At 31.5% G+C, this 57,671-nt stretch carries 49 protein-coding genes (1 of these 49 running past the window's edge); 39 read left to right on the top strand and 10 right to left on the bottom strand.

Features of this window, described 5'->3' with window-relative positions; translation table 11 throughout:
- Both QZU90_RS07250 and QZU90_RS07245 read left to right on the top strand, forming a co-directional pair.
- A protein-coding gene (locus QZU90_RS07250; RefSeq protein WP_295606868.1) for a DUF354 domain-containing protein crosses the window boundary here: on the top strand, positions 1-45 show its 3' portion. 987 nt of this gene lie to the left of the window's left edge; only the last 45 of its 1,032 coding nucleotides appear in the window; the start codon falls outside the window, past its left edge; its stop codon occupies positions 43-45.
- Positions 46-169: 124 nt separating this feature from the next.
- Complete coding sequence (locus tag QZU90_RS07245; protein ID WP_295606871.1) at positions 170-1,393, top strand: nucleotide sugar dehydrogenase; 1,224 nt, start codon at positions 170-172, stop codon at positions 1,391-1,393.
- Positions 1,394-1,449: 56 nt separating this feature from the next.
- Here the strand turns inward: QZU90_RS07245 and QZU90_RS07240 are convergent, their stop codons facing one another.
- From QZU90_RS07240 to QZU90_RS07230, 3 genes are read right to left on the bottom strand one after another with little or no spacing between them, the layout of a single operon-like run.
- Positions 1,450-2,040 (bottom strand): MarR family winged helix-turn-helix transcriptional regulator, encoded by a 591-nt coding sequence (locus QZU90_RS07240; protein ID WP_295606874.1) that lies wholly within the window; start codon positions 2,038-2,040, stop codon positions 1,450-1,452.
- Positions 2,037-3,824, bottom strand: coding sequence for an ABC transporter ATP-binding protein (locus QZU90_RS07235; RefSeq protein WP_296856410.1), 1,788 nt, complete (start codon positions 3,822-3,824; stop codon positions 2,037-2,039). Before QZU90_RS07235 ends, QZU90_RS07240 begins: the two co-directional genes overlap by 4 nt.
- A gap of 1 nt (position 3,825) precedes the next feature.
- Positions 3,826-5,631, bottom strand: coding sequence for an ABC transporter ATP-binding protein (locus QZU90_RS07230; RefSeq protein WP_295606877.1), 1,806 nt, complete (start codon positions 5,629-5,631; stop codon positions 3,826-3,828).
- 246 nt (positions 5,632-5,877) lie between these two features.
- On the opposite strand from QZU90_RS07230, the gene QZU90_RS07225 reads away from it, so the two are divergent.
- From QZU90_RS07225 to QZU90_RS07200, 6 genes are all read left to right on the top strand, one after another.
- A complete protein-coding gene (locus QZU90_RS07225; protein WP_296856408.1) occupies positions 5,878-6,369 on the top strand; it encodes a type II toxin-antitoxin system antitoxin SocA domain-containing protein in 492 nt (163 codons plus the stop codon).
- Positions 6,370-6,511: 142 nt separating this feature from the next.
- Positions 6,512-6,646, top strand: coding sequence for a hypothetical protein (locus QZU90_RS07220; RefSeq protein WP_296856406.1), 135 nt, complete (start codon positions 6,512-6,514; stop codon positions 6,644-6,646).
- 25 nt (positions 6,647-6,671) lie between these two features.
- Positions 6,672-6,809: a hypothetical protein gene (locus QZU90_RS07215; protein ID WP_292776569.1), complete on the top strand. Its 138-nt coding sequence runs from the start codon at positions 6,672-6,674 to the stop codon at positions 6,807-6,809.
- A 201-nt stretch (positions 6,810-7,010) separates the two neighbouring features.
- Positions 7,011-7,469, top strand: a complete 459-nt coding sequence (locus QZU90_RS07210; protein WP_296856404.1) for a DUF1890 domain-containing protein — start codon at positions 7,011-7,013, stop codon at positions 7,467-7,469.
- 63 nt (positions 7,470-7,532) lie between these two features.
- Positions 7,533-7,841, top strand: a complete 309-nt coding sequence (locus QZU90_RS07205; RefSeq protein ID WP_292776563.1) for a DUF1894 domain-containing protein — start codon at positions 7,533-7,535, stop codon at positions 7,839-7,841.
- 50 nt (positions 7,842-7,891) lie between these two features.
- Positions 7,892-8,848, top strand: a complete 957-nt coding sequence (locus QZU90_RS07200; RefSeq protein WP_296856401.1) for a methionine synthase — start codon at positions 7,892-7,894, stop codon at positions 8,846-8,848.
- 83 nt (positions 8,849-8,931) lie between these two features.
- On the opposite strand, the gene QZU90_RS07195 is transcribed toward QZU90_RS07200, so the two are convergent.
- Positions 8,932-9,564, bottom strand: coding sequence for a flavodoxin family protein (locus QZU90_RS07195; RefSeq protein ID WP_296856399.1), 633 nt, complete (start codon positions 9,562-9,564; stop codon positions 8,932-8,934).
- Positions 9,565-9,883: 319 nt separating this feature from the next.
- Between QZU90_RS07195 and mch the strand changes: the two genes are divergently transcribed.
- The 17 genes from mch (at position 9,884) to QZU90_RS07110 (ending at position 31,034) form a co-directional block, all read left to right on the top strand.
- The gene (mch, locus tag QZU90_RS07190; RefSeq protein ID WP_295606416.1) at positions 9,884-10,849 is read left to right on the top strand and encodes a methenyltetrahydromethanopterin cyclohydrolase; all 966 of its coding nucleotides are present in this window, start codon (positions 9,884-9,886) and stop codon (positions 10,847-10,849) included.
- Between the two features lie 454 nt (positions 10,850-11,303).
- Positions 11,304-11,822: a GNAT family N-acetyltransferase gene (locus tag QZU90_RS07185; RefSeq protein WP_295606419.1), complete on the top strand. Its 519-nt coding sequence runs from the start codon at positions 11,304-11,306 to the stop codon at positions 11,820-11,822.
- Positions 11,823-11,970: 148 nt separating this feature from the next.
- Positions 11,971-12,792 carry a nicotianamine synthase family protein gene (locus tag QZU90_RS07180; RefSeq protein ID WP_296856397.1) on the top strand — a complete coding sequence of 274 codons (822 nt, stop codon included), beginning with the start codon at positions 11,971-11,973 and terminating at the stop codon, positions 12,790-12,792.
- 378 nt (positions 12,793-13,170) lie between these two features.
- On the top strand, positions 13,171-15,219 hold the full coding sequence (locus QZU90_RS07175) for a cation-translocating P-type ATPase (RefSeq protein WP_296856395.1): 2,049 nt from the start codon (positions 13,171-13,173) through the stop codon (positions 15,217-15,219).
- A gap of 268 nt (positions 15,220-15,487) precedes the next feature.
- The gene (locus tag QZU90_RS07170) at positions 15,488-15,880 is read left to right on the top strand and encodes a C-GCAxxG-C-C family protein (protein WP_296856393.1); all 393 of its coding nucleotides are present in this window, start codon (positions 15,488-15,490) and stop codon (positions 15,878-15,880) included.
- 363 nt (positions 15,881-16,243) lie between these two features.
- On the top strand, positions 16,244-17,866 hold the full coding sequence (locus tag QZU90_RS07165; protein WP_295606434.1) for an ABC transporter substrate-binding protein: 1,623 nt from the start codon (positions 16,244-16,246) through the stop codon (positions 17,864-17,866).
- Between the two features lie 418 nt (positions 17,867-18,284).
- Positions 18,285-19,172: an ABC transporter permease gene (locus QZU90_RS07160; protein WP_363142479.1), complete on the top strand. Its 888-nt coding sequence runs from the start codon at positions 18,285-18,287 to the stop codon at positions 19,170-19,172.
- A complete protein-coding gene (locus QZU90_RS07155; protein ID WP_394349915.1) occupies positions 19,162-20,016 on the top strand; it encodes an ABC transporter permease in 855 nt (284 codons plus the stop codon). Before QZU90_RS07160 ends, QZU90_RS07155 begins: the two co-directional genes overlap by 11 nt.
- 13 nt (positions 20,017-20,029) lie before the next feature.
- A complete protein-coding gene (locus QZU90_RS07150; RefSeq protein ID WP_295606436.1) occupies positions 20,030-21,037 on the top strand; it encodes an ABC transporter ATP-binding protein in 1,008 nt (335 codons plus the stop codon).
- Positions 21,027-21,638, top strand: a complete 612-nt coding sequence (locus QZU90_RS07145; RefSeq protein WP_296856609.1) for an ABC transporter ATP-binding protein — start codon at positions 21,027-21,029, stop codon at positions 21,636-21,638. Before QZU90_RS07150 ends, QZU90_RS07145 begins: the two co-directional genes overlap by 11 nt.
- A gap of 211 nt (positions 21,639-21,849) precedes the next feature.
- Positions 21,850-22,464, top strand: a complete 615-nt coding sequence (locus QZU90_RS07140; RefSeq protein WP_295606439.1) for a flavodoxin family protein — start codon at positions 21,850-21,852, stop codon at positions 22,462-22,464.
- Between the two features lie 121 nt (positions 22,465-22,585).
- Positions 22,586-23,056 carry a hypothetical protein gene (locus QZU90_RS07135; RefSeq protein ID WP_296856391.1) on the top strand — a complete coding sequence of 157 codons (471 nt, stop codon included), beginning with the start codon at positions 22,586-22,588 and terminating at the stop codon, positions 23,054-23,056.
- Positions 23,057-23,940: 884 nt separating this feature from the next.
- The gene (locus QZU90_RS07130; RefSeq protein ID WP_296856389.1) at positions 23,941-26,841 is read left to right on the top strand and encodes a transglutaminase domain-containing protein; all 2,901 of its coding nucleotides are present in this window, start codon (positions 23,941-23,943) and stop codon (positions 26,839-26,841) included.
- Between the two features lie 372 nt (positions 26,842-27,213).
- Complete coding sequence (locus QZU90_RS07125) at positions 27,214-28,083, top strand: Mrp/NBP35 family ATP-binding protein (RefSeq protein ID WP_295606449.1); 870 nt, start codon at positions 27,214-27,216, stop codon at positions 28,081-28,083.
- Positions 28,084-28,115: 32 nt separating this feature from the next.
- The gene (locus QZU90_RS07120) at positions 28,116-28,577 is read left to right on the top strand and encodes a hypothetical protein (protein WP_295606453.1); all 462 of its coding nucleotides are present in this window, start codon (positions 28,116-28,118) and stop codon (positions 28,575-28,577) included.
- 317 nt (positions 28,578-28,894) lie between these two features.
- Positions 28,895-29,422, top strand: a complete 528-nt coding sequence (locus QZU90_RS07115) for a carbonic anhydrase (protein WP_295606456.1) — start codon at positions 28,895-28,897, stop codon at positions 29,420-29,422.
- 592 nt (positions 29,423-30,014) lie between these two features.
- Positions 30,015-31,034: a transcription initiation factor IIB family protein gene (locus tag QZU90_RS07110; protein ID WP_295606461.1), complete on the top strand. Its 1,020-nt coding sequence runs from the start codon at positions 30,015-30,017 to the stop codon at positions 31,032-31,034.
- Between the two features lie 205 nt (positions 31,035-31,239).
- On the opposite strand, the gene QZU90_RS07105 is transcribed toward QZU90_RS07110, so the two are convergent.
- Complete coding sequence (locus tag QZU90_RS07105; RefSeq protein WP_295606466.1) at positions 31,240-32,127, bottom strand: DMT family transporter; 888 nt, start codon at positions 32,125-32,127, stop codon at positions 31,240-31,242.
- 236 nt (positions 32,128-32,363) lie between these two features.
- Here QZU90_RS07105 and QZU90_RS07100 point away from each other — a divergent pair, with 236 nt between their 5' ends.
- Both QZU90_RS07100 and QZU90_RS07095 read left to right on the top strand, forming a co-directional pair.
- Positions 32,364-32,873: a hypothetical protein gene (locus QZU90_RS07100; RefSeq protein ID WP_295606471.1), complete on the top strand. Its 510-nt coding sequence runs from the start codon at positions 32,364-32,366 to the stop codon at positions 32,871-32,873.
- A 178-nt stretch (positions 32,874-33,051) separates the two neighbouring features.
- A complete protein-coding gene (locus tag QZU90_RS07095) occupies positions 33,052-33,291 on the top strand; it encodes a hypothetical protein (RefSeq protein ID WP_295606476.1) in 240 nt (79 codons plus the stop codon).
- 102 nt (positions 33,292-33,393) lie between these two features.
- On the opposite strand, the gene ade is transcribed toward QZU90_RS07095, so the two are convergent.
- The gene (gene ade / locus QZU90_RS07090; RefSeq protein ID WP_295606478.1) at positions 33,394-35,115 is read right to left on the bottom strand and encodes an adenine deaminase; all 1,722 of its coding nucleotides are present in this window, start codon (positions 35,113-35,115) and stop codon (positions 33,394-33,396) included.
- 284 nt (positions 35,116-35,399) lie between these two features.
- Between ade and QZU90_RS07085 the strand changes: the two genes are divergently transcribed.
- Both QZU90_RS07085 and QZU90_RS07080 read left to right on the top strand, forming a co-directional pair.
- The gene (locus QZU90_RS07085; protein WP_295606482.1) at positions 35,400-38,048 is read left to right on the top strand and encodes a CDP-glycerol glycerophosphotransferase family protein; all 2,649 of its coding nucleotides are present in this window, start codon (positions 35,400-35,402) and stop codon (positions 38,046-38,048) included.
- Positions 38,049-38,115: 67 nt separating this feature from the next.
- On the top strand, positions 38,116-38,352 hold the full coding sequence (locus tag QZU90_RS07080) for a DUF3781 domain-containing protein (protein WP_295606485.1): 237 nt from the start codon (positions 38,116-38,118) through the stop codon (positions 38,350-38,352).
- A gap of 155 nt (positions 38,353-38,507) precedes the next feature.
- Here QZU90_RS07080 and pheT read toward each other — a convergent pair whose 3' ends face one another.
- Both pheT and QZU90_RS07070 read right to left on the bottom strand, forming a co-directional pair.
- Positions 38,508-40,160 (bottom strand): phenylalanine--tRNA ligase subunit beta, encoded by a 1,653-nt coding sequence (gene pheT / locus QZU90_RS07075; RefSeq protein WP_296856384.1) that lies wholly within the window; start codon positions 40,158-40,160, stop codon positions 38,508-38,510.
- A 149-nt stretch (positions 40,161-40,309) separates the two neighbouring features.
- Complete coding sequence (locus tag QZU90_RS07070; RefSeq protein ID WP_295606488.1) at positions 40,310-40,666, bottom strand: hypothetical protein; 357 nt, start codon at positions 40,664-40,666, stop codon at positions 40,310-40,312.
- 282 nt (positions 40,667-40,948) lie between these two features.
- Between QZU90_RS07070 and QZU90_RS07065 the strand changes: the two genes are divergently transcribed.
- Positions 40,949-43,699, top strand: a complete 2,751-nt coding sequence (locus QZU90_RS07065; RefSeq protein WP_296856382.1) for a valine--tRNA ligase — start codon at positions 40,949-40,951, stop codon at positions 43,697-43,699.
- Between the two features lie 130 nt (positions 43,700-43,829).
- On the opposite strand, the gene QZU90_RS07060 is transcribed toward QZU90_RS07065, so the two are convergent.
- Positions 43,830-44,435: a flavodoxin family protein gene (locus QZU90_RS07060; protein ID WP_296856380.1), complete on the bottom strand. Its 606-nt coding sequence runs from the start codon at positions 44,433-44,435 to the stop codon at positions 43,830-43,832.
- 243 nt (positions 44,436-44,678) lie between these two features.
- Here QZU90_RS07060 and QZU90_RS07055 point away from each other — a divergent pair, with 243 nt between their 5' ends.
- From QZU90_RS07055 to nth, 4 genes are all read left to right on the top strand, one after another.
- Positions 44,679-45,464 (top strand): ADP-ribosylglycohydrolase family protein, encoded by a 786-nt coding sequence (locus tag QZU90_RS07055; RefSeq protein WP_295606496.1) that lies wholly within the window; start codon positions 44,679-44,681, stop codon positions 45,462-45,464.
- Positions 45,465-45,651: 187 nt separating this feature from the next.
- Positions 45,652-47,271: an AarF/ABC1/UbiB kinase family protein gene (locus QZU90_RS07050; RefSeq protein ID WP_296856378.1), complete on the top strand. Its 1,620-nt coding sequence runs from the start codon at positions 45,652-45,654 to the stop codon at positions 47,269-47,271.
- Positions 47,272-47,471: 200 nt separating this feature from the next.
- Complete coding sequence (aroA, locus tag QZU90_RS07045) at positions 47,472-48,839, top strand: 3-phosphoshikimate 1-carboxyvinyltransferase (protein WP_296856376.1); 1,368 nt, start codon at positions 47,472-47,474, stop codon at positions 48,837-48,839.
- 39 nt (positions 48,840-48,878) lie between these two features.
- Positions 48,879-49,514: an endonuclease III gene (nth, locus tag QZU90_RS07040; RefSeq protein ID WP_295608655.1), complete on the top strand. Its 636-nt coding sequence runs from the start codon at positions 48,879-48,881 to the stop codon at positions 49,512-49,514.
- Here nth and QZU90_RS07035 read toward each other — a convergent pair.
- Positions 49,511-50,116: a methylated-DNA--[protein]-cysteine S-methyltransferase gene (locus QZU90_RS07035; RefSeq protein ID WP_295608653.1), complete on the bottom strand. Its 606-nt coding sequence runs from the start codon at positions 50,114-50,116 to the stop codon at positions 49,511-49,513. The two genes, nth and QZU90_RS07035, sit on opposite strands and share 4 nt — an antisense overlap.
- Positions 50,117-50,498: 382 nt before the next feature.
- On the opposite strand from QZU90_RS07035, the gene cysK reads away from it, so the two are divergent.
- From cysK to acs, 5 genes are all read left to right on the top strand, one after another.
- The gene (gene cysK / locus QZU90_RS07030; RefSeq protein WP_295608651.1) at positions 50,499-51,455 is read left to right on the top strand and encodes a cysteine synthase A; all 957 of its coding nucleotides are present in this window, start codon (positions 50,499-50,501) and stop codon (positions 51,453-51,455) included.
- A 233-nt stretch (positions 51,456-51,688) separates the two neighbouring features.
- Positions 51,689-52,429, top strand: a complete 741-nt coding sequence (gene epsC, locus QZU90_RS07025) for a serine O-acetyltransferase EpsC (protein ID WP_296856373.1) — start codon at positions 51,689-51,691, stop codon at positions 52,427-52,429.
- Between the two features lie 72 nt (positions 52,430-52,501).
- Complete coding sequence (locus QZU90_RS07020; RefSeq protein WP_295608647.1) at positions 52,502-52,882, top strand: transcriptional regulator; 381 nt, start codon at positions 52,502-52,504, stop codon at positions 52,880-52,882.
- 135 nt (positions 52,883-53,017) lie between these two features.
- Positions 53,018-54,478: a cysteine--tRNA ligase gene (gene cysS, locus QZU90_RS07015; RefSeq protein ID WP_296856371.1), complete on the top strand. Its 1,461-nt coding sequence runs from the start codon at positions 53,018-53,020 to the stop codon at positions 54,476-54,478.
- 417 nt (positions 54,479-54,895) lie between these two features.
- Complete coding sequence (acs, locus tag QZU90_RS07010; RefSeq protein ID WP_295608645.1) at positions 54,896-56,995, top strand: acetate--CoA ligase alpha subunit; 2,100 nt, start codon at positions 54,896-54,898, stop codon at positions 56,993-56,995.
- Positions 56,996-57,671 lie beyond the last annotated feature (676 nt).

The raw sequence follows: 57,671 nt of genomic DNA, 5'->3' as shown, positions 1-57,671 counted from the left end.
TTGATTGTCAACAAGACCTATGAGTTAGGTAACTCTAAAAAATAAACTTATTTTAATAAATTATTTTAAATTATTATAATAGATTATTTTAATAGATTATTTTAAAAAATATTTTTTTTATTCTTCTTTTATTTATGAATTTAAATTGATGAAATTTGGAGCATTTAAAATGAAAATTACAGTCGCAGGTGTAGGATATGTAGGGCTTTCCCTTGCTGTTCTACTAGCTCAAAAACATGATGTTACTGCTATTACAACAACAGAATCAAAAGCGGAAAAACTAAATCATCTTATTAGTCCTATTCAAGATGATGAGATAGAAAGATTTTTTAAAGAGGCTCGTGAAGGTAAACGAGAACTTCATCTTAATACAACTACTGATAAGGAAACTGCATATAAGAATGCAGATCTTGTTATTATAGCTACCCCCACAAATTATGATGATGTCACTCATTTCTTTGATACCTCTGCTGTTGAGGATGCTATAGAATGGACTCTTAAAGTTAATCCTGATGTGCTTATGGTTATAAAGTCAACAATTCCTGTCGGATATACAGAATCTGTTCGTGAGAACTATGGTGTTAAGAATATCATATTCAGCCCAGAATTCCTTCGTGAGTCAAAAGCGCTTTATGACAATCTTCATCCAAGCCGTATAGTTGTCGGTTGTGATGATGACCAAATGGAAGAGGGGCAGATGTTTGCAGACCTTCTTTTGGAAGGTGCAAGAGAAGAAGAGAAGAAATTTAATTCTCCTGAACAGGATATTCCAGTATTGTTGACACATTTGACAGAGGCTGAAGCCATTAAGCTTTTTGCAAACACTTTTCTTGCTGTAAGGGTAAGTTACTTTAATGAACTTGATACATATGCTCAGACCAAAGGCCTTGATACACAGATGATTATAGATGGAGTATGTATGGACCCTCGTATTGGTGGGCATTATAATAATCCATCATTTGGATATGGCGGATACTGTTTGCCTAAGGATACAAAACAGTTGTTGGCAAACTATAAGGATGTTCCACAAACTATGATAGAGGCTGTTGTTCATTCCAATTCAGTGCGTAAGGATTTCATTGCGGATCAGATTATTTCAAAAAATCCAAAAACAGTTGGAGTTTATCGTCTTACCATGAAAAGCAATAGTGACAATTTCCGAGCATCTGCTATACAAGGCGTTATGAAGCGTATAAAAGCAGAGGGAATTCCAATAATTATCTATGAGCCAGCACTTGATGATGGAACTGAATTCTTTAGGTCTGAAGTGGTGAATGATTTGGATCGCTTCAAGAGTGAAAGTGATGTCATTCTTGCAAATAGATTTGATTCACAGGTTCTTGGTGATGTTGTGGATAAGGTATATACAAGAGATCTATTTAGGAGAGACTGATAGTTTTATAATGGATGAAATTAAGAGTTTTCACTCTTAATTATTTTTCCAATATTTTATTTTTTTCTTTTTTTATTGCAATTCATCAATTGCAACCATTCTTCATTTGGATTATCTTCCTTAAAGTATTTTTCAAAGATTTCCTTTCTGTTTTTAATTATCTTTTCATATTTTTCAGGGTTTTCTTCCTTGAATTTCTTATGAAGGGCTACAGTTAAGCGATTCAAATATTCATTCAGATTTTCCTTTTCATCTTCACTTAAAGTGTCAAAGATATCAATATCTTCATGATTCTTAAATTCTAATGCTCTTCCTTCTTCTGTCAATTCAACAAGCAGAACCCTTTTATCTTTAGGAGATGGAACCTTTCTGATGAGATTTTGCTGTTCTAGTTTATTCAAGGTTTCATTAAGGGAAGTTACACTGATATTCAATATTTCAGATAATTCCTTAGTAGAAAATCCGTCTTTTCTCTTTAAAAGAATGATTAATCTGCCCTGTCCCTTTGTAATGCTTTTCATTTCTGGATTTTGCTTTTTGATTCTTCTATCCAGAATCTCATTTATCATAATGAATTTATGGAACAATATTTGATTATTTGCCTCATCAAACTCAAGATAATGGTTTGAATTATTTTCCCTATTCATATGATACTCTCCTTACTTTGCGCATTCAAGGTATTGTAGTAATATCCTTTTTGCTCCAATAGCTCTTCATGTGAACCTTGCTCGATTATATGGCCGTCTTCAATTACAAGTATCTTGTCTGCATTTCTGACTGTTGACAATCTGTGAGCAATGATGAAGCTTGTTCTGTCTTTCATCAGCTTGTCCATAGCTTCCTGAATTATCTTTTCGGTTCTTGTATCAACTGAAGATGTCGCTTCATCCAAAATCAATATCTGCTTGTTTGAGAGAATGGTTCTTGCAATTGTCAAGAGCTGCTTTTGACCATGGGATATATTGTCAGCATCTTCGTTAAGCTCACTTTCATATCCTTCAGGGATTTGCCTTATGAAATGGTCTGCATGAGCCTCTTTTGAAGCGTTTATGACCTCCTCTTCAGTGGCATCCAATTTACCATAACGTATATTGTTGTATATTGTGTCATTGAATAGCCAAGTGTCTTGAAGCACCATTCCTACAAGAGATCTTACGCTATGCTTGTCATAATTGTTGATGTTGACCCCATCAATTTTTATCTCTCCGCCATTCAAGTCATAGAATCTCATGAGCAGTTTCACTATTGTTGTTTTTCCTGCTCCGGTTTCACCTACAATAGCTATTTTCTCACCCTTCTTGACCTTGAATGAAAGGTCTTTAATCACTAAATCATCATCGCCGTAACCGAAGTTGACATTTTCAAAACTGATTTCATCAGCAATTTCGGTGATTTTCTCTTTTGAAGGGTTTTCTTCAACCTTTATTTCAAGGAATTCGAATATTCTTTCACTTGCAGCCATTGCAGTTTGTATCATATTCATTATTCTTGTTATCTGTTCAATAGGGGTTGTGAAGTTCTTGGAGTATTGGATAAATGCCAAGATGTCTCCAACGCTTATTGCCTTTTGAAGTACGAGCACTGCTCCAAGAACTGATATGATCACATATTGCAAATTGGAAATGAAGTGTACGAAAGGACCGGATAGGCTTGAGAAGAACTTGGATTTCCATTCCTGTTCATACCAGTTTTCATTTTCCTCTTCAAAGATTCTCATGGATTCTTTTTCCTGATTGAATGACCGAATGATTTCGTGGCCTGTAAATGATTCTTCGATTTGTCCATTCAGGTTTCCTCTGTATCTTAACTGCTTTAGATAATAATCCTGTGAGAATTTGGTTATGTAAGTTATAATCAGGAAAGCTATTGGAACCAATACGATTGTGGTGAGTGTTAGCCATAGGTTAATGGAAAGCATCATCACTGTAACTCCCACAATTGTAATGACTCCAGTCAACAATTGATTGAATGTTTGGACAATTCCTGTTTGGAGAGAGTCTACATCGTTTGTGATTCTTGATAGAATGTCTCCTCTGGTATTTATGTCCAAATCACCCATTGACAAGTGAGTGATTTTCTCAATCAAGTCTTTTCTTAGATTATAACTGATGTCAGTTGTTATATCCAAGAGGAGATAACTTTGAAGATATGAGAACACTGCACTTATGATATATAGGATTACGATTGCAATGAGCAAATTGATTATATGATTCAAATCCATATTTCCAGAGTTTATTCCATCAAATATTGCAGTTGTAGCAAATCCTATTAAAAGAGGGCTTATGACTGAAAACACTGTTGATATGATTCCGCAAATGACTGTCAAGCTCAATTTTAATTTATATCCAGTCAAAAGAGAGAATATGTTCTTTATTGACTGCTTAGCATTTGCCGGTTTTTCAGGAGGTGCTCTTCTTGGTTTTCTTGCCATATCATTTGCCTCCCGCTGTTTTCTTAAGGTAACTTGTATCTAGGACATAATTAGAGGATTCCTCATTCTCATACAATAAGTCTTTTGAACGGTCTATTTGTGAGGATACGATTTCTCTATAGATATTGCAGTTTTCATTCAAGTAATCATGGCTGCCCTTATCGATTATTTCCCCCTCATCAAGAACGATTATCTCATCAGCATCCATGATTGTTGAAATCCTTTGTGATACAATAAGCATTGATGAGTTTTCCTTTAAGCCTTTTAGGTTCTCTTTCACCTTTGCTTCAGTGTTCATGTCAAGTGCTGAGAAGCAGTCGTCAAATAGGTAGAAGTCACGTTCAGCCAATATGGATCTTGCAAGCTGTAGACGTTGCTTTTGACCTCCAGAGTAATTGGATGCCCCTTGTGAAACTCCATCCTCTAGGCTTTCTATAAAGTCAACTTCTGCCATTTTCAATGCTTTTTCAATCTCTTCATCACTTGCATCCTCTTTTCCTATCAGCATATTTGACCTTATTGTTCCTTCAAAAAGGATTGCCTTTTGTGGAGCATAGGAGATTCTTTCTCTCAAGGTTGTTAATTTGTAATCCTTGATATTCTTGTCATTGACTAGGATTTCACCGCCAGTTACATCCTGAAGACGAGGAATCAGATTCAAGATTGTGGATTTACCGCTTCCAGTTCCTCCAATTATTGCAGTGGTTTTTCCCTTTTCCAATTTGAAGTTTATGTCTTTCAATGTTTCCTTTTCACTTCCAGGATAACTGTAGAGAACATCCTTGAACTCAATTGTAGGGTTATCTTCTATTTTATTGATTGGCCCATCGCTAATTGTTATTTCAGTGTTTATCACTTCAGCAACACGTCTTCCAGATACCAAAATCCTTGGAATCATGACAAGGAATCCACCCATCATTAAAAATGCCATAACGATTTGTGTAGCGTATTGGATGAATGCTATGATTGTTCCAGTTAATATCTCCCCTTGTATAGCATCGTATGCACCAAAGTATAAAATGAGGACTATCATTAGGTTCAAGAGTAAAGTCATCGCTGGCAATAGGACTAAGAGAATTCTAAATACATTCAAGTTCACTGTTCTGAAGTCTTCATTGGTTTTTCTAAATCTTTCCTCTTCGTAGTCCTGTCTTACAAATGCCTTGATTACAGGTATTCCCATCAATATTTCCCTTGAAGTCTGGTTGATCTTATCAGTCAATTCCTGCATTACCTTGAAGTAAGGAACTGTTCTGATGAATATTATGACAAAAGGAATGATTGCCGCAGCAAATGTCACTGCAATGATCCATAAAAGGTTGGTTCCAAGTTCCATTGCCTTAAGTATGCTTCCTATACCTAATATTGGTGAAAATAGTATTGTTGTAAAGAACAGTCCTAAGAATATCTGTATTTGATATACATCGTTTGTATTACGTGTAATGAGTGATGCTCTTGATATCTTGTTCAATTCAAAGTTTGAAAATTTTAATATCTTCTCATAGCTTATTTTTCTTAAATCCCTTCCATAGGCTGCTGACACTTTGCTTGAGAAGTATGAGAGTCCTATTGTGGCCAAAACCCCAACTAATACCATAGCCATCATCATTGTTCCTACACTTATTATGTAGTTGAAGTCTGTGTTCTGTATGCCTATATCTACAATGTCTGCAGTGTATTTAGGCAGAGTAAGGTTACAGTAAACATCAATGAGTAGGAATGCAACAATGAGAATAAGTGGGATTATGCTCTTTTTTAAAGGGCTAAGAAGTTTCCCTATAGTTTTTAGTGTTTTAGTAAAATCCATAATCTTATTCCTATAATTTTTCTAAAGGTACCTTTAAATTATTTTTCTATAGGTACCTTTTAATTTTATATTATATAAATATTTTCAATTTTTTATTAATTTTCATATGCTCTTTCTTTTCTTTTAATAGCAAGTTGAAACTAATATTCTAATGTTCATATGGTTACTCTTTTTTAATTTACAATATTAAATTTGAATCATTTTATTTGGTTTATTTGATTATTGAATTAATGATTGGTGTTTAAATTGGATTTTAAAAAAGAAAAGTACATAAAAATTATACTATACATCATATCACGTTGCACACATAAGGAAAATCTTGGAAAAACTGTCATTTCGGTTTTGCTTTATTTCATTGACTTCAATTATTATGAATTATACGGCGAATCATTGACCAATGAAATTTATTTAAAATCAAGGATTGGAATAGTTCCAAAACATTTCAATGACACTATGAATCAGCTTATAAAGTCTCATAATTTGTATTATAGACAAGAGATCTACTATTATTACCTAATCAAAAGATATTACTTAAGACAGATTCCATTGTTTAATTTTACTAAAGATGAACAGATGATTATCGATGGTGTCATTTATGAGTTAAGCGATTTCAGCGCTACTGATCTGTTGATTTATCAGAGGGGGGATATGCCTTATAAATTGGTGAATCTGGATGATGAGCTGGATTACAATCATGTATTTTATAGGGATGAACTTTATTCTGCACGTAAATATTGATTATTTTATTATATTCTGTTGTATATTGTCTCTTAAATAATATAGAAAACTTTAAATGTAACTATAATCATTATAATTATTAAATGAAATATTATTAAATAAATAGTTTTAAATAATATTTGGAAGTTATAGGGGGAATTTTATGTATGGTTTATGCCCTGCTTGCGGAAGTGAATTAGACGACGAAGGAAACTGTTGGGTATGTGGATATATGGTCCATTTTGGAAGTCCTGATGATTATGACTATGATGATTTTAATGATGAATACTTGCCTTGAAGGCTCATTTATTTAGGTGATTATTATGCTTATTTGTCCGATTTGCGGTTATCCATTGGATAGTGATGGTCGTTGCTGGAACTGTGGATATTGGATGAGAACTCATCCATTGGATCCTTTTGCTCCTGGTTCAGTCTATAATGGCGGTAGCAGTGATGACTGATATAAACTTTTTAAAAATTGATTAAACTATTCTATTTTTTATTTTTTTAATTATTCTTTTTCTAATTCTTAATCTATTTTTCTATCATATTAATTAATTTTATTTATAATAATTAACAAAGATATAAAGTGATTAATTATTCTAAAATTAATAATGAAAATTTATAAAATATTTCTATTTAAAAATTATTAAAGTGATAAAATGAAAGCATTAGTTTTACTTGGATGTCCTGAAGCTCCTTCACAAACTCCTATTGGGTTGTATGCTTCATACAAGTTAGGACAAATGGGCTATGATGTAACAGTATCAAGCAATCCTGCAGCAGGAAAGATATTGGATATTTCAGATCCTGAAGGGGTTTACGTTAAAAAAAGAGTCGATATTGAAAAATGTTTGGATGAGATTGAGGAAGGAGATTATGACTTATTGGTAGGTTGCGTTCATAAGGATGCGGCAGCTACTTTCTTCATAACATATTACCATATATTGAAATGCAAGTCATTGGCTCTTGTATTCTCAAGGGATGCAGAAGAAGTGGCTGAATTTGCAGATATGGTTGAATCCTCTACTGATGCAGATATCATTGCTGTAAGAGCTTTCCATAATCCAAATCCAATTAAGGTAAGATTTGACAAATATTTAAAAACTTTAGAGGAATAAGGAAAAATTTTAATTGGAGATAAATTATACTTAACTATTTATTAAAGAAATGATGGTGATTAGATGTCTTTCTGTTTAGAAACATATTTGCAACAAAATGATGATTATGAAATACTTGTGCAACGTTCTGGTGTAAAGCAATGCTATAAGCTCATTGAAGAGAATGCAAAGGAAATCATTCATGTAAATCCGGGTGATAAGGTCTTAGGCGCAAGATTGATAGGTCTTCCTCCAATACCTGTGGGAATCAATGAGGATGAAGGAACAATATTGATTACCTATACCAAGCCTTGCCATGGAACTGCAGCTATTAAAATTCCAATTAGTCCAGAAGAAATTGCAGATGTCAGAGCAATGGATATTGGTGTTTAATTAATATTAACGATTTAAATTAATTATTTTAGTTTATTGATGGTGATTATTTGATTACAACTGTTGTAGGTAGTTTTGGGATTGATTTGAAGGAACCTGAAACTCTTGGTGAAAAGATAAAGTCTTCAATTGGATTGTATGATCCATATAAAATAGCTATTGAAGAGGCAGTCAAATTGCAATTGGACTGTGGAATAGACATTATTGGGGATGGTCAGCCAAGAGGGGATATGGTAGGTTCCTTTGTAAAGCATATTCCAGGATTCTCATATGAAATGAATTCTTCAGTTATTGTATCCAAGATAAGGGCCCCTCAAGTTGATATAATGATCAAGGACTTGAAATTTGCTCTAAATGTCCTTAAAAAAGAGATTAAGGATAGGAACATGAGTGAGGATGAGGCAAGCAAGAAAGGAGTAAAGCTTATGTTGACAGGACCTTCAACTATTGTCCATTCTTCAAGATTAGAATCATTTTATAAAGAGAGAAATCCAGCTATCATTGATTGCGCTTATGCATTAAGGCGTGAAGTGGAGTCAGCAGAGAAAGCTGGAGCAAAATATGTTCAAATCGATGAGCCATTCTTATCTACTGGTATGGTTGACTTGAAAGTTGCAAAGGAAGCGATAGGAATCCTTACTGATGGCATTGAAATGCCTATGGGAATGCATGTCTGCGGTAATCTTGATGGATGCTTCAAGGATATTGCCAAGTTCCCTATTGATATCTTGGATTGTGAATTTGCAGGAAACAATGTGAATATTGGTATTCTGGAAGCAAATGCTGATTTGCTTAAAGGCAAAAAATTAGGATTCGGTTGTGTCGATTCAGCTGTAAATGCTGTTGATGACAAAGAAGAAGTTAAAGCTTTAGTTGAAAGAGGAATTGCAGCAGTAGGCAAGGAAAACATGCTCCTTGATCCTGATTGTGGCCTTAGAAAAGTGGATATTCCAATTGCAAAGGAAAAACTAAGAATCCTCTCTGATTTGGCTAAAGAGTTTAACTAATAAATTTACTTTTTTTTTTAAATTTGATTTAAAATCAGATATGAAATTAATCATAATCCGATTTTTTTTATTCAAATATTTAATTACAATACTAATTCTTTTCCTTTTTCAAAAGCAGCTTCTCTTTCCTTAGGGAAAATCTTTTCATGTCTTTCGTATCTTTCTTTAGCATTGAAAAACCATGGCCAATCTGTTTTGCTATAATCCTTAAGCTGAAGTGTTTCTCCAGATACAAAGACTTCAGTTGGGCCTACAAAGCCGTTAAAAACATTTTGATAATTTTTAAGCAATTCCTCATACATGGTATCTGGTGAATTGCTTGTCATTATGAGCAATGTTGGAATAGGATTTTCATTGCAGCATGGAGTCTCGGTATTGTATGTCAAATTCTGGAATACCAATCTTTCATAAAGAGCTCTAAAGGATGCTGTAAGTTCACCTAAGTAGTTTGGAGATCCTATTATCAATCCATCAGCTTCACGAATTGCATCCAATACCTCTGTCAAACCGTCTTTGCGTATGCAATTTCCTTTATATTTATTTTTTTTACATCCAAAGCATGAAATGCATCCTGTGTATTTCTCCAAATGGAACAAATTGAATTTCTGGACTTCTGCACCTGCAGATTCCGCTCCCTTTATCGCTTCATCAATTAAAGTGTCAGTATTCCATCCTTTTCTAGGTCCTGCATTGACTGCTATTATTTTTTTAGCCATTTTATCTCCTTTTAAAATTTGTAAAAAAAATCATCATATATTGAAAAAAGTTCATTATATGAATTAATTTTTATAATTTATTTTAACTATTATTGTTATTTATAATTGTTTTTTCTTATCATTCTTTTAATTTTTAATTTTTGTGATATATTGTTTATAATAACCATTTTGTATTTGAATAAATTTATAAAATTTTAAATAGTTAGTTAATTAAAATTATTATTATAATATTTTATTCATTATCAATAAGTAAATTCAATTTAAATCAATAATTTTAAATCAATTTAATTATTTTTATTATTTTAATTGAGGTTAAACTATGGTTAGTGTCAATTTAGAAGCTAAAAAAACTGTAGATGTAATGATTGAAAAAGCTGACGACCTTAACATTGCTGTTTCCAAATTAGGAAACGGAGCAACCGTTATTGACTGTGGTGTAAATGTTGCTGGTAGTTTTAAAGCAGGTGAATTATATACTAAAGTATGTCTTGGAGGATTAGCTGATGTGGGTATTTCCATTCCTGGAGACTTATCTGAAAAATTCGCATTACCTTCTGTAAAAATAAAAACCGATTTCCCAGCTATTTCCACTTTAGGTGCACAAAAAGCAGGTTGGTCTGTTTCTGTAGGTGAATTCTTTGCATTAGGTTCCGGTCCAGCTAGAGCATTATCATTAAAACCAGCTGAAACCTATGAAGAAATTGATTACAAAGATGAAGCTGATCTCGCAATCTTAACTTTAGAAGCTGATGTATTGCCTGGTGAAGACGTAGCTCAATACATTGCAGATGAATGTGGTGTAGCTGTAGAAAATGTATTCTTACTTGTAGCTCCTACCGCTTCCTTAGTTGGATCTATCCAAATTGCAGGAAGAGTAGTTGAAAACGGTACCTACAAAATGTTAGAATTCTTAAAATTTGACGTTAAAAAAGTTGTACATGCAGCAGGTATTGCACCAATCGCTCCTATCGACCCAGATGGATTAAAAGCTATGGGTAAAACCAATGATGCAGTTTTATTCGGTGGAAGAACTTATTACTATGTCAAATCTGAAGAAGGAGATGACATTGCAGCAGTAGCAGCTCAATTACCATCTTCTGCAGCTGACGGATATGGTAAACCATTCTTTGACGTGTTTAAAGATGCAGGATTCGACTTCTACCAAATCGACAAAGGAATGTTTGCACCAGCTGAAGTTGTTATCAACGATTTAACCACTGGTAAATTATACAAAGAAGGATTCGTTAACGCAGAATTACTCAAAAAATCCTTCGGTATTGAATAAATTTAGTATTTATTCTTAGTATTTGAGAATTTTAAATAGCTATTTTTAGCTATTTATTACTTTTTTTCTTTTTCTATTTTTCTTAATTTTCACTATTTTTCTTGTTTTTATATCCAATTTTTCTCTTATTTTCTTCTAATATTTTCAGTATTACTATTCTATCTATTTTTACTTCTTTTGTAATACTAAAGAGTAATACTTTTTTAAATTGAAAATTATTACTTAATATATAAGTAAAATGGATTTTAGTAATAATTATTACTTATTTACCTAAAATAAGCTATTTGGTATTACTTTTTTTAGAAATATTTTTATATATTAAATCATAATTATTAAATATAAAGTATTAATATAATATTTTTTTCATAATAAGTATTACTTTTTGATTTTTTATTTTTTTTTAATTTATTTATGAGTTATATTAATTATTCTTAAAAATGATTAAAGTGATCAAATGAATTTTACCATAAATCAATTGTCTGATGATTGTGATACAAAGATTAGGGTGAGAAATTTCCTGTTTTCCCAAATAAGGTCTGAATATGGCTATGGTTACATTCCATCATGGCATAAGGACATAATAGACTTGAATAAGTATTATATCGATTCCAAGAAAAATAGTCTGTTTTATGTTGAGGATAGTGGCAATGGAAGAATCATTGCTACCATAGCGGTTAGGCAGTATGATAAGAACTTTATGGAATTTCAGGACTTATACTCCAAGGAATCTACAGCAAGCATTTGGAGACTCTTTGTAGATAAGTATTATAGGCGTTGTGGATTGGCTACACAGTTGTATAATGCTGTTGAAAAATTCTGCTGTGAAAATAACTTCAACGAGATTTATTTGCATACCCATAAGAATCTTGAAGCTGGATTTAGCTTTTGGAAAAAGGTGGGATTCAATGTAACTTGGGATACAAATAATGAGCTCCAGACAGTTCATATGGTAAAGAATTTATCAAGTAAATAAAATTTATTTTATTAATTTTAATTTAAAATTTATATATTCTTTAATATAAAGTATATATTAAATTTAATTTTACATTTTTTTATATAAAATTAAAAAATAAACTTAGGGATAAAAATATTTTTTTTTTAAAGACTTTTTGTGTGATAAAATGAGTTGCTATAAATATTGGGGAACAATTGAAGAGATTGCAAATAAGCTTTCAAGTTATGGGGACTTAGACAACGAGGGGCTTTCTGCTTTAGATGGCACAGACATTGAGGAGATTACAAAGATTTTGGATGATATTGAAGTCATTGCCCATGATAAAGAAATAGACTTTGACTCTGCAAAGCATATTCTTGATGATGAGAAAATGAATAAGGCATTGCAGTTGATTCGTAAGTTCTATGTTTATATCGGTGCAAGATTGGAACGTGAAAATGCTATGAAGATATTGGAATCTGATGATCCTAAAGCTGTTTTGGATTCATTCCATTTTTATGACAGGTATATTGGCCTTATTGAAAATGAGATGCAATTGGCTAAATTCAATGAAAACAAGACTTTTGTATTCTTAGGAAGCGGTCCTTTGCCATTAACAATAATCATGTTTAATATGGTAACTGGATGCAAATGTATTGGTATTGAACAAGATCCTGATGTTGCTGAATTGTCAAGAAAAGTATTAAAACGTTTAGACCTTGATGAAGGAATTGAGATTATAACAGGTAATGAAAAGACCATTGCAGACTTGGATTATGACATCTTGATGATTGCAGCATTTGCTGAACCTAAGGACAGGGTATTTGCAAATGTTTGGGATGTTGTTGACGAGAAGACTCCTGTACTTTACAGGACCTATACTGGTATGAGAGCCATTCTTTACTCTCCAGTAACTGAAAAGGATACAAGAGGATTCCATCAGGAAGTCATGTTGCTTCCTAGAGGAAAAACAAACAACACTTCCGTATTAATTAGGAAGATTAGTTAATCAGATAATTTTAATTTTTCACATCTTTTTTTATTTTTTCTATTTCTATTCATATCTATTTTTATGATTTTTTTTTAAATTTTCATAATTTCTACACTCTTTTTTATTAATTTTTATTAATTTTTTATTAGATTTTTTTAAGAGTAATACTTTTTATACCAAAATAGGCAAAAAAGTAATACTTTTTCTATATTTTTTTACAAATTTTTCTAAAAGTAATACTTTTCATACAAAAAACTACAAAAAAGTAATAACATTTATATAATCTATTGTATATATTAATTATAAGTAATACTAAATATATGAAAACTTAAAAAAAGTAATACTTTTTAATATTACGATAAATTTTAATAATAAGTATAAAAGAAGGTGTCTATATTGATTGATGAAATAACTGATTTCTTATTTGGTTTGAAAATGACCATTATTTCAGCCATATTTCTCGTAATCGCTGTTATTTTCATGATACTTGGAATTGACACTCCAATTTACCTAAACCCTGCATGGGGTGCGGTAATAATAAGTGGTATTCCAATGTTATTATTGGCTTTAACCAGATTAATCCGTGAAAAGTGGATTTCATCTGCACTTCTTATTGCAATAGCTATGGTAGCATCACTCTTGATTGGTGAGATATTTGCAGCAGGTGAAGTGGCATGGATTATGGCTTTAGGTGCTCTTTTAGAAGACTGGACAGTTGAAAGAGCTAAAAAAGGTTTAAGAAATCTTATTAATTTAACTCCACAAACAGGTAGGAGAATTGTTGATGGCAAGGAAGAAATGATTTCCGTTGATGAGATTAAAATCGGAGATACTTTAAGAATTCTTCCTGGTGAAAGTGTACCTGTTGACGGTGAAATTATAAACGGTACTTCTTCTCTTGATCAATCTATCATGACTGGTGAATCATTGCCGATTGATAAGGATATAGGGGATGAGGTATTCTGTGGTACCATGAATTTGTATGGTGCAATTGACATTAAAGCAACCAGTTTAGGTGAAAACTCTTCACTTCAAAAATTGATTGACCTTGTAAAGGCAGCTGATGAAAAGCAAGCTCCAACTCAAAGGATTGCAGATAAATGGGCTACATGGCTTGTTCCTGTTGCATTGATAATCGCAATTGCAGCTTGGCTCATTACAGGAAACATTGAAAGAGGGGTGACAGTCCTCGTAGTGTTCTGTCCATGTGCATTGATACTTGCTACACCAACTGCAATTATGGCAGCTATTGGTCAGGCAACAAAATATGGGGTTCTCATTAAATCTGGTGAAGCTTTAGAGACATTAGGTGGATTGAATACCTTAGTATTTGATAAAACAGGTACTTTAACTTATGGTAATTTAGCAGTTTCAGATATTATTTCCTTGAAAGACGATTTAGATGAAATGGATGTCTTAAATATAGTTGCTTCTTGTGAGAAATTAAGTGAGCATCCATTGGCTAAAGCTATTGTAGACAAAGCAAAAGAAGCGGAAATTGATATTGAAGAACCACAAGACTTTAAGATGGTCCCTGGAAAAGGGGTAAGTTGTAAAAACTCTTATGGTCAAGTATATGCAGGAAACTCCAAATTTCTATCAGAAAATAATATTGATTTTAATGTTGATGCTGAACTAAACCAGTTAAAACATGAAGGTAAGGCTTCAATTATCGTTGCTTTGAATGATGGCGTAGTCGGTTTGATCGGATTATCTGATGTGATACGTGAAGATTCCAAAAACATGATTGAGAACTTGCATGATTTAGGAACTGAAACCATATTGCTTACAGGGGATAATACTGAAACCGCTAATTATTTTGCCTCTCAAGTTGGAATTGGAAAGGTATATGGTAATCTTCTTCCTCAAGAAAAGCTTGATTGGATTGAAAAGCTCAAAAGTGAAGGCAAGAAAGTCTGTATGATTGGTGATGGTGTAAATGATGCACCTGCACTTAAGACAGCTGATGTAAGTGTAGCAATGGGATCCGTTGGAAGTGATGTTGCAATTGAGGCAGCAGACATTGCACTCTTAGGTGATGACATTGGCAAGATTCCATATCTTAAAAAGCTTTCAAATTCAACCTTGTTTACAATCAAGGCAAACATTATCATTTCCATGACAATCAATGCAGTAGCTATTGTATGTTCCGTTTTAGGATTGTTGAATCCTGTTACTGGAGCTATTGTACACAATGCAGGGTCATGTCTTGTAGTGCTTAATGCAGCATTGCTGTATGACAGGAAATTTGATGATTCAATTAAGAAAATCGATACTGAAAATGTAGAGCATTCACATTATCATTTCCACAACGATGGTGAGCACTCACATTCTCATGACGGCATTAAGATAATTGATGAAATCAAAACAGAAAGTGGAATTAAGCATATGCATGCTCACAAGCATGCATTGGTTAGACAAAGTTGTGAAACCTATCACAACTAGTCTTTTTCTTTTTTATTAAATAATATTTATTTATAGCTATTTTTTACTATTTTTTATTTCTTTTTTTACTATTTTTTATTTTCTTTTTTTATAGTCTTTTATTTCTTTTTTTATAGTTTTTTATTTCTTTTTTTACTATTTTTCCAAATTATTATATTTAATTGATTTATAAAAACTTATTAATATTGAAGTTTATACTAACTATAACAATGTTTTAAATAATTCGAATTATTCAAAATTTGATTTAAATTAATTGTGAGGGATTATTATGGAATTGGATTCAAATGAAGTAGTAAAGAAAATTGAAGAATACAGAAAGGATTACAGTTGTTCACAAGCAACTCTTATGGGAATTTGTGATGTTGCAGGTATGCCTACTGAAGAATTGGCTCTTCTTGCAAAAGGATTCTCTGGAGGAATTGGTGGAACATTCTCTGAAGGGACCTGTGGTGCTGTAACTGGAGCTGTAATGGCTTTAGGTCTTTTAGGTGCAGATGAAAAGCAAATCATTTCCGCTTCCAAAAAGTTATTCAATGAATTCAAGGACAAGTATGAATCTGTAACATGCGGATACATTTCAAAAGATGGTGATGACAAATCTCCATGTGTTGAAGTATGCTTATTTGCAGGTGAAAAGGTCTGTGAATACTTAAAAGAATAATTTTTCATATTTTTCACTATTACATTATTTTTTTATGTTAATTTCTTTTTTTATTAATTAATTATTATTTTATGCTTTTTTATCTTATTTTTCCCTTTTTTTCAATTATTTTTATATTTAACCTGGTTTTGTATTACTTTTTTTACTTTTAAGCATTTTTATTAATACTTTTTTATTACTTTTTCACTAATTTTTTACAATAAAGTAATACTTTTTTAGAATAATGTATTACATTTATATACTTTAAAATCATAATTATAATTGTAATATCTTTTTCATGAATAGTATTACTTTTTTAGAATTTTGTTTAAAATAGTAATACTGGAGGATGTTATTTTTTAAGTAATTTAACGAGGAAATTATATGGATAGAAAGATTTTAGTAGGTTCTGTAATTGTATTAATAGCAATTATCAGCGTAGGTTCTGCTTCTGCAGGCTGGTTTGACTTTTTAACAGGAGGATCTGAACATGCTCCTGATGAGTTAATCACTTGTGTAGCAGCACACGGTGAAGAACCGGAGTTCGGGTTTGACCCAATGCACGGTTGGGGATACCATGATTCCGGAACAGACCCATTAATTCAAAGTACAATTCTGAAAAGAAATGCTGACAACGAATTTGTAAATGACTTGGCAACAGATTATGAAATATCTGATGATTTGAAAACATATACTGTAACTATTCGTGATGATGTTAAATTCACAGATGGTTCCAAATTAACCGCTAAAGATGTGGCTTTCTCCTATAACACTGCTAAAGAGTTTGGAGAAGGTGCAGACTTAACCCATATGGAAGAAGCTAAAGCAGATGGAGATAAAGTAGTCTTTACTCTTGATCAACCGGATTCCACATTCATCAATAAATTGACTGATGTGGGTATCGTTCCAGAAGCTACTTATGACAATGCAACATATGGTCAAAACCCAATCGGTTCTGGACCTTATAAATTAGCTCAATGGGACAAAGGTCAACAATTCATCTTAGAGAAAAACCCTGATTACTATGGTGAAGAACCTTACTTCAACAAAATTACTAACCTCTTCCTTGACCCTGATGCAGCATTCGCAGCAGTTAAAAATGGAGATGTGGACATTGCTGAAGTAGCAGTATCCTATGCAGATGAAAAAATCGATGGTTACCACATGGAATACTTCGATTCCATTGATGTACGTGGTGTTTCCTTACCAACCACAATGGATGAAGGTAAAACCAGTGAAGATGGTGTTGCAATCGGTAACAATGTAACTGGAGACCCTGCTGTCAGACAAGCTTTAGCTATTGGTATTGACAGAGAAGAGTTAATAGATGGTGCATTAAACGGATACGGTAATGTATCCTACACTGGTGTGGCTGACCAATTACCATGGGCATTTGATGCTGGATACAAAGACGGTCAAGTAGATCAAGCTAAAGCTATTCTTGAAGAAGCTGGATGGAAAGACACTGACGGTGACGGTATCAGAGAAAAAGATGGTCAAAAAGCAGAATTCACAGTTTACTACAAAGCATCCGCAGTTGAAAGACAGGCAATTGCAGTAACTCTTGCTGAACAAGCTAAAGAATTAGGTATTGAAATCACTCCTAAAGGTGCAAGTTGGGATGAAATTGACCCAGATAAATACAGTCAAGGAGTTGTATGGGGATTCGGTTCAGCGGATCCATACTCAATTGAGCACCAATACGGTTCAGATGTAGCTTGTGTAGGTTATGATAACCCAGGTAATCTTAAAGATTCTGCTGTAGATGCATTAATTGATACAGCAATGGCTCAACCTACCGATGCTTCCTACAGTACTTGGAAGCAAGCTGCAAAACAAGCTACTTCCCACAATTCATTCTTATGGATTGGTACTATGGACTACACTTACTTTGTAAGTGATGATTTAGACATTTCCAACAGCACTCACCTTATCTACCCACACGGTGGAGATATTTGGGGTAACATCTACGACTGGAAACGTCTTGAAACAAATGAAACTGCATAAATTGTTAAAAATTTAATGCAAGTGAAATTGTTAAATTAAAAATTATTAAAATATAAATGGTTTATTTTATAATAAATCATTTTTTAATAATTTTTTGATATTTTAATTATTTTTAGAATCATTTAAAGAATTTTTTAAGATTTTTGAGTAATCTTTTAAAAGATTCTTTAAATAATTTTTTAATTATTTTATCAAGGATTTTTTTTATTATTCATTAAAAGATTCTTCAAATAATTTTTTAATTATTTATTACGCATTTTTTATAATTTTTAAGTATTTTCATACTTATTTTTTTAATAGATTATATGGGTTGATTAAAATTAATAGTAAAAATTTAGCTAAATTTTTAGGATTGAAAGTAGTGAGATTAATAATTTTATTGATCGTTATAGCTGCTATCAGTTTTATTATGATACAAATGTCCCCTATTGATCCTGTTAGAGCTTATTTAGGACAACGGATTGTTAGTCAAGAGCAATTAGCCATTATGGGAGAATATTGGGGAACTAATTTGTCTTTAGGTGAAAGAGTAGTTGGTTGGCTTTCAACTTTAGCTACTGGAAGCATGGGATTTTCATTGATTTATCGAGTCCCTGTAACAGAAGTTATTGTACAGAAATTTACCGCTTCATTAACTCTTATGGCAACTTCTTGGGTAATATCCGGAATCTTTGGTTTTGGATTAGGTGTGCTTGCCGGTGCTAAAGAAGGTACTTGGATTGATAAGGCAATTAAAACCTACAGTTATATATTACAATCTTCACCTACCTTTTGGATAGGGTTGGTATTGTTAATGTTATTTTCAGTTTACTTGGGTTGGTTCCCAATAGGTCTTTCTGTACCTATTGGTCAATTGTCTGATACTGTAACCTTCTGGCAATGGTTATACCGGTTGATATTGCCTGCAGTGACTTTAAGTATTGTAGGAATAGCTTCCTTAACAATGTTCACAAGAGACAAGCTTATTCAAGTAAAAAAAAGTGATTATTTCTTGTTTGCACAAGCAAGAGGTGAAAGCTTTTGGGGAATAATCAAAAACCATGGAATAAGAAATATTTTGCTCCCAGCTATTTCCATCCAATTCTTGTCATTTAATGAGTTGTTCGGTGGAACCATTCTTGTAGAACAAGTATTCGCATATCCAGGAATCGGACAGGCAACTGTCGCTGCTGGTTTAAGGTCTGATGTTCCATTATTGCTTGGTATTGTGATTATCAGTGCAATCTTTGTATTTACTGGGAACCTTATTGCAGATATAATCTATAAATATGTTGATCCAAGATTAAGAGGTGAGGATGATGAGTGAGATGCCATGGTACAATAAAGGATTATTCAGTTCATTGAACTTAAGGCAAAAAACACTTTTGACCATTGGTCTTACTGGGCTGATTTTATTGGTTATTTTCATTTGCGGATGGATGACTAATGCCAATTTACCAACAGACTTTTCCATAAAAATGCAAGCTCCTTCATTGGTTCATCCATTTGGTACTGATTGGATGGGAAGGGACATGTTTACCCGTACAATAAAAGGTTTAAGCTTAAGTATTGTCATTGGTATCGGTGCATCAGTAATTTCCAGCATAATAGCCACTATTTTAGCATTTCTTGCAAGTGCAAATAAATGGTTGGATGAGGCTGTTTCTTGGGCAATTGACTTGTTTGCATCCATTCCCCATATATTATTGCTTATGATGATATCAATTGCATTAGGTAAAGGTGCATTCGGTGTAATTATGGCTGTAGCTTTTTCGCACTGGGTTAACTTAACTAGAGTACTTAGGGCGGAAGTATTGCAAATTAATACATCTGAATATGTTGCTTTATCCAATAGATTAGGTAGAAGCAAGTTATGGATTGCAAAGGAGCATATTTTACCTTTAGTAATATCTCAAATATTTGTAGGAACCTTGCTTGTATTCCCTCATGCAATTATGCATGAAGCAAGTATAACATTCTTAGGATTTGGGTTATCACCACATGAGCCAGCTATTGGTATTATCCTATCCGAATCAATGTCCTATCTTGCAATGGGCGCTTGGTGGTTAGCATTCTTCCCAGGTCTTGCATTATTGATTGTAGTATTGTTGTTTGATATTATTGGAGATAATTTAAAACGCTTGCTTGACCCTGGAGAGGCAAATAACTAGATTAGGTGGTATTATGGAGAAATTATTAGAAGTAAATAATTTATCAATATCTTTTACACAATATGTCCAAGGATTAGTTAGGCACGATTTAAAGGTAATTTCTGATTTGTCACTTGATATTGGTGAAAGTGAAATCGTAGCTGTATTAGGTTCCAGTGGTTCAGGCAAAAGTCTTTTAGCTCACACAATTTTAGGTATTTTGCCTTACAATGCTCATGTGACAGGAGAAGTTAAATATAATGGGCAAGTTTTAAACCAAGAGATGAAAGAAAAAATAAGAGGTAAGGAAATCTGCTTAATACCTCAATCTGTAAATTTCTTGGATCCTTTAATGAAAGTTTCCCAACAGGCTGTTGGTGAATGTAAAGATGATAATGAGCGTAAAGAGAAACAAATAAGACAAAGGGAAGTATTCAGTAAATATGGGTTGGATGAAAGTGTAGATGATTTGTATCCTTTTGAGTTGTCTGGTGGAATGGCGAGAAAAGTATTATTATCTACAGCTTTATTGAATGATCCTGATTTATTGATTGCTGATGAACCTACTCCAGGTCTTGATGCAAAAAGTGTTGAAGAGACAATTCATGACATTAGAAAATTAAAAGATCAAGGTAAAGGTGTGTTACTGATTACTCACGAAATAGATGTGGCTTTAAAGACAGCAGATAAGATTGCAATATTCTATTCAGGGTATGTGATTGAAATCAATAAAGTGGAAAACTTCTTGAATTCTGAAAACTTATTGCACCCCTATACCAAAGCTTTAGTCGATGCATTGCCAAAGAATGGTTTCAAGTTAACTGAAGGAGTTCAGCCATTGGAGGAGGTCCCCGGTTGCCCTTATTATGAAAATTGTCCAATACGTTCAGACAAATGTAATCAATCAAAACCAGAACTTATTGAACATGATGGTGCAATGATCAGGTGCTTTAATTTTGATAAAGTTATTCCTGAAGAGCCTGTTTCGGAGGAAGTAGTTGAAGGAGAACTTAATGATGAGGGGGCTAATGATGGAGCTTAAGGCAGAAAATATTTCTTTTTCATATCATAAGAAGAAACCAATATTAAAAGATGTTTCGTTATCTCTTAACAGTAATCAGATAATCGGATTAATTGGAGATAGTGGTAGTGGTAAGAGTACATTATGTAAGATTATTTCCGGTTATATTAGCAATTATGCTGGTGAGGTAACTATTGATGGTAATTCTGTTAATAGAAATGGTTATGATCCTATTCAATTAATTTTCCAACATCCAGAAAAGACTATGAATCCTAAATGGAAGATGGAAAAGGTATTAAGAGAATCATGGATTCCTCCACAGAATTTGAAAGACACTTTTGGTCTAAAAGATAATTGGTTGACTCGTTGGCCAAGTGAACTTTCTGGTGGGGAATTGCAACGTTTCAGTATATTAAGGGCTTTAAATCCCCAAACAAAATTTATCATTGCAGATGAGATAAGCACTATGCTTGATGCTGTAACTCAAGTGCAGATATGGGAAGCACTTATTAAGCATTGTAAAGCTAATAATATTGGTATTCTAGCTGTCAGTCATGATAAAGACTTGCTTGATGTAATATGTGATGATATTTTGTATTTCAATGAGATAAACCATCTTTAAGAATAAACTATAATCAGTTTTATAGTTTCTTCTTTTCTTTTTTTTATTCTTATTTTTCCTATTTTATATTTTTAAATTTTTTATCATTTTTTTATTTTTATTCTTATTTTCCATATTTTATCCTAAAATATAAAACTAATAATTTAATTAAATAGTATATGATTATATTAAATTTTGAAAAATGATTAATCAAAATTTTTGGAGTGAGAAAATGAAAGTTTTACTAATTAACGGAAGTCCGCATAAGGAAGGATGCACTTTTACAGCATTGACTGAAATCAAAAACCAATTGGAGAAAGAGGGTGTTGACAGTGAAATCTTCTGGATTGGCAATAAGCCTGTTCGAGGTTGCATAGCTTGTCTAAAATGTGGTCATAACAATGGAAAATGTGCATTTGACGATGATCCAGCAAATGAAATAATTGATAAGCTAATTGAATCTGATGGGGTAATTGTAGGTTCACCAGTTTATTATGCAGGTCCTAATGGTGCATTATGCGCTATACTCGATAGAGTTTTTTATGCTGCAAGCGCTAACTTTGCATTTAAACCAGCAGCTTCTATCGTAAGCTGCCGTAGAGGAGGTGCAAGTGCAAGCTTTGACAGATTGAACAAGTACTTCACAATTTCAAACATGCCAATAGTTGCATCACAATATTGGAATAGTGTACATGGAAACACTCCTGAAGAAGTCAGGCAAGATTTGGAAGGTCTTCAAACCATGAGGACATTGGCAACTAATATGGCATGGATTTTAAAATCAATTGAAAATTCAGAATTGCCTAATCATGAAGGAGAAAAACAAAGAACTAATTTTATCAGATAATAGGATTTCTTTAAAGCTATTATTTATGATAATATTTATATTTATTAAAAAAGAAATATTATTATTGTGTAAATCTTAAAAAATTATTTACTAATGTTTTAAAAAATTTAGGAGTAATTCTATGGATACTGGAAATAAAATAATTATTATTTTACTTATCTTGATTGCAATTGCTGCACTTGTTTGCGGTTTCCTTTTCATATCTAATGGATTAGGAAACTCAGAAGATACAGAATTGCAAGAAAATGTAACTAATGTTACTAACACAACAATTAATGAAACAGAGAATTTAACAGTTGATGATGGCACAGATACCAGTGTTAGCACTAGTTCCTCATCTTCAGGCTCTACTGTAAGATATAGTTCTAGTTCCTCAAGTTCTAGCCATTCTGCAAGTCCAAGTCATTCTGGAAGTTCTAGTTCCTCAAGTTCTAATGGTTCTGGTTCTGGTTCTAGTGATTCAGGTTCCAGTGGTTCTGGTTCTGGTTCTAGTGATTCAGGTTCTGGGTCCTCTGGTGGAGGAGGATCTTCTGATGGTGGAGGTTCATCTGATGGTGGAGGATCTTCTTCAGGAGCTACTGATTCAGGATAATTAATTATCCATTAATTCTTTTTTTCATTTTTTATGTTTTTCTCACTTCTTTTTCTATCATTTTTATTTTTAGATTTTTAATTATTTTTTAAATTTTATCAAATTTTTAAATCCATTTTAAATTAATTTTTTAATAGTTTTAACATTATTTTTCCTGTTATTTTTAAGCAATTTTCATACTTAATTAGGTTATCTAAATATGATTTTTTATCTTTCATTTTAATGCTTTATTTTCCATTTTACCTTTGATTTGTACTTTATTCTTCAGAATAAGAATGTTCTATTTTTTAAAAAATCTTTTTTTAATTATATATTAATATTATATATGATATGGGATTTTACTTTTCTGTTTTTCAATTTAAAAAGCGTTGTTTATTGCTTTTTTAATTAAATTATCTTAATTTTGTTTATATTTCATTTATTTGATTATTATTTTGTTATATTTTAATAAAATACATATGTATAGCTCTTTATTTATCTAATAAAGCATTATTAGATTGTTTTTGATTTTATTCAATAATTATTCTTATTTTCTTATTTAACTTAATATTTTTTATTATTTTCCATAGATATGTATAAAATATAATTTATTTTTAAATCTAATGAATTTTAGATTTTTATATTTAATTTAAACTAATTATATCTTCTGGATTAATTTTTTTTTAAGAGAAACATTTATATTATATTAATTAAAAATTTTTATATAACATTAAAAAAGAATTTTTTATTTTGTTAAAAAAGTTCTAAAATAATTTTATTTTTACAAATATATTAAAAATTTGTTTTTAATATAATAATTAACATTATTTTTATTTTATTATGTTAGTTCATCTTTTTTAATGTATTGAGGTGAAAAAATTTCGAATAAAAACAAAACATTACTTTTGTTGATTTTAGCATTGTTCATTGTTTCAATTGCTTCAGTATCAGCAAGTGATGTGAGTGACATAAATGATAATCAGAATTATCTTGCAGAAAGTGATGGATCAGTTAGTGAGGATTTAGATAATCAAGAGATTGTTTCTTCTGAAATGTCTGATTCAACAAATGATAATTCAGAATTAATTGGAAATGATAATGGAGCGTCTGATGATTCAAGTGCAGAGTCTTCTGATATAATCCCTAATTCTGATTCTGTTGGTGATAGTTCAGAGGAAACTACTAAGAATTCTACAACTATTATAAGTTCTAGCTCTAAAGTAGTTAATGGAGAAGATTATTCCGTCACTTTAAAAGATAAGGATGGAAATCCGGTATCTGGAAAAAACTTAATTTTCACATTTAATGGAAATAATTACACTAGAACTACTGATTCTAATGGAGTTGCTAGTTTAAAAATTAGTGGAAAAGCTGGTGTCTATACTATTGCTGTTCTTTTTGAAGGTGATGAGTTATATGAAAATTCATCTATTTCTACTCAAGTAACTGTTAGCAAGACTCCAACAAGCATTACCAATGCAAGTAGTTCTGCAATTAAAGGAAAAGCTTACTATGTTGTTTTAAAAGATAAAAATGGTAAAGTGTTATCCTCTAAAAAAGTAACTCTTAGCTTTAATGGTAAGACTTATACTAAAACTACCGATTCAAAAGGAAAAGTTAGTTTAACAATTACTGGTACAGTAGCCAAGACTTATAAATTAACTTATAAGTTTGCTGGTGATGATTATTATGCTGCTAGTTCCGGTTCAGTAAGCCTTAAGGTTAAAATGCCTACAAAAATTGTTGGATCTGATGCACGTATAGTGAAAGGAAGTAAATATACTGTTACTTTAAAAGATTCTAACAATAAGGCCCTATCTAAAAAGACCGTTAAAGTACTTTATAATGGCAAAACTTATACTAAAACCACAAGTTCAAAAGGGGTTGTAACCTTAACTTTAAGCCCAACTCCTGGAAAAACTTATGAAATCACTTATAAGTATGCAGGCAGTTCCTATTATGGGGCTTCTTCTAAAAAAGTAAATGTATTCATTAAAACTCCAACTAAATTATCCAATTCAGGAAGTTCAGTTGGTAAAGGAAAATATTATTACATTACTTTAAAGGATTATAAAGGCAAGGTTTTAACTGGAAAGACAGTATCAATTACATACAGAGGAAAAACTTATAAGAAAACTACTAATTCCAAAGGACAAGTCAGCTTAAAGATAAATTCTCCAATAGGTTATACATATAAGCTTTCTTATAAATATGGTGGAAGTAGTTATTATGGTTCTAGTTCTGGTTCATTAAGACTCAAAACTAAGATGGCAACTAGTTTGTCTGGACCTTCTGCAACAACTATAATTAAAGGAAGTGCTTATAAAGTCACTTTAAAAGATGGTAATGGTAAGGTATTATCAGGTAAAACCATAACCTTTACTCTTGATGGTAAGACTTATACTAAAACTACCAGTTCTAAAGGAGTTGCTAGTTTAACTATTAGTCTAGCAGCAGGTAAAACTTATAAATTGTCTTATAAATATGCTGGAACTTCCTATTATAATAGGTCCTCTTCTGGAACTAAAAATATTGCAGTAAAGCTTTCAAGTAATATAAAGAATTCTGGAAGTTCTATAATGAATAACAGTTCTTATGTGGTTACTTTAAGGGATTCTAATTCAAAGATTTTAGCTAATAAACTTATTACATTTAATTTTGATAGTAAGACTTATACTGACACTACAGATGCTAATGGTGCTGCAAGTCTCTTCATTGTAGAGAATTCCCCTAAAACAGCTAAATTAACTTATTCATTTGCAGGAGATAGTGTCTATGATGCTTCATCAGGTTCTGTAAACTTAAATGTTAAATCGGATAAGGTTTTCACATTTAATCAGATTGTTGATGCATCTAAAAGTTTGAGATCATTTGTTGAATCTAAGGGATATCTCCCATCTACAGTTTCTGTAAATGGTATTAATGTTAACATAACCAGTTTTGCTTATTTGATGTCTAAATCTGTTATTAATATTAATAATGGTAAAAAGCTTGATGTAGAAGTTATCAATATTAGTTCTAATTACACTAATAATGGAAGCTCTTCAATTAATGCTGATTTGAATAAAACAAAATATATAGATTTAGCAAATGCATTAATTAATGGGGCTGTATCCAATGAAAAACTTCCAGATTTTATTGACACAAATATAGGGAAAATCTATCCTAACTTATACATATTTGGACTTTCTAAAGCTTTAGATTTCTATTCAAATAATTATAGATTGCCAAATTACATTACTTTCAATGCAAAGGATGTTGATGGTACACCCGGGTCAGATGTCAATAAAAGAGGAAATACCGCCCAGTATAAAAAAGGATTAAATGAGGTACAGGCTCTTACTTCTGCTCAACTAGCTCAATATCTAAGCTCTTCTGGAAATGATGCGCTTAATTCAGCCATCCGTTCATTGGCTAATGATTTAACTGCAGGCAAATCTACTGTATGGGCTAAAGCTGAAGCTATATTTAATTGGGTTAGAGACAATATCAATTATGAATATTATGCAAACACCAAATATAAGGCAACTGGTACCTTAAGCAATAAAAAAGGTAACTGTTGTGATCATGCAAACTTGATTGTTGCTCTTTGTAGAGCAGCTGACATACCTGCAAGGTTTTCCCATGGTAAGAACTGTAAGTTCTCAAGTGGTTTGAACACTGGTCACGTATGGGCGCAAATCTATGTTGATGGTGTATGGTATTCTGCTGATGCAACAAGCAGCAGAAACAAGTTAGGTAATATTCAGAATTGGAATACAAATTCATTTACCCTTCAAGAGCAGCTTGTTCATTTAACATTCTAGTGGTAATTAAATTTTAACCTTTTATTTTTTTATTTAATTTTTTATTTCTATTTTTTCTATTTTTATTTCTATTTTTCAATTTCTTTATAAAATTTTATTTTCAATTAATTTTTCAATATTCTAATAATTTTCCAATAATTTTTTACTTCAATTATATTAATTTTAGACATAATAATTTTAATAGTTGTGATAAACTTATTGATTTAATTAATCGATTTTTAATTAATTCTAATAGTTATCTAATTTTCATGTTATAGTGTTTGCATATATCTACATCTGGCCATATTAAAAAGCAATTTTATTAAAAAAATAATATTTAAATAATTTAAGTATGATATATTATACTGTTTAAAAAAACTAATGAGGCATAAAATGGCAAATAATGGACATGGACATCATGGAGCTGCAAATTTAACTCCTGAACAACAGAAGCAAATGATTGAACAGGAATTAAGGCTCTTTGAACATATGAAAAATATCAAATATAAAATAGCTGTCATGAGTGGAAAAGGTGGAGTAGGTAAATCCACAGTAGCTGCTAACTTGGCAGAAGCTTTTCAGAAAAAAGGATTATTAACTGGTATACTAGATGCAGACATTCACGGACCAAACATTCCTAAGATGTTAGGGGTTGAAGGTAAGGATGTTATGATTGAACATGGGGAAATGATTCCTGTAATGAGCAATAATGGAATCAAGGTCATGTCAATGGGATTCTTGATAGACTCTCAAGACACTCCAATCATTTGGAGAGGTCCTCAAAAATCAGGATCAATCAAGCAGTTCATGGCGGACACTGCATGGGGAGATCTTGATGTATTGATCATTGACAATCCTCCTGGAACTGGTGACGAACCGTTGACTGTGCTTCAATCATTGCCTAATGTTGATGCGGTCATTATGGTTACCACACCAAATAGCCTATCACAGGAAGATGTATTGAAATGTGTAGGTATGGTTAAGATGCTAAACATAGAGGATATTGGACTTATTGAGAATATGTCCTATTATGTATGTCCTCATTGTGGTGAGAAAACCAATATATTCGGTGAGTCCCAAGGTGAAAAGTTTGCAACTGATATGGGAGTTGTTTATTTAGGCAATTTGCCTTTAACTGAACAGGTTCCTGAATCTGCAAATCAAGACAGCACTATGGTAAATAGCTATGCTGATTCTGAAGTCAGTCAAAAGTTTTCCGAAATAATTGACAATATAAAATTAGCATTTTTAGATGATGATTAATTTTCACATCATCTATTTTTGGGGGTGATCTATTGAAGAAAAACCATATGATTATCATAGCAATAGTTTTCTTAATTCTGTTTGGAGCATTAGCATTTTTAAGCACTTCTCCAAGAGATGGTGATGCAACAAATGCGATAATTCATAATGCGACACTGAATGTGTCATCTGAAGGCCCTATTGAACTTTCTAAAATTATTGATGACATTAAAACCGCAGATTATTACAAAGGTTATGATAATGAAACCGTAAAATGGATGGAATCCTTAGGAAATAAATACGTTTTTGTTTCAGAGGATGCATTTGTAGTTATGGATAAGAGTGATTCAGATAAGATTCCTTCAATTTATGCTTGTGACGTAATATTTAATGAAATATTCTCATGTGATATTCTAGAAAATCATACATTAGGAAATGTAAAATATCCTAAAGATGTTTTATATGTGGAGAATGTGAAATATATTAGGGAAGAAGCTTTTTATTTTGAGGTTTAATTTTGATTTATATTATTTCTTTATTTTTTTCTTTGATTTTTATTTTCTAATTTTTTTATTTTTTATTAACAATTTTCCTTTTTTATTTTTAATCATTATTTAATTTAATTAAGTATTTTTAAACGATTAATAATCGGAATACCATTTTTTAAAACAGATTAAGATAATTTTATATAGTTTAGAAAACATAAATTATTATATAAAATTGTATGATTATCTAATCAATTTTATACTTTAAAAATCAATTATAAAGACTATAATTATAAATTATAAAAATAAATTATCTTTTTAGTCTTAAGGTATTTAGAGGTGTTTGTATGACTATATTGGATGGTATTTTAGAAGATAACAAGAAATTTGTCGAAAACTTTGAAGGAGAGGAAATGTCTCACCATGCACAAAAGAAGTTAGCTATCCTTACTTGTATGGATTGCAGATTGATTGACTTCTTTGAACCTGCTTTAGGACTTAAAAGAGGAGATGCAAAAATAGTCAGAAATGCAGGAAACTCCATTGTAGGAGAAGATGCAATCAGATCCATTGGTGCTGCATTATACAATCTCGGTGCTGAAGAGGTATTGGTTGTAGGTCACACTGAATGTGGTATGGCTGGGGCTGATGCAGATGCATTGAAAGAAAAAATGATTGCTAGAGGCATTAAAGAGGAAGACATTGCAAAATATGACTTGGCAGAATGGATCGGAGGATTTGAATCTGAAGAGGCAAATGTGCTTGATGTTGTTGACAAGATCAAAAATCATCCATTGATTCCAGATGTTCCAGTGCATGGTCTTATCATTGACATTGTAACTGGAGAACTAAAAGTCTTGAAAGAAGATTATTAATGCAAACCTTTATATATAACGGAATCATAATATTATGTCCTACTTGTATATTTCGCAAGTTTGATTAATTTCATAAAGGTTTTTAATATTTGATTAAAACCATCATAAGTTTTTAGAAAAATTGAAAAATTTTTTCTAAATTCTTTTATTTTTATTGAAAACACCAGAAATTAATTTATTTAGCCAGAATAGATTAATTTGTCATATATCACTAAAAATAACAATTATTGCAAAGGTTAATTCATGTTATTGTAACTGCAGTAACTTTGCTATTAGTAATGGGGCTATCAAAGTTCCCAAAACATACATATACCACGACTTGGATTCGTGCTAAGTTATGCCAAAAGCTTAGCTTTCAATTAATAACCAGTTAATTGAAATTGTAGAGAAATCAAACATCATCAAATCATATTTATTATAGGACACTTTCTTTTTTAGTTCTATTTTTTAATTGCAATAGTATTGATTTAATTACTATTAAGTTGTCAACTTTGTTATCCCACTTTATTAATAAAACCATATCCCACCCATTTATTCTTAAGTTTTGATAATGGAGTAGTAATCTGAATTCGTATGTATTAAAAGGTAAAAAATGAGCGTAAAAGAATCTATTATTAAAAACAGTGTATCCGGCAGTAAAACTATTTTTAAAAATGAAATTGGAGAAAAAGAATATTCATCTATCTTAAGGAATCAATCTAGACGTAGAAGATTTTCCCGCTTAGAAAGCAATGAAGTTCAAGTAGTCACATGTCCAGTTTGTGGATCCAGTGAATTTTTCATTGATAACATCCGTTCTGAAAAATCCTGTAAAAAATGTGGCTTGGTTCTTGAAGAGAACATTATCGATTCAACCTTCAGAGGAACCGCTAGAGATAAGGAAGGTAATTTCAAAGGTCAAAATGGTGCACCTAATGATATCACTATTCACGATGGTGGATTGTCTACCACTTTTGATATCAATAAAGGAAATATCAAAGACTATGCCAAATGGAAACGTTTGAAAAGATTGCACAATCAATCTCGTGTAGGGGGCACTCGTGATAGAAATTTATCCAGAGCTTTCACTGAGTTGGGTTTGGTAATTTCCAAATTAGCTCTTTCAAGCAGCGTAAAAAGGGAATCTGCATCCATTTATAGAAAAGCATTGGATAAGGATTTAATCAGAGGAAGAAGCATTAGCAAACTTTTGGTTGCTACTGTTTACATTTCCTGCAGGCTCTGTAAAGTTCCACGTACTTTAGATGAGATCGAGAAAGGCACTGGAATAAATCAAAAGACCATTAGTAAAAATTACAGATTTCTAGCAAGAGAATTGGGCATTAAGTTATCCCCTATCTCTCCAAATGATTACATTCCAAGATTTGCTAGCAGATTAGGTTTGTCTTCCCAAGTGGAAGTTAAATCCATTGAAATCATTGATCAGGCAAAAGACTTGGGATTGACTTCAGGCAAAGATCCTGCAAGTGTTGCAGCTGCAACTTTGTATGGAACTTCCATGTTGTTCGGAGAGCGTAAAACTCAAACTGAGATTGCAAAAACACTTGGTGTAACTGAAGTTACCATTAGAAACAGATTTAAGGAATTAAACAGTAAATTAGACTTTGTATAAGTTTAATCCTGTTTAATATTTAATTTTTTTAAATTTGTATGGTCTAAAAATTTTGGAGGTTTTTCTTTGGTTTTATTTATGATTCTGTTATTATTTGCAGTAGGATTTTTATGTTGCAGTATTAGTGCAGAATAATATTTTCTTATTTTATATCCATTTAATTTCCAATTTTAATTTTTTAGCTATTTTTTTCACATTCTATTTTTTAGACCTCATTTGCAGAGCTTCTGCTTAAGAGTATCAATGCCACTATTGTAATGGCCACTCCACAAACCATTAATACTGTAGGCATTTCCAAATAAAATATCATACCAAATGCAAGAGCAGCAATTGGCTCTCCAGAGGATAATATGACCGCTGTTCCCGCGTCTAAATGATTCAATGAAATTGTTATGAATACATAAGGCAATGCGAATGAGACCAATGAATGCAATAATAGGAACAATATGTTTTGGACTGGACTCAAGTTAACGAAATTAGCAATTTGGGTGAAATTGGTAAATGGGATTGTCACTATTGTGATTGTAATCAATGAGTATAATAGTATTGTGAATGTATGCCTTCCCATATCAATTGATTTTCTTGATGTTACTGAGTAGATTGCCCAGAAAATAGCTGATCCAATACCTGCTATTATTCCTATCCATGAAATGTCAATTGAATTTTCCTCAAGAAGTCCAGTTACCAATGTACATCCAATAAGTACAAGAATTACGCATAATACTTTAATTGAAGTGATTTTCTCTTTAAACAGTAAGTATTCCAATACCAGTACGAAAACTGGTGCAGTGCTCAATAGTATGGCTGCAAGGGATAATGGGACTGTATTGATGGAGCTATTGTAACATAAGTTCAATCCAAGGATGCATAGTCCACACAGTACAAATAATGGAATATCCTCTTTATTAATCTTCAAAAGGCTTTTATCAGTGAGGAATATAGCTATAAATATGTATAGGATAGCTATTGAAAATCTTAAAAAAAGCAATGTGGTTGAATCCACTCCATTTTCAGTTAAGGTTCTGACAAATATTCCTGTGGATCCAAACATTATTCCTGCAAGGATTGGTAAAAGCAAGTATATCCTCTTCATTATTTCACTTAAGTTTTTTATGTTTTTTTAATTCATTATATTTTATCTATCTCATTTTATTAAATTTTTATTGTTTATATGTTAACAATATCTTTTTTCAACCATTTCATAGTAAAAAATGAATACATTTATATATTTTGTATGACAATTTAATAGTATACAAAAGTAATTTATGTATTACATTATTGGATTATTTTTATAAATTTAAAATATTTTTATTTAAATGGGGGAGAAAAATGCCTGAAAATAAAGAAAATAATGAGCAAAAAAGCAATAACTATGAATTTGACAACTCTGGATTCAAAGCTAAGGATTACAAAGATGCAGATGAGTTTGATATTTGGGATTTAGAACAAATATTCAAAGATAGAGTTAAGATATTGCAGGATCTAAACACTGAATTCTGGGACGCTTACGAAGATTCCAAAACAGAAGCTTCAGGAAGAAAAGCTGGTGAAAAGGAAAGGTTGCAGCCTTTAAGTGTTAGAGTGAAACCTCATACCAAAAAATTCCTAAAAGAGGAATCCATCCTTTCAGCAAGAGAGATTTTGGAAATATATGAGGATTACAATAATGGCAGTGAAGATTATATCAACTCATTAAAAAGAGATGAAATGCTTCTTAAGGAAGAGCTTTCTGAAATTGAATTGAAATTGCAGAATGCTAAAGAGTTTACAGATAAGTTAAACGACATTAAGGAAGCAAAACAGAAAAGAAATGAAAAGATCAAGATTGATATTGAATAATATTGATTAACTTTTTTCTTTTTTATTTTCACTTTGTTTACTTTTTACTTTTTTTATTATAATATTTTTTATTAAGCTATTTTTCTTACAAACTTTTTTGTATGGATTTTTTCATAATTTTATTATTTTCAAAAACTTTTATTTATTATGAATTTATAATTAATTTTGATGATTAGTTATGATAATAGAAAAAGTTTCTAAAAATGAGGAGTGGGAAGATTATTTCATCAAGAGCAAGTCCTCCAATAAGCATTACATTATCACTTTTGACCTTTTAGAGGATACAGTTAGCTGTGACTGTGAAGACTTTAAATACCGCAGGGAAAACCTTAAATTCGGTGGTGTCAAAGTAAGCGATAAGGAAAACCATTGCAAACACATAAAAAAGATTTTAGAAATTAGAGATAAGTTAAAATAAGTTAAGATAAGTGAAAAGAATTAAAAAAGAAATAATTTTAAGTTTAAGTTTTTAAAAAATTTAAAAAAAGAAAGAAAAAAGAATTATTAAACAGGAATGACCTTATTTAATAATTACATCCATAAATTCAAAATTATCACCATCAAACAATCCTTTATCGGATATTTTAATTGATGGAATAACCAGTAATGCCATAAATGCCATTGTCATGAATGGCGCTTCTACTTGACATCCTAACGCTTTAACCATATTATGTAAAATGCCTAATTTATCAGCGACATCATACACATCTTCATTAGACATCAATCCAGCAATTGGCAGAGGCAAGGAGTCAGAGAAATCTTCACTAACAACAGAGATACCTCCTTTATCATCAATGACTTGATTTACCGCATCCGCCATCATTTGAGAGTTATAACCGATGACGATAATGTTATGGGAGTCATGTGCAACTGATGAAGCAATTGCTCCTTTCTTAAGTCCAAATCCTTTAATGAATGCGTTAGCAATAGTGTTTCCGCCGTAACGTTCTACAACAGCAATCTTTAAGATATCCTGATAAATGTCAGGTTGCACCACACCATCTTTTACATATAACTTTGCAGTTGCTTTTTTAGTTAGCAAATCACCGTCAAAGCACTCTATTACATTGACTTCACATTCGTCACCATCATAATGTATGTCAAAGTCGCCGGCAGTCTTTTTAGTTGTATTGATTGTATTTCTAGGTTCGATTTCCGGAACGTCAAATAAAACGTTTTCTCCATCGAATACACATTCTCCACCAACATATGTTTTTAAAACGTTACAGTCATATATGCTGTCAACAATTATGAAATCTGCTTTTGCACCAGGTACAATAGCTCCACAATTAAGGTTATAATGATATGCAGGGTTAATTGTTACCATATTAATGGCTTTAATAAGATCAATTCCTAAACCAACAGCTTTATTAATGGATTTGTTTAAATGCCCCTTGATTAAATCGTTCGGATGCTTGTCATCACTAACTATAAAATCGAATAAAGGGGAGTAGATTCTTCTCTCGAAAATGTCTCTAAACATTGGGCCCATAGGTCCTGAGAAATCAAGGTCTTTACCCGCTTCTTCTATATCAAAAAGGCCTTCCATATCCGTAGCGGATGATCCATCACGAACCATAATTTTCATACCTTTTATCTTTTTCTCAAGAGCTTCTATAACATTACTGCATTCGTGGTCTGTACTTATACCTGCAGCAAGATATTTATCCAAGTCATCTCTAGTAACAAGTGGGGCGTGACCATCAATTGGTTTTCCAATTTTTCTTGCAAATTCCAATTTCTTGTGGACCTCTTCATCGCCGTTAATGACACCTGGGAAATTCATCATTTCCCCTAATGCCACAATTTCCTCTTTTTTAAGCAAGTATTCTATATCAGAGGAATCTAAAACGGCACCTGATGTCTCAAATCCAGTAGCAGGCACACAAGATGGGGCAGTGAAGAAAAAATTAAAAGGGACTTGCTTTGCATTTTCAATCATTGCTTCAACCCCTTCAATTCCTAAAACATTAGCTATTTCATGAGGATCGCAAACAACAGCAGTAGTACCATGACGAACTGCAATTTTAGCAAATTGTGCAGGTGTAACCATACTGCTTTCAATATGAATATGGGAATCAATGAATCCTGGAAGCATTAATCCTTTCACATCAATTTTAACAATGTCTTTTTCAGAAACTGTAATTGGGGTCACTTCTTTAAATAAACCATCTTCTATTGTAATTCTAGCAGGATAAATAGTATCAGATACTACATCCAACATATATGCTGTAAATGACATCTTATTCACTCTCTTAAAAACTTGGTAAAGATATTATTATAAATCAAATATTTTTTTTATCTTTTGCTTAATTAAGTGTTTATTGCCCCTTATTAATAAATTTTTGTAGAATGGTTCATTAGCATGTATTATTATAGAATTAGGTTTTCAAAGTAATGTATTATTGCACTTATTCTTTGATTTTCTGATTAATCTTTTTTTTCATTATTTTTAATTTTAAAAATATTTAAATAGAATTAAATGTAATATAAATATATATTTATTTACTTATTTTTAGGGGTTACATGTTTTTTAATTTTAAGTTTTCTATTGTGATGACTATTCTTAATAATGAGAAATATCCTGAAAAAACTATTCAATCTGTCATTAATCAAGATATCTGTTTTAAAGATAATGTTCAGCTAATTTTAGTTAATGAGGGGATAAAAGATGATTCTTATGATATTTCTTTAAAGTATCAAGATATGTATCCTCAAAATATCATTGCTTTAACTAAAGACAATGGAAATCAAGAATCTGCTCGTAATTTAGGATTAAAATATGCAGATGCAGAATATATAAACTTTCTTGATAATGATGATGAATTATCCCCAAACGTTTTAAGTAGCGTTTATGATTTTTTTTCAGCGCATATTGAAGAAATAGATCTTGTAAGCATTCCTTTAGTATATTCTGATAGTGAAAATGAGGGTTATTTATCAAATCAGAAGTCTGAGGAAGACGGAATTGTTGATTTAATTAAAAATCCAGAATATTCCCAGTTATCTTTATCCTCATCATTCCTGAAGAATGAAATTTTTCATGATTTTAAATTTGATACTAACTTAAGTCAAGATGAAGACTCAATTATTATTAATAAAATTCTTCTTAATAAGAAAAAATATGGCCAAGTTAATAAAACCGGATGTTTCTGTCTAAAAAGATGTGAGGAATCTTCTACTCTTGATATGTTCAGATATAAAAACGAATATTTAAACATTAAATTAAATAATTATAAATCTCTTATTGATTACTCTTTAGATAAGGAAGGAAATGTGGCTGATTTTATACAATATCTGGTGGTTGATGAGATGCAGCACTTTTATAAGATTTCTGATTTTCCAGAAGATATGTGTGATGAGGAAATTGAAGAGTTTTGGAGATTGCTTTATTACATTTTGGATAATATTGATAAAAAGATAATTTTTAAACATCCTGATATTAAAAAGGTTTATATTAAACGTTTTCTTATTTATTTAAAAAATCATAAAGATTTTAATATAATTGTAAAACCTAATAAATCTAAGGTTTTCTTAAAATCTGACAACAATATTATTAATAGATTGCACAATCATAGGTTTCATTTTGATATTATAGAGTTTAAAGAGGGGTGTTTAAATTTCTCTGGAAATTTTGTATGTTCATGCATTCCGGAGGCCTTAACTGTAAAAGCTATAAAAACTCTTCAAAATGGTTCAAAAGAAGTTTTCACTGCTAAAAAAGTTGAATATCCAACTACTAATCGTAAAGATCAAAGGTTTTTAGGTATTGATTGGAGATTTAATTATAATTTTGATTTAAAAGTACCTATGAATAAAAATGAACAATCTAAAATAGATTTCTTCATGGTTTATGAGGAAAATGGTGAAAAAGTTGAAATGAAAAATAATATAGTCTTTAGGAAGCATGCTGATTTATCAGAAATAAGTAATTATTTCATTAAGGATTCTCTAATTGTATTATTTGAAGAAAATTCATTTTATACCTTACCTTATTCTTATCATAATGTCTTAAAATTAGAAATTAATACAATTAAAGAGTTATATGAACTTAAAGAAGAGGATTATCTGTCTGCTATACATTTAAGGATTGTCTATTTGTTATTACTTCCTTTTATGAAAAATAAGAAGATTTGGTTATTCCAGGATAAACCTGATGTTGCTGATGATAATGCTAAACATTTATTTTCTTATGCTATAAAACAAAAGGATGATATTAAGAAATATTTCATTGTTGAAAAAGACTCTAATAGCTATAATGAAATGTTAAAGATTGATAAACATATAGTTCCATTTGATTCATTCAAACGAAAAATATTATATGTTTTCGCTGAGAAGGTAATATCTTCTCATATTAATCATTCATGGTTAAATCCTTTCTATGACGAAAATATTAAATTTTATAATGGTCTTTCTTCAATTGAAAAATGTTTCTTGCAACATGGTGTAACAAAGGATGATGTTTCTAATTGGTTTAAGAAGTTTTATAAAAATTATTATTTGTTAGTAACTTCTTCAGATTTGGAGAGGAATTCCATATTATCTGAAAATTATAATTATGATGAAAAAGTTGTTCAAACATTAGGTTTTCCAAGATTTGATAATTTAAATAATCATAATATTAAAAAACAGATTTTATTCATGCCTACTTGGAGATTGTATCTTAAAAATGATGAAAAAAAATTTTTACAATCAGATTTTTTTAAAAATGTTAATGGGCTTATCAATAATAAGAAATTAATCGATTTTTTAAATCAAAATAATTATAAGCTTCTATTTAAGCTTCATCATGGTCTGTTGGATTTTATAGATTTATTTGATACTAATGAACATGTTGAATTTGTTATGGATGAATCTTATCAGAAGCTCTTTAATGAATCCTCATTATTAATTACAGATTATTCTTCAGTTGCTTTTGATTTTGCATATCTAAAAAAACCAGTAATTTATTATCAAAATTCCCCATATCATTATGAGAAAGGTTATTTTGAATATGAATCTATGGGATTTGGTGATGTTATAAAATCTGAGGATGATCTAGTTGATAAAATCATGGATTACATCACTAATGATTGTTTAATGGAAGAAGAATATAAAGGAAGGGTGGATAAATTCTTCAAATTCAATGATAAAAATAATTGTAAACGTGTTTATGATTGGCTTTTATCTCATTAATTTTTATTTTATTCTTTTTATAGAAAAGTAATTCAATTAACATCATATGATAATTTGGAGTTAAATTATGAAATTATTGAATAATTTAGATAAGGTACACACTACTGAAATGGGTGTGGATAGGATAAAAAGAAACATAGAAGTTGATGTCGAGGATATTGTAGCATATTGCATTGATAAGATAAAACAGGAAAATGCAGTTATTGAAAGGAAAGGGAAGAATTATTATGTAAGTGTTGATGGGATTATTATCACTGTAAATGCTTCTAGCTATACAATAATAACTGCTCATAAAGAGAAATAATAGATAATGATTTAAATAGGGGATTTTGAAAAATAGTTTAAAATTTTTAAATAAAAAATTATTGAAAAAAGAAAAATTATTAAGAAAAATTAAAAAGAAAAATATTTGAAAAAATAAAAGAGTGAAATTAAAAAGAAAAAATAAATTGAATTCAATTAGAGGAATTCAATTTCAAATGCTATAACTGGATATTCCAATTCAAAGTTTCTAATAACTTCAGGAGCTATTTCACCAAAGAATCCAGTTATTTTACCACTTTTAGACTCGCCACTGACATCAGCCACTCTACCTGGAATAAAAGTAGTGTTACTTGAATCACTGATTTCCATGCTGTATCCTAAATTGGAAAGAACACTGGAAACTGTTGATTTTATTTCAGTAAAGTTTGCAGAGCTGTGACAAATCATACCCGCTAATTTTTTAACTTGTCTTGTTTTATTTGATGATTTCTCATCCATGTATAAGACATCACCGATTTCAAAGATCTTTTGTGGAAGGTCTTCATGCTTGTTGTCTTCCAAGAATTCCATTAAGCTATTGAGCAAGCTTGTTCTAATCATGGTTCCACTAATGGTAATTGGTTTGGAGACTTGAACATGGTCAACCTCTTCCTGATTCATCTTTTCATATTGGCTTTCTTCACTGGTTAACATTAAGCTCATTACTTCTTGGAATCCTAAACCTACCATAACTTCTCTAATTGTTTTTTCACCTTTAAACCAGTTATCTTCACTTGCTACAGTGACGATATCAGGCAATTTTGCTTCGACTGCATTGATATGATATTGGATGGTAATGTTTTCAACAATATCAACTTCATGCAAGATATCGACTCTGTAAGGTGGAATAAGCACTTCCAATTCGTTATCATCAATGATTTTAGCATCGAATCTTGCCTTTTCAAGCAATCCTTTAATGTCTTCAGCGGTTAAATCGGTTCCACCAATCAATTCATTGGTTAAATCAACATGAACATTTTTCACCTTTGGAGTGAAATCCGGACAGACTATTGTCTCATCTTCATAAATCACTTCCATGGATTTGACTTTTCCTCCAACTTCTGCAAAGGATGCGCAGAGAATGTTTAATGACTGTTCGACTGCTCTCTCGTCAGTTCCAGTTACATCAACAATGATGTTTGTAGTGTCTTCTTTAAGTTTGGTTAATTCTCCGTTGATGATTGGAGGCATTGATAATACTTGTTCATCATTATCGATAATGAGAGGATACTTGTCAAACTTATCAATCAAATGAGCATATTTCTCTCCTTTTGCATGATCTTTCAATATTTCATCAGGAGTCATTTCCTCATCCATTTCAAGAGGAACAAATGAATGTTCGTCTTTTGGAGTTGCAATGTATTTGTATGGTCCGCTTATGACATCTGCGTTATGAACACCAATTGCCACTTTTTTACGGTCTCTTCCAATAACCCAATGCAAGTTTTCCTGGAAATCCATAATGTATTTGATCTTATCTCCTGTGAAGTCCACTCCTTCTATCCTTGCAAATCTGATGAAAGGTCTGATTTCTGCAACTTCAGGACTCACATAAACCTTTTCGCCAGATGGTTCAATTTCATATTTTGGAAGTCCAGTTTCCATTCCTAAGAATCCTTTAAATGATCTTGCCACTCCTTCAACAGATAAGTTATCTGGACGATTTGGGAAGAATTCTACTTTAATCTCTTCATCATCATAATCTTCAATATCACTTGCCATCATAGGTAAGGTATCAATAAGCTCATCTTTTTCCATATCAATACCCAAATCCTTTAAATCTTGATATTTAAATGTAATTACAGGCATATTATCTCCTAATCTCTTTAATAATATTTTATAAGTTTAATTTTTAATTTAGAATTAATTAACTAATTTTCATCTAATAATTTTTTTTAATCTTTAATTAATCATAGAGTTCTCTATTTTGATAATTAATTAAAAATAGGATTTATTCTTTATAATCCAAATACGGCGATAAAGAATAAAGATTCAAAGACAAAGTGTAATGCTCTATGAGGTAACCATGGCATATGTCTAATTGCAATTGAATGGCTTACATCCAATAGGAAATGTATTAATGCCGCTAAAAATCCCACTTTCAATGAGAAGAATACACAAGACACAAAAATAAAATGGAAAAGTGCTTCTAAAGCTTCATGAACAATCCAGGTTTCCATTACAGAATCTAATGCACTGCTGATTATGCCTCCAAATATTATGTAGAAGTCTCTTACATAGTCCCAAACAAGTCTGCTATGAACTTCATCACTTATAGCAAGTGCAATAGCTACATAAAACCATAATAAATGCATTTTGTCACCTCGTATTTAGTTAATCAAATAATAAAGTTAATTTCAGTTATAATATTTATTATACTATGTTTCTTTTTGTCTATTATTTATTATATAATTATTGTTTTTAAGATTAAAATTAAAAATTATTTCCAAATTTCTAAAATTATTATAATTTACAACAATATTTAATAAATACTTTTAATAAATATTAAATTAGAATGTTTTATTTTGAAATTGAAGTTTCGAAGATTACATTTTTAATTAATTATTTTTATTATTCATTCTATTTGGAGGAATATTTTGACAAATAAAGAAATTCCTAAAGATTATGACCATAAAAACGAAGAAAAATGGCAGAAAAAATGGGAAGATGATGAAGTTTATAAATTTATTGGTGATGGAACAAGACCAAGATACATTATAGATACTCCACCACCTTATCCAACTGGATTGCTTCATATGGGTCACATCTTAAATTGGGCTTATATGGACTTCAATGCAAGATACAGGAGAGAAAAAGGTATGGATGTATTGTTCCCACAAGGTTGGGACTGTCACGGTCTTCCTACTGAAGTAAAGGTAGAGGAAACTCATAACATTAAAAAGAACGATGTTACAAGAGCAGAGTTCAGAGATATGTGTACTGAACTCACAACTCACAACATTGAAGTTATGAGAGGACAAATGCGTTCTGTTGGTTTCTCACAAGATTGGAGTAGGGAATACATTACCATGACTCCAGAGTACAGAAAAAGAACCCAATTATCATTCTTGAAAATGTATGATCAAGGTTTGATCTATCAAGGAATTCACCCTGTAAACTGGTGTCCAAGATGTGAAACAGCTATTGCATTTGCAGAAGTTGAATACAGTGACAACACTACATTTTTGAACTATGTGAACTTCCCACCTGCAGATGTTCCAGAAGAAGTCCTTGCAAACGTTGAAGGCAATTCATATGTAAGATATGCTGATTATCCTGAGAAAGCTGATGCAAGCGTTCCAGGTGTATTGATTGCTACCACTCGTCCCGAACTCATGTCTGCTTGTGTGGCAGTAGTAGTTCACCCAGAGGATGAAAGATACAACTCATTATTAGGCAAGTATGTAGAAGTTCCTTTATCTGGTCAAAAGGTTAAGATTATTGCTGATGAAGAGGTAGATATGGAATACGGTACCGGTGCAGTAATGATTTGTACTTTCGGGGATAAGACTGACGTTGCTTGGGTAAACAAATATGACTTGGATGTAATTGAAGCTATTTCTGAACAAGGAATATTGACTGAAGCTGCAGGAAGATACGAAGGTATGGAACTTCCTGATGCTAAAAAGCAAACCATTGAAGACTTGAAAGCAGAAGGCTATTTGACCAAGCAAGAAGAAGTTGACCAAAATGTAGGTCAATGCTGGAGATGTAAGACCCCTATCGAAATCTTGGTTAAAAAGCAATGGTTTGTAGCTGTAACAAAAATGATTGATGAAAGTAAAAAGGCTTCAAATGAAATGCGTTGGGTTCCAGAACATATGGAAAGCCGTTTATTGAATTGGGCAGATTCCATGGAATGGGATTGGTGTATTTCAAGACAAAGATTGTTTGCAACTCCTATTCCTGTATGGTACTGTAAAGACTGCGGTAAGGTAATCCTTCCGGATGAAGACCAATTGCCAATAGACCCAACAGTAGATAAACCAAAACATGCATGTGAATGTGGATGCACTGAATTCATTGGAGAGGAAGATGTATTGGACACTTGGATGGACAGTTCCATTTCCCCATTGTCTGTTGCAAACTGGCCAAATCCTGGTTGGGAAGATATTTTCCCATCAAGCATTCGTCCTCAAGGACACGATATCATTAGAACTTGGGCTTTCTATACCACTCTCCGTTGTTTAGCATTAACCGGCCAAAAACCGTTTGATGACATTGTAATCAATGGTATGGTATTTGGTGAAGACGGTTACAAAATGAGTAAATCCCGTGGAAATGTAACAGGTCCTGAGGAGGTTATTGCAGAATATGGTGCAGATCCTTTAAGATTATGGGCTGCTAACAGTGTTCCTGGTTCTGATGTTGCATTTGATTGGAAAAACATCAAGCACGGATATAAATTCATTAGAAAATTCTGGAATGCATTCAGATTTATCAGTATGCACATCTTCGATGAAGAGTCTGAAAAGGCTTTAAGTGGAGATATTGAAGCTATTAAGGCAAACTTGAATCCAATGGATACCTGGATTTTTGCAAAACTCAATAAAGTCAATAAAATCGTGGATGAAGCGTTTTATGATTATAATTACAGCATTGCTGTTAATACAATCGAACAGTTTGTATGGCATGATTTCTGTGATGAATACATTGAAGCGGTAAAATATAGGTTATACAATGATGATATTAGCGAAGAGTCTAGAATTGCAGCTAAATACACTCTTAGAACTGTAATCGAAGACACTTTAAAATTGCTTGCTCCAATTGCCCCATTCTTTGCAGAAGAGGTTTACCAATACTTCGGTCATGAAGGCAGCATTCACAATGAGCTTTGGCCTGAAATTGACCCTAAATTAGATTCCACTCAAGTGGAAGAGGATGGGGACTTAGCTATTGAACTCATTGGTGAAGTCAGAAGATTCAAATCCGCTTCTAAAATCCCATTGAATGCTGATGTGGAAAGTGCAACTGTTTACTTAAATGAAAAGACAGAAGACTTGAAAGATGTATTTGAATACTTCTCAGATGACATTAAAGGAACTTTAAAAATCCAAAACTTCCAAGTTACCACTGGTAAACCTGAAGTTCATGAGAAGGTCATTGAAATCGAACCTGACATGAGTAAGATTGGACCAACATTTAAGAAGAATGCAGGCCAAGTCATTGGATTCATCAAGTCAACTGCTCCTTATGAAATAGCTAAACAATTAGCTGAAAATGGTGCTGATGGTGTAATCACTGAAGATTTCCTAAAGATGAAAAAGGAAATTGTAGGTGCAAGCGGTAAGAAAGTTGACATATTGCAATCTGAAAAGCTTGGTGTAATCGTAGAAGTAATCAGATAACTGTTTTTCAGTATTTTAAAAAAAATTAATTTCATGAAAAGTTTAATGCTTTTCATGTAAACTCTTTTTTTTAATTTATTTTTTAATTAATTTTATATTTTTCATTAATAATCCATAATTTAATTTTTATCTATTTTTTACTTAATTCCGCACCTATTTCAAATGCATTTTTCAAATCAATTTCAAATTGTTTTTCCAATTCTTTAATTTCTTCCTCAGTCTTTTTCTTGCTTGTCATTCCTTTGTAAGATTCATAAACTTTAACTTTTCCATTCAGCATTTTAAATAAGTCTTCTGTTGATTTAAGGTTTGGACGAACTTTATTTTCAAAATGCTTTTTCAGGGAGATAATGCTATAAAAGATACCTACATTGACTTTTCCTTTGTAATAGTAATTCCTATCATATGAAACAATACAATAGATGAGTCTTTCAACCAAAGCCCTATAATGGCTTGTCGGTTCATTGAAGAATATTTGGGAACCTATTAAAAGTGTATCTGCGTTTAAGATTTTTTCAATTATTGGGGATAAATCATCTTTCCAGTAACATTTGAAGCTTTCTTTATTTTTCTTTTTGCAGATTGAACAGATCATGCAACCTCTCATGTCTATTTTGTATAAATCAAAGTATTCCACTTCACTTCCTACAGACTCAGCACCTTTAGCTGCAGATTTCAATATCTTTCCTATTTCCTGTTTTATTTTAGGGTCTGCATTGATTACAATAGTTTTCATCTATCCACCTTTTCATCTTTTCTATTAAATATTATTTATCATGAGATTTATAAAAATTGCTTTTTTGATTTATTTTAGACATATTTTAGACATATTTTAGACATATTTTAGACATATTTTAGACATATTTTAGATTTATTTTAGATTTATTTAGATTTATTTAGATTTATTTAGATTAGTTTTAGATATTTTTATAAGTAACGGAGTTCATATTAATATTATATAATAATATGGGGGTATAATATGAAAGGAATTATTGGCGCAATCGCAGGAGATATAATAGGATCCACTTATGAGTTCCATCCTATCAAGACTAAGGAATTCTCTCTTTTTAATAAAAGGTCTACTTTTACAGATGATACAATCATGACCCTTGCTGTAGCTAAATGGCTGCTTAATGATAAAAACTCCAAAGATGAATTGGTAAGGCAACTCCAATATTTTGGAAACAAGTATCCTAATGGTGGCTATGGTCGAATGTTTAAGAAATGGTTAAGAACAGACCATCCGAAACCTTATGGAAGTTGGGGAAACGGTTCTGCAATGAGAGTCTCTCCAGTAGCATGGGTAGGGGACTCTTTGGAAGAGGTTCAAAAGCTTGCGGTATTATCTTCTATTGTAACTCATGATCATCCTGAAGGTGTCAAGGGTGCATTAGCTACTGCAGATGCTATCTATTTGGCAAGACTTGGCTCATCAAAGGAAGAAATCAGAGACCATATAGCGGTACGATATGATTATGACTTAAGTAGGACTCTTGATGAAATAAGGCCTCACTATAGATTTGATGTTTCCTGTCAAGGGTCTGTTCCAGAGTCTATAATTTGCTTTTTAGAAGCTAATGATTATGAGGATACAATTAGAAATTGCATTTCATTAGGTGGGGATGCAGATACCATGGCAGCTATTGCAGGTGGAATTGCATCAGCATATTGGGAAGTTCCAAATGATATTCATTCTAAAGCAGTTCATAGATTGTCTTATGACCTTTTAGATGTTTTAGTGGAATTTGAAAATAAGTTTGTATAATTTCAATTTTATTTTCTAATTCTTTAATCACTGATTTTCTAATCTTTTTTTTAAATTTTAGATAAATTTAATTATAATTTTAATCATATATATTTATAGTAATAAATTTAATCTTAAAAGTCTTAATAAAAAACAGTTATAATTAATAAAGAACAATTAAATTATTCTAATTCAAAAGGTGCTTATCATGCAAAGAAGAACATTATCACGTTTTGATGAGATTATAAAAATCTTAAGGAAATACGATTTTGATAAGGTTTTAGGTCAGACTACTCGTAATAAGATAAGTCCATTTAGAAATGAAGCGGATAATAAGGAATTATTGAAAGAAGATTTTCCTATAAGATTAAGATTAATGCTTCAGGAACTTGGAACAACATTTATTAAATTTGGTCAATTGTTAGCTTCAAGGCCTGATTTAGTTGGGGAAAAGATTAGTGAAGAGCTTTCACAGTTACATGATGATAATCCACCTGTAAACTATGAAGAGATTAAGGAACTGATAGAAGATCAACTTGGAGGAAGTTTAAATGAGTTCTTTGTTGAATTTTCTGAAAAATCTCTTGCTACAGCTTCCATTGCTCAAGTTCATGTGGCTAAATTGCATAGCGGTGAGAAAGTAGCCGTTAAGGTGCAAAAGCCTAATATTGAGGATATTGTTGAAACTGACTTAAGCATAATGAAATTCATTGCAAATGAATCCGATAGGTTTGATACTGGATTCAAGCACCTTAATCTTCCTGCAGTTATTCATGAATTTGATAGGTCTATCCATAAGGAGATGGATTTTGACAATGAATTGATGAATATCAGGCATTTGAATGATAATTTCAAATATAATGACAAGATTATTGTTCCTGTAATATATCCTGACTATTCCACTGAAAAAGTCTTGACTATGGAATATGTTGAAGGTGTAAAATTATCTGAAGTCATTGCTGGAGATGACCCGAAATATAATAAGATCCTTATTGCAGATAGGATAGTTCGCGCTTATTTAAAACAGATTTTCCTCGATGGATTTTTCCATGCAGACCCTCATCCAGGTAATATTTTCATTACAGATGATAATGCAGTATGCTTTATTGATTTTGGAATGATGGGTGTTCTTGATGATGAGTTTAGGCAAGATTTGGCTGAATTGATGATTAATTTCTCAGACCATAATATTGATGGTTTGATTAATCAGTTGATTCGTATGGATATCCTGAATGAGAAAACAGACATCAATATCTTGAAAAGCGATTTAAATGACTTGTTCGCAAAGTATTATGGTATGGAACTTAGCCGTTTCAATGGTATTATAGAGGACTTGCTCTTTTTAATGCAGAAATATGAGGTAAGGCTTCCAAATGAGTTTGTACTAATGGCAAGAGGATTGTCAATGGTTGAAAACATTGCACTACGTTTGGATCCAAATATCAATGTTGTGGAATATCTTAAGCCTATTGCAAGAAAACTTATAGTTCAAAGGTATAATCCTAAGAAAATGGTCAATAATGCTAAAAATAGTTTCTTTGCATTTGAACATGTCTTGAAAGGATTGCCAAGTCTCATTTCAAAAACCTTCTATAAGATAGAGGAAGGGGAAGTCACCGTAAATATTGAAGTTAAGCATATAAGTGAGATAGCAAACCAGCTTTCACTTGCAATCATTATTGCAGCGCTTTTAATTGGTTCTTCTCTTGTTATGTTGATTGATGTAGGTCCAAGATTTTATGAGATGCCGGTGCTTGGTTTTATAGGATTTACAATAAGTTTGGCTCTTGGTGTCTTCACAGTAGTAAGATACTTCATTGACTTTTAAATATTAAAATATTTGGAATTCCATTTTAAATTTTCTTTTTTATTTCTTTTTTTATTATCTTTTTTCATCTTTTTTTTAAATTTTAATCATTCAAATTCTTTTTTTATTAGTTAACTATATAATAAATTTTATCTAAATATAAAATAGAATATTAATTATAAAGAGATTAATTATTGAAAATTAATCAAAGGATGTATTAAATGAATCTTAAAATAAAAAACTTTTCTAAAATTAATGGAACCGTTAAAGCTCCTTCTTCTAAAAGTTATAGTCATAGGGCAGTTATTCTTGCATCACTTGCTGAAGGGAAATCCAAGCTATTTGATGTGCTTTACTCTGAAGATGTATTATCTTCAATTAGGGCTTGTGAAGCTCTTGGCGCTAAGATTGACAGAAAGAAAGAAATCATCTTAAAAGGGGATAGAAGTCAAACTGTTGACTATTTGGAAGTTTATGGAACTGGCGGTAAATTACATAATATTAGCGAAAATCCATCTGAAGACATGATTGATCTCGCTAACTCCGGCACTACACTTAGGATTATGACAAGTGTGGCTGCATTGTCTGATAATGAAGTAATATTTACAGGGGATGATTCTCTCAAATCAAGGCCTATGGGTGCATTGATTGATGCATTGGAAGGATTAGGCGTTAAGATAGAATCATTAAATGATAATAACAAAGCACCTCTTAAGATTTATCCGGGTTATGTTGGTGGAGAAACAGATATTCTGGGAAGTATCAGTTCTCAATTCATATCTTCTATTCTCATTTCTGCACCATTATCTGAAAAAGGAGTTGAACTTGAAGTTTATCCTGAATTCGTATCAAAACCTTATGTGGATATGACTATATCTATTTTAGAAAAATTTGGAATAGCTATTGGGGAAGATAATTATCAATTCCATGAAACCTGCAAGAAAGAGCATACTGATTGCTTAGGAGTTAAATTTAATGTTAAGCCTCAAAAGTACATTGCCAGCGATTATATTGTTGAGGGGGATTATTCCTCTGCTTCCTATTTGCTTGCAGCTACAGCTATTGCAGGAGGTTATGTGAGAGTTGAAAATCTATTCAGCGATTCCAAACAAGGAGATAAATTTATTTTAGATATTTTAGAAGAGATGGGTGCTAATGTAACTCAATTTGATGATTATGCTTCACTTAGATCTGATGGAAATCTTAAAGGAATTGATGTAAACTTATCCAATGCACCAGATTTATTGCTTACTGTAGCAGTTCTTGGAGCAGTTGCAGAAGGAAAAACAACAATCACTGGTGTAAAGCATGGAAGATTAAAGGAAACTGACAGAATTGACACCACATGCAGAGAGCTTGAAAAATTAGGATGCAAACTTGAAGAGTTTGAGGATGGAATGACTATTTATGGCCAGACTATTGGTGATGGAAAAGTTGAATCCCATAATGACCATAGATTGGCTATGGCATTTTCATTGCTTGGATTGAAACATGATGTTGAAGTGGAAAATGGAGAATGCTTTAATGTATCATTCCCTAATTTTATAGAGCTTATGGGTGAAATAGGCATTGAAATGGAATTGAAATAAATTGAAAATCTTTTTTGGAATATTATTGGAGATTAGAATATGAATGATGAAGAGAGAATAAGAGAAATCTTTAAAAGATTAAATGAAATTTACACTATCCGCACTTTTCATGACCATGACCCTTATAAAGTATTGATTAGAACTATTTTATCTCAAAGGACAAGGGATGAAAATACTGATCAGGCTGCAAATGCATTATTTGATGTTTATCCAGATATTTATGCAGTTGCTGATGCTCCTGTAGAGCATGTTCAGGAATTGATTAGGCCTGCAGGTTTTTATAGAGTTAAGGCAGCACGTATTTTAGAGGTTTCAAGGATTCTGATTGACCAATATGGTGGAGAAGTTCCAAGAGAAATGGACGAAATGCTAAAGCTTCCAGGTGTAGGCAGAAAAACAGCTAATTGTGTAATTGTATTTGCATTCCAGGATGCAGCTATTCCTGTAGATACTCATGTTCATAGGATCTCCAATAGGTGGGGAATTGCTGATACAAAGGAACCTGAAGAGACTGAAATTGTTTTGATGGAAAAAGTTCCTAAAGAGCTTTGGGTAGATTTAAATGATTTGATGGTCCAGTTTGGTCAGACCATTTGCAGACCTATAGGTCCTCAATGTGATAAATGTCCTCTTACAGACCTTTGTGACTATGATTCAAGCAAGTTAGATGATTAGACAAGTTTTGTTTGGCTTGTTTTATCAAGTGCAATTATAGGGCTATCTCCTACTACTTTTTTGCCTTGTATCATCAATCCATCTAATTCAAGAAGTATTTTTTTAGATTCAAGTCCTTCTGCAACACCACCGAATCCTCCGATGGTTCTATCTGATTTAACTGTTCTGTGGCATGGTATGATTATAGGGTATGGATTTTTTGAAAGTGCAGTGCCTACTGATCTGTATGCCTTCGGACTGCCTGCTGCCTTTGCAAGATCCTTATAGGTGTTTATGGTTCCTTTTTTTGTCTTGAATTCAGTTTCCAATACTTTTCTTTGGAATGGTGTAAATTTTTCTAAATTAAGATATTCGAGTGAAAATCTTGCATCCTTTTCATGGAAGTAATTATCTAATTCTTTCAATACATTATTCAATTGCTTTGATTTCTTATTAATTGGTAGTTTATCTTCTTGCTCGTATTTTTCTTCAGCTATTTGTGATGAACTTTTATCTGGTCTTGAGAGGATAATCTCTTCAATTTGGAATTTAGGTTTTTTCCTCCAGATAATTGTTATTTCTCCAATTGGGCTTGGATTAATAATGTATTTAAAGAGAGTCATTTTATCATCTTTTTTAATAAAATAGTTAAAATAATATAATCTTATAAATTTATTTATAGTTATTGTATAATATTAATTCTTTATTTTCTTTAATTTTTGATGAAATTCTAGTTTTCTATAGAAATATTTATATATCATCATTTATTAACTATTATATAACAATTGTTATATTTTTAACTTTTGTTGTAATTTTATAGTTTTGATTTTGACTTTTTGAAAAGATGAAATTAAAATTATAAATAAAATAAGTTATTAAATTATATATTAAATATTAAGTATTGGTTATTAGAAGGGATTTAAGCAAAGATATTATTTTTTATATTCTTTAATAATAGACTTTTTAAAAATTATTTTAACAATTAAATTTTATGATGTGATAATTATGGTAAACATTCCTGAATTGAAAAGAGGCATAGCTAATGATATGACAGAAGCTATTGGTAACACACCTCTTGTAAGATTAAATAGATTGACAGAAGGATTGAATGCAGACGTGCTTGTAAAAGTTGAATCTTTCAATCCGGTAAGCAGTATTAAAGATCGTATTGCAGTGAACTTAATTGAAACTGCAGAAAAAGAAGGATTGCTTAAAGAGGATTCAGTAATTATTGAACCTACAAGCGGTAACACTGGTATTGGTCTTTCCTTTGTAGCAGCTGCAAAAGGATATAAGTTAATTTTAACCATGCCTGAGACAATGTCTATTGAAAGAAGAAAATTGCTTGCTGTATTTGGTGCTGAAATCGTCTTAACACCTGGAAGCGAAGGTATGGGTGGAGCTATTGCTAAGGCAAAAGAGCTTGTTGAAAACACTCCGAACTCATTCATGCCACAGCAATTTGAAAACAAGGCAAACTCTGAAATTCACAGATTAACCACTGGTCCTGAAATCTACAGAGACACTGATGGTAAAGTGGATATCGTAGTGTCTGCTGCTGGAACTGGTGGTACTGTAACTGGAATTGCTCAATACATAAAAGAGTTAAAACCAGAGTTTAAGGCAGTTGCAGTTGAACCTGCTACCTCTCAAACTTTAGGTAAAGGTGAAAAAGGACCTCACAAAATCCAAGGTATTGGACCAGGATTTGTTCCAGAAGTGCTTGACTTAGACCTTGTTGATGAGGTTATTCCTGTAAAAGATGAGGATGCAGGGGCTACTTTATTAAGACTTGCAAGAGAAGAGGGTATTTTCACTGGTATTTCATCTGGTGCAGCTACTTGGGCAGGATTAGAACTTGCTAAACGTCCTGAAAATGAAGGAAAAACTATTGTAGTCATATTGCCAGATACTGGTGAGAGATACTTATCCACTGAGTGGATCTTTGGAGATTTATTCTAAATAAATCTTCTTTTTATAATTTTTTTAAAAAAATTAAACTATTTTTCTTATTTTTTATTATTTTATTTTAAATTTCCATCATTGATTAAAATAGTATATATAGTAAAAAAGATAAAATATAACTTTGTTATTATAACAAATGTTAAGTTTATATAAAATTAAATTAGATATAATAATATAATTAACAATAGTTAAATTATTGCATTTGTATACTTATTGATTATGGTGAATATATGTTTGATGATTTAAGAGATGATCTCCAAGCTGCAAAAATGAGAGACCCTGCTGCAAGAAGCAGTCTAGAGATTCTGCTTTGTTATCCTGGAATTTGGGCCATCATTTTGCACAGATTGAATCACTGGCTTTGGACACATCACTTGCCTTTTTGGGGAAGGTTCTTCTCTCAGATATCAAGATTCTTGACAGGTATAGAAATTCACCCTGGTGCTCAAATAGGCAAAAGGGTCTTTATTGACCATGGAATGGGTATTGTAATAGGTGAAACAACTATTGTTGGAGATGATGTTTTAATTTATCAGGGAGTAGTTCTTGGTGGAACAAGTTTAAGCAAAGGCAAAAGGCACCCTACTGTGGAAGATGCAGTGGTTATCGGTTCTGGAGCAAAGGTTTTAGGAAACATTACCTTAGGATGTTCCTGTAAGGTAGGTGCTGGAGCAGTTGTATTGCAGGATGTTCCAAGAGGGGCTACAGCAGTTGGGGTACCAAGCAGAATCATTCGTGAAGACCGTAAATGTGTCTTGGACTTGGAGCACGAATTCCCAGACCCTGTTTCATCAGCTATTGATTTGCTTTTAGAACGTCAGGAAGAGCTTGAAAAAAGAGTCAATATCTTAAGCCACTTCCACGATATAGAACATGTTGAATTGAGTCATGATTCTGAAGTTGAAGAGGTATTCAAGGGTGCTGATGAAAAATTGTTTTATAGATTAAATAATTATATCGAAGATGAATGAAGTTACTCTTATAGATTAGATAATTTATTTAGGTAATCAAATTAAAATTTTTTAAACATTAGGAGGTATTATATGAAACCACCTTGTGAAATGGTAGTATGGTATATTATACCAGCTATAAGATCTGAATTAGCAAAAGATTTATTGAAATTAGGAATGAAACAAAAGAAGATATCTGAATTAATGGATATTACACAACCTGCTGTTTCTCAGTATTTAACTGATAAAAGAGGTAGCGGCATTGAGTTCAATGATGATGTAAAAGCATTGATTCAGGATTTTGCAAATGACTTAAATGAAGGAACTGCAACTAAATTAGATATTATTCCACGTACTTGTTACATCTGTAAAAGAATCAAAACAGAAGATGTCATTTGTCAAATACATAAGGAAAAAGGACACATGCCAGCAGATTGTAGAGCATGTTTAGGTTCTGAAGCACATTTATTATAAAAATTGGTAGAATTTCTACTAATTTATTTTTGGATTGGTATGGGATAGCAGTAAATGACCTATTCTATATCCTTTAGTTTATTTTTATTTAATTTAGACTTATTTTTATTTATTAAATTGTTTTAAGGAGATATAATGGAAATTTATAGTACTATGTCAAGGGAAAAGGAAGAGTTGAATACATTATTTGAAGATAAGATCAAACTCTTTGTTTGTGGCCCTACAGTTTATGATGATGCTCATATTGGTCACGGAAGAACATACATTTCCTTTGATACCATTAAAAGATATTTGGAATTTAAAGGATATTCTGTATTCTACTTACAAAATATCACTGATATTGATGATAAGATCATTAACAGAGCAAAAGAAAGTGGTGTAGACTCCAAATTGCTTGCAAAGAAATTTGAAAAGAGATTTATTGAAGATATGGCTGCTTTGAATGTGAAAAGCGTCAACTATTTTGCAAGAGCTACTGACCATATGGAAGAGATTTTAGATCAAATCCAAAGGTTAATCGATAAAGGATTTGCATATGTAACTGAAACTGGAGTTTACTTTGAAGTTGCTAAGTTTAAGGATTATGGTAAATTAGCTAATCGTAAGATTGAAGAGCTTGAAACTCATAGGATTGATATTGACAGTTCTAAAAAAAGCCCTAATGATTTTGCTTTATGGAAAAACAGAGAAGCAGAAGAGTTTGCAGGTGAACCTGTATGGGATTCCCCATGGGGTAAAGGAAGACCTGGTTGGCATATTGAGGATACCGCAATCACTGAAAAATACTTTGGACCACAATATGACATTCATGGTGGAGGTCTCGATTTAATATTCCCTCACCACGACTCTGAGATTGCTCAAATGGAAGCTGTATCAGGTAAGGAACCATTAGTTCAATACTGGATGCATACAGGTTTCTTGAATGTTTCTGGAGAAAAGATGTCTAAATCTTTAGGTAACTTCATTACCATTAGAGATTTATTGAAAGAGTATTCTGGTGAAACATTCAGATTGTTTGTTCTTGCAACCCATTACAGAAGTCCTATAGACTTTAGTGAAGTGAGTTTGCATCAAGCTGAAAAAAATGTAGCTAGGATAAAAAATTATCTTCAAGTCTTAGATGAGAAGATTAGTGCAGAGTTTGAAAAAGGTAATGTTTCTGATGATATTGCTTATTTAGCAGACTTAAATGAAAGTGAACTTTTCGAAGAATTGCTTAATTTTGACTACTATGAATCTTCTTATGATGTGTTAAATGAGGGAGTTAGTGAGTTCTTCAAGAGTATGGATGATGACTTCAGCACTCCTAAAGCTATTGCAGCTATTTTCTCATTTATCAAGAAATCCAATAAGGATTTGAATGAAGATAAAATAATCATTGATGATCTTTTAGCTATTAAGCACTGGTTTGCAGATATCAGTCAAATATTAGGTATTGATTTCTTCGCAAATGATGATGAAACCAGTGGCGATGAAGAGGAATTATTGAATATAATTGCTGATGTTCGTCAAAAATTAAGAGCTGAAAAGAAATATGATTTATCTGATGAGATTAGGGACAAACTTGTTTCATTAGGTATTGAAGTAAGCGATTAAATAAATTATTTAAATTAATCAATAATTTTTAGTGATTAGTTTTACTAATCATTATTCTCTTTTTTTTATTTTTTTTAATTCTATTAAATTATTATAATTTTATTTCATTATTATAATTCTATTCATTTTTTATTTATCTAATTTTTCATTTTTTCATAGTTTCATTAGTTTTTCCATGAAAACTTTCAGATAATTATAAATATTAAAATTTTTATACTATTTTAAGACAAAAATATAATTGTTAATTATTTATCATTATAAATATGATGAATTACATATAATATAATAACAAACATTATATTGTAAATATTAATATTCAAATATTAATAAAACAATTATAAATTAATATGAATTTTAAAGTGAAAATTTTAAAATCATAATTATATTAAATTAATTGAAATAAAGGAGTTAAAATCTATGACTGATCTTACTAAGATGTTTAATCCGGACTCTGTTGCTATTGTTGGAGCTTCCAACTCAGAAGGAAAAGTTGGTTATATTATAGTAAATAATATGATTAATGATGGTTTTAAAGGAAATATTTATCCTATTAACCCTAAAGATGATGAAATTCAAGGATTAAAAGCATATAAAAATGTGTCTGACTTGCCTGAAGTTCCAGACCTTGTAATTATTTCTATTCCTAGTGTTTTAGTAAACCCAGTTGTTGAAGAATGTGGTGAATTCGGCGTTAAAAATATGGTAGTTATCACTGCAGGATTTAAGGAAATTGGTGGAGAAGGTGTAGAAAGAGAAAATGAGCTTGTAGCTCTTGGTAAAAAATATGGCATAAACATTATTGGTCCTAACAGTTTAGGTATCACTGATTCACATTCATTATTAAATGCTTCATTTTCACAGATTATGCCTCCTACAGGTAATATTGCATTTATCTCCCAAAGTGGAGCTATGATGGTAGCTATTATTGATTGGAGTGTAACTTCTGGAATTGGATTCAGTAAAATTATCAGTTTAGGAAATAAAGCTGGAACTACTGAGATTGAATTAATTGAATATTTATCTGATGATGATGAAACTGCAGTAGTTATCTGTTATCTTGAATCCATCACTGAAGATGATGATTTTGTCAGAACTTTAAGAAAAGTATCCTATAAGAAACCAGTTATTATCTTGAAATCCGGTTCAAGTTCTGCTGGTGCTGAAGCTGCATCCTCACACACTGGCGCATTAGCTGGTAGTGATGTAGCATTTGATACTGCATTCAAACAATCTGGAGTATTCAGAGTAACCACTATGGATGAATTGTTTGATGTAGGCTTAGCATTCTCCAAATGTCCGCTTCCAACTGGACGTAACCTTGCAATCATTACCAATGCAGGTGGTGGAGGAGTTTTATCCGTAGATGCAATGGAAAGATACGGATTGGAACTTGTTAAATTTGATGAAGAAACCAATGAAAGATTAAAAGCAGCTGTGCCTGAAGAGGGAAGTATTAAAAACCCTATTGATGTTTTAGGTGATGCTCCTGTTATAAGATATAAGGAATCTTTAGAAGCTGTATTGGACAGTGATGATGTTGACGGTTTAGTGGTAATGGTTTGTCCTACTGCATCTGCTGATGCTGATGGAATTGCTCAAGCACTTGTTGAAGGTGCAAGTGAGTTTGATAAACCTGTTATTGCAGTTAACATGGGTGGACCTACCTTTGAAAACGCTAATGATGTATTAAGGGATAATGGAATTCCTACCTATGTATTCCCTGAAACCGCTGTAAAAGTATTCGATTACCTTGCAAGATTCGCTGCTGTTCAAGATAGAAACTATGATGATCCTGTTGGAGAAATTGATGATGTAGATAAGGAAGCAGTTGAAGCTATTTTCGCTAAAGTGAAAGAAGAAGAAAGAGACACCTTGCTTGGTAGTGAAGCATATGCTGTGGCTGAAGCTTATGGTATTGAAGCAGCCCCTATTAAGTTAGCAACTTCTGCTGAAGAAGCAGGTCAGCTTGCAGAAGAAATGGACTTCCCAGTTGTACTTAAGATTGCATCTGATAAGATCTTACACAAATCTGATATTGGTGGTGTAAAAGTAGGTATTCAATCCAAAGAAGAAGCTGAAGCAGTCTATGAAGAAATCATTGCTAATGCTAAGAAAGCTCATCCAGACATTGTTCCAAATGGTGTAGAAGTTCAAAAGATGATGGACTCTGGAATTGAAGTTCTTGTTGGTATGATCAGAGATGCACAATTCGGTCCAATGATTGCATTTGGTATGGGTGGAGTTCTTGTAAACCTTTTAGAAGATGTTTCATTCAAATTGGCAAAAGGAATGACCACTGAAGAAATTACTGAACAAATGGAAGACACTAAAGTTATGGGATTACTTAAAGGTTTCAGAGGAGAAGCTCCTGGTGATATAGATGCTGTTAAATCAGCTATTGTCAGAGTTGCTAGATTAACTTTAGACTTCCCTGAAATATCTGAACTTGATATTAACCCAATCTTTGTATATGAAAAAGGATCAAGTGCTTTAGATATTAAAATTAAATTAGGTTAATTGTAAAATTAATCTATTTTCTTTTTTCTTTTTTTTAAAATTACATATATTATATGATATCTATTTATTATATTTTTTATTTTATTTTTTATTTTAAATTCTTATTTTCTTTAATATTCTAATATTTTTTATTATTTCCCTAAAATATTCCATATTTTTCTTTATTATTAATAAATTTCATGGTTTTCATTGGTTTTCTTTAATTTAAATTAATTTTTAACATTATTTCTAAAACTTTCCTTAATTTTTTTAAACTAATAGTATATAAACTTTTCCATATTTTCTTGTATTTGCCTTATTTTTATCCAATTCTTAATCTAATAAAGGTCCATCAAATTTAAGATCATTTTAATTTAGTTTTTATGATATGAAACAAACTGTGAAAAATTTTATTGAATTTGTTTATTTTAGTAATAAATAGTAAATATTAATTATTTTTTAATTTTTTTTAAATTTTTTTCTTAAATTCAATTATAATAAAATTTTGCAATATTTAATTTTTATTTTTGTAAATGTTGTAGCTTTGCTTAATAGATGTGCTACCTTTGTAGCATGTATTATGATTATATGATATCAATCATTTTTTATCATAAATTTATTCGTGAGAACCTAAGTTTAACTTAGTGTTTGATGTTGGTAAAATAGATGTGGTGATATTTGATTGTTATGTCTGTGA

It is taken from the genome of uncultured Methanobrevibacter sp. (assembly GCF_902784195.1).
Lineage (GTDB): Archaea > Methanobacteriota > Methanobacteria > Methanobacteriales > Methanobacteriaceae > Methanobrevibacter.
The sequence above is the reverse complement of the archived record's forward strand: the minus strand, read 5'-3'. Positions and strand labels throughout refer to the sequence as shown.

What these genes read in the sequence shown, in the direction of transcription:
- QZU90_RS07160 (WP_363142479.1), top strand. Translation starts at nt 18,285, where the DNA reads ATGTCCCCTATTGATCCTGTTAGAGCTTATTTAGGACAACGGATTGTT.
- QZU90_RS07185 (WP_295606419.1), top strand. Translation starts at nt 11,304, where the DNA reads ATGAATTTTACCATAAATCAATTGTCTGATGATTGTGATACAAAGATT.
- QZU90_RS07205 (WP_292776563.1), top strand. Translation starts at nt 7,533, where the DNA reads ATGTCTTTCTGTTTAGAAACATATTTGCAACAAAATGATGATTATGAA.
- QZU90_RS07115 (WP_295606456.1), top strand. Translation starts at nt 28,895, where the DNA reads ATGACTATATTGGATGGTATTTTAGAAGATAACAAGAAATTTGTCGAA.
- aroA (WP_296856376.1), top strand. Translation starts at nt 47,472, where the DNA reads ATGAATCTTAAAATAAAAAACTTTTCTAAAATTAATGGAACCGTTAAA.
- QZU90_RS07085 (WP_295606482.1), top strand. Translation starts at nt 35,400, where the DNA reads ATGTTTTTTAATTTTAAGTTTTCTATTGTGATGACTATTCTTAATAAT.
- QZU90_RS07135 (WP_296856391.1), top strand. Translation starts at nt 22,586, where the DNA reads ATGGATACTGGAAATAAAATAATTATTATTTTACTTATCTTGATTGCA.
- QZU90_RS07050 (WP_296856378.1), top strand. Translation starts at nt 45,652, where the DNA reads ATGCAAAGAAGAACATTATCACGTTTTGATGAGATTATAAAAATCTTA.
- QZU90_RS07110 (WP_295606461.1), top strand. Translation starts at nt 30,015, where the DNA reads ATGAGCGTAAAAGAATCTATTATTAAAAACAGTGTATCCGGCAGTAAA.
- mch (WP_295606416.1), top strand. Translation starts at nt 9,884, where the DNA reads ATGGTTAGTGTCAATTTAGAAGCTAAAAAAACTGTAGATGTAATGATT.
- QZU90_RS07105 (WP_295606466.1), bottom strand. Translation starts at nt 32,127, where the DNA reads ATGAAGAGGATATACTTGCTTTTACCAATCCTTGCAGGAATAATGTTT.
- QZU90_RS07230 (WP_295606877.1), bottom strand. Translation starts at nt 5,631, where the DNA reads ATGGATTTTACTAAAACACTAAAAACTATAGGGAAACTTCTTAGCCCT.
- QZU90_RS07100 (WP_295606471.1), top strand. Translation starts at nt 32,364, where the DNA reads ATGCCTGAAAATAAAGAAAATAATGAGCAAAAAAGCAATAACTATGAA.
- QZU90_RS07240 (WP_295606874.1), bottom strand. Translation starts at nt 2,040, where the DNA reads ATGAATAGGGAAAATAATTCAAACCATTATCTTGAGTTTGATGAGGCA.
- acs (WP_295608645.1), top strand. Translation starts at nt 54,896, where the DNA reads ATGACTGATCTTACTAAGATGTTTAATCCGGACTCTGTTGCTATTGTT.
- QZU90_RS07245 (WP_295606871.1), top strand. Translation starts at nt 170, where the DNA reads ATGAAAATTACAGTCGCAGGTGTAGGATATGTAGGGCTTTCCCTTGCT.
- QZU90_RS07145 (WP_296856609.1), top strand. Translation starts at nt 21,027, where the DNA reads ATGGAGCTTAAGGCAGAAAATATTTCTTTTTCATATCATAAGAAGAAA.
- QZU90_RS07020 (WP_295608647.1), top strand. Translation starts at nt 52,502, where the DNA reads ATGAAACCACCTTGTGAAATGGTAGTATGGTATATTATACCAGCTATA.
- QZU90_RS07140 (WP_295606439.1), top strand. Translation starts at nt 21,850, where the DNA reads ATGAAAGTTTTACTAATTAACGGAAGTCCGCATAAGGAAGGATGCACT.
- pheT (WP_296856384.1), bottom strand. Translation starts at nt 40,160, where the DNA reads ATGCCTGTAATTACATTTAAATATCAAGATTTAAAGGATTTGGGTATT.
- QZU90_RS07095 (WP_295606476.1), top strand. Translation starts at nt 33,052, where the DNA reads ATGATAATAGAAAAAGTTTCTAAAAATGAGGAGTGGGAAGATTATTTC.
- QZU90_RS07195 (WP_296856399.1), bottom strand. Translation starts at nt 9,564, where the DNA reads ATGGCTAAAAAAATAATAGCAGTCAATGCAGGACCTAGAAAAGGATGG.
- QZU90_RS07150 (WP_295606436.1), top strand. Translation starts at nt 20,030, where the DNA reads ATGGAGAAATTATTAGAAGTAAATAATTTATCAATATCTTTTACACAA.
- nth (WP_295608655.1), top strand. Translation starts at nt 48,879, where the DNA reads ATGAATGATGAAGAGAGAATAAGAGAAATCTTTAAAAGATTAAATGAA.
- QZU90_RS07235 (WP_296856410.1), bottom strand. Translation starts at nt 3,824, where the DNA reads ATGGCAAGAAAACCAAGAAGAGCACCTCCTGAAAAACCGGCAAATGCT.
- QZU90_RS07080 (WP_295606485.1), top strand. Translation starts at nt 38,116, where the DNA reads ATGAAATTATTGAATAATTTAGATAAGGTACACACTACTGAAATGGGT.
- cysK (WP_295608651.1), top strand. Translation starts at nt 50,499, where the DNA reads ATGGTAAACATTCCTGAATTGAAAAGAGGCATAGCTAATGATATGACA.
- QZU90_RS07210 (WP_296856404.1), top strand. Translation starts at nt 7,011, where the DNA reads ATGAAAGCATTAGTTTTACTTGGATGTCCTGAAGCTCCTTCACAAACT.
- cysS (WP_296856371.1), top strand. Translation starts at nt 53,018, where the DNA reads ATGGAAATTTATAGTACTATGTCAAGGGAAAAGGAAGAGTTGAATACA.
- QZU90_RS07220 (WP_296856406.1), top strand. Translation starts at nt 6,512, where the DNA reads ATGTATGGTTTATGCCCTGCTTGCGGAAGTGAATTAGACGACGAAGGA.
- QZU90_RS07035 (WP_295608653.1), bottom strand. Translation starts at nt 50,116, where the DNA reads ATGACTCTCTTTAAATACATTATTAATCCAAGCCCAATTGGAGAAATA.
- QZU90_RS07165 (WP_295606434.1), top strand. Translation starts at nt 16,244, where the DNA reads ATGGATAGAAAGATTTTAGTAGGTTCTGTAATTGTATTAATAGCAATT.
- QZU90_RS07070 (WP_295606488.1), bottom strand. Translation starts at nt 40,666, where the DNA reads ATGCATTTATTATGGTTTTATGTAGCTATTGCACTTGCTATAAGTGAT.
- QZU90_RS07215 (WP_292776569.1), top strand. Translation starts at nt 6,672, where the DNA reads ATGCTTATTTGTCCGATTTGCGGTTATCCATTGGATAGTGATGGTCGT.
- QZU90_RS07055 (WP_295606496.1), top strand. Translation starts at nt 44,679, where the DNA reads ATGAAAGGAATTATTGGCGCAATCGCAGGAGATATAATAGGATCCACT.
- QZU90_RS07125 (WP_295606449.1), top strand. Translation starts at nt 27,214, where the DNA reads ATGGCAAATAATGGACATGGACATCATGGAGCTGCAAATTTAACTCCT.
- ade (WP_295606478.1), bottom strand. Translation starts at nt 35,115, where the DNA reads ATGTCATTTACAGCATATATGTTGGATGTAGTATCTGATACTATTTAT.
- QZU90_RS07155 (WP_394349915.1), top strand. Translation starts at nt 19,162, where the DNA reads ATGATGAGTGAGATGCCATGGTACAATAAAGGATTATTCAGTTCATTG.
- QZU90_RS07180 (WP_296856397.1), top strand. Translation starts at nt 11,971, where the DNA reads ATGAGTTGCTATAAATATTGGGGAACAATTGAAGAGATTGCAAATAAG.
- QZU90_RS07170 (WP_296856393.1), top strand. Translation starts at nt 15,488, where the DNA reads ATGGAATTGGATTCAAATGAAGTAGTAAAGAAAATTGAAGAATACAGA.
- epsC (WP_296856373.1), top strand. Translation starts at nt 51,689, where the DNA reads ATGTTTGATGATTTAAGAGATGATCTCCAAGCTGCAAAAATGAGAGAC.
- QZU90_RS07060 (WP_296856380.1), bottom strand. Translation starts at nt 44,435, where the DNA reads ATGAAAACTATTGTAATCAATGCAGACCCTAAAATAAAACAGGAAATA.